50 protein-coding genes (1 of these 50 running past the window's edge) are annotated in these 57671 nt (G+C 63.1%); 29 read left to right on the top strand and 21 right to left on the bottom strand.

The window, feature by feature from the left end; genetic code table 11:
* Nucleotides 1–1493, bottom strand: the 5' portion of a protein-coding gene (locus ACVRRC_RS14780) for a PQQ-dependent methanol/ethanol family dehydrogenase (RefSeq protein WP_013982914.1). The gene continues 283 nt to the left of window position 1, outside the view; the window shows 1493 of its 1776 coding nt (coding positions 1–1493); its start codon is at nt 1491–1493; the stop codon falls past the left edge of the window.
* Between the two features lie 279 nt (nt 1494–1772).
* Here ACVRRC_RS14780 and ACVRRC_RS14775 point away from each other — a divergent pair, with 279 nt between their 5' ends.
* Nucleotides 1773–3011, top strand: coding sequence for a substrate-binding protein (locus ACVRRC_RS14775; protein WP_472997165.1), 1239 nt, complete (start codon nt 1773–1775; stop codon nt 3009–3011).
* Nucleotides 3012–3017: 6 nt separating this feature from the next.
* Here ACVRRC_RS14775 and ACVRRC_RS14770 read toward each other — a convergent pair whose 3' ends face one another.
* From ACVRRC_RS14770 to pedF, 4 genes are all read right to left on the bottom strand, one after another.
* On the bottom strand, nt 3018–3947 hold the full coding sequence (locus ACVRRC_RS14770) for a quinoprotein relay system zinc metallohydrolase 1 (RefSeq protein WP_472997164.1): 930 nt from the start codon (nt 3945–3947) through the stop codon (nt 3018–3020).
* Between the two features lie 46 nt (nt 3948–3993).
* On the bottom strand, nt 3994–4740 hold the full coding sequence (locus ACVRRC_RS14765) for a quinoprotein dehydrogenase-associated SoxYZ-like carrier (protein WP_045159107.1): 747 nt from the start codon (nt 4738–4740) through the stop codon (nt 3994–3996).
* Between the two features lie 77 nt (nt 4741–4817).
* Nucleotides 4818–5732, bottom strand: a complete 915-nt coding sequence (locus ACVRRC_RS14760; RefSeq protein ID WP_011913395.1) for a substrate-binding periplasmic protein — start codon at nt 5730–5732, stop codon at nt 4818–4820.
* Complete coding sequence (gene pedF, locus ACVRRC_RS14755; RefSeq protein WP_011913396.1) at nt 5732–6169, bottom strand: cytochrome c-550 PedF; 438 nt, start codon at nt 6167–6169, stop codon at nt 5732–5734. Before pedF ends, ACVRRC_RS14760 begins: the two co-directional genes overlap by 1 nt.
* A gap of 310 nt (nt 6170–6479) precedes the next feature.
* Here pedF and exaA point away from each other — a divergent pair, with 310 nt between their 5' ends.
* From exaA to ACVRRC_RS14735, 4 genes are all read left to right on the top strand, one after another.
* Nucleotides 6480–8351 carry a quinoprotein ethanol dehydrogenase gene (gene exaA / locus ACVRRC_RS14750; RefSeq protein WP_017243925.1) on the top strand — a complete coding sequence of 624 codons (1872 nt, stop codon included), beginning with the start codon at nt 6480–6482 and terminating at the stop codon, nt 8349–8351.
* 157 nt (nt 8352–8508) lie between these two features.
* Nucleotides 8509–9162 (top strand): pentapeptide repeat-containing protein, encoded by a 654-nt coding sequence (locus tag ACVRRC_RS14745; protein ID WP_125919357.1) that lies wholly within the window; start codon nt 8509–8511, stop codon nt 9160–9162.
* A gap of 135 nt (nt 9163–9297) precedes the next feature.
* On the top strand, nt 9298–10614 hold the full coding sequence (locus ACVRRC_RS14740; protein ID WP_108241702.1) for a methyl-accepting chemotaxis protein: 1317 nt from the start codon (nt 9298–9300) through the stop codon (nt 10612–10614).
* An 88-nt stretch (nt 10615–10702) separates the two neighbouring features.
* Nucleotides 10703–11794, top strand: a complete 1092-nt coding sequence (locus ACVRRC_RS14735) for a DUF2703 domain-containing protein (RefSeq protein ID WP_472997163.1) — start codon at nt 10703–10705, stop codon at nt 11792–11794.
* A gap of 96 nt (nt 11795–11890) precedes the next feature.
* Here the strand turns inward: ACVRRC_RS14735 and ACVRRC_RS14730 are convergent, their stop codons facing one another.
* The 4 genes from ACVRRC_RS14730 to ACVRRC_RS14715 all read right to left on the bottom strand — a co-directional run bounded on the left by ACVRRC_RS14730 (nt 11891) and on the right by ACVRRC_RS14715 (nt 16915).
* Complete coding sequence (locus ACVRRC_RS14730; RefSeq protein ID WP_125460407.1) at nt 11891–14188, bottom strand: TonB-dependent receptor; 2298 nt, start codon at nt 14186–14188, stop codon at nt 11891–11893.
* Between the two features lie 327 nt (nt 14189–14515).
* Nucleotides 14516–15175, bottom strand: a complete 660-nt coding sequence (locus tag ACVRRC_RS14725) for a response regulator (RefSeq protein WP_049325385.1) — start codon at nt 15173–15175, stop codon at nt 14516–14518.
* Nucleotides 15175–16437, bottom strand: coding sequence for a sensor histidine kinase (locus tag ACVRRC_RS14720; protein WP_125919353.1), 1263 nt, complete (start codon nt 16435–16437; stop codon nt 15175–15177). The genes ACVRRC_RS14725 and ACVRRC_RS14720 overlap by 1 nt, the downstream gene beginning before the upstream one ends.
* Nucleotides 16438–16477: 40 nt before the next feature.
* Nucleotides 16478–16915 (bottom strand): cupredoxin domain-containing protein, encoded by a 438-nt coding sequence (locus ACVRRC_RS14715; protein ID WP_026006449.1) that lies wholly within the window; start codon nt 16913–16915, stop codon nt 16478–16480.
* Between the two features lie 389 nt (nt 16916–17304).
* Here ACVRRC_RS14715 and ACVRRC_RS14710 point away from each other — a divergent pair, with 389 nt between their 5' ends.
* The 8 genes from ACVRRC_RS14710 to ACVRRC_RS14675 all read left to right on the top strand — a co-directional run bounded on the left by ACVRRC_RS14710 (nt 17305) and on the right by ACVRRC_RS14675 (nt 25257).
* The gene (locus ACVRRC_RS14710) at nt 17305–19470 is read left to right on the top strand and encodes a methyl-accepting chemotaxis protein (RefSeq protein ID WP_472997303.1); all 2166 of its coding nucleotides are present in this window, start codon (nt 17305–17307) and stop codon (nt 19468–19470) included.
* Nucleotides 19471–19599: 129 nt separating this feature from the next.
* On the top strand, nt 19600–20787 hold the full coding sequence (locus ACVRRC_RS14705; RefSeq protein ID WP_125886102.1) for an ABC transporter substrate-binding protein: 1188 nt from the start codon (nt 19600–19602) through the stop codon (nt 20785–20787).
* 2 nt (nt 20788–20789) lie between these two features.
* Complete coding sequence (locus ACVRRC_RS14700; RefSeq protein ID WP_011913408.1) at nt 20790–21266, top strand: SEL1-like repeat protein; 477 nt, start codon at nt 20790–20792, stop codon at nt 21264–21266.
* Between the two features lie 18 nt (nt 21267–21284).
* The gene (locus ACVRRC_RS14695) at nt 21285–22256 is read left to right on the top strand and encodes a YVTN family beta-propeller repeat protein (RefSeq protein WP_169917806.1); all 972 of its coding nucleotides are present in this window, start codon (nt 21285–21287) and stop codon (nt 22254–22256) included.
* Nucleotides 22253–23083, top strand: a complete 831-nt coding sequence (locus ACVRRC_RS14690) for an ABC transporter ATP-binding protein (RefSeq protein WP_011913410.1) — start codon at nt 22253–22255, stop codon at nt 23081–23083. The genes ACVRRC_RS14695 and ACVRRC_RS14690 overlap by 4 nt, the downstream gene beginning before the upstream one ends.
* Nucleotides 23080–23871, top strand: coding sequence for an ABC transporter permease (locus ACVRRC_RS14685; protein WP_014596812.1), 792 nt, complete (start codon nt 23080–23082; stop codon nt 23869–23871). Before ACVRRC_RS14690 ends, ACVRRC_RS14685 begins: the two co-directional genes overlap by 4 nt.
* A gap of 103 nt (nt 23872–23974) precedes the next feature.
* The gene (locus tag ACVRRC_RS14680) at nt 23975–24538 is read left to right on the top strand and encodes a PQQ-dependent catabolism-associated CXXCW motif protein (protein ID WP_014596813.1); all 564 of its coding nucleotides are present in this window, start codon (nt 23975–23977) and stop codon (nt 24536–24538) included.
* A 53-nt stretch (nt 24539–24591) separates the two neighbouring features.
* Nucleotides 24592–25257, top strand: a complete 666-nt coding sequence (locus ACVRRC_RS14675; protein WP_014596814.1) for a response regulator transcription factor — start codon at nt 24592–24594, stop codon at nt 25255–25257.
* A gap of 24 nt (nt 25258–25281) precedes the next feature.
* On the opposite strand, the gene cysG is transcribed toward ACVRRC_RS14675, so the two are convergent.
* From cysG to ftsK, 6 genes are all read right to left on the bottom strand, one after another.
* Nucleotides 25282–26679, bottom strand: coding sequence for a siroheme synthase CysG (gene cysG / locus ACVRRC_RS14670; protein WP_236450558.1), 1398 nt, complete (start codon nt 26677–26679; stop codon nt 25282–25284).
* Between the two features lie 123 nt (nt 26680–26802).
* Entirely contained in the window at nt 26803–28083 is a 1281-nt protein-coding gene (serS, locus tag ACVRRC_RS14665; protein WP_407043351.1) for a serine--tRNA ligase, read from the bottom strand.
* Nucleotides 28084–28155: 72 nt separating this feature from the next.
* Nucleotides 28156–28530 carry a fluoride efflux transporter CrcB gene (gene crcB, locus ACVRRC_RS14660; RefSeq protein WP_014596817.1) on the bottom strand — a complete coding sequence of 125 codons (375 nt, stop codon included), beginning with the start codon at nt 28528–28530 and terminating at the stop codon, nt 28156–28158.
* Complete coding sequence (locus ACVRRC_RS14655) at nt 28527–29852, bottom strand: replication-associated recombination protein A (protein WP_048329077.1); 1326 nt, start codon at nt 29850–29852, stop codon at nt 28527–28529. The genes crcB and ACVRRC_RS14655 overlap by 4 nt, the downstream gene beginning before the upstream one ends.
* 73 nt (nt 29853–29925) lie before the next feature.
* Nucleotides 29926–30552, bottom strand: a complete 627-nt coding sequence (gene lolA, locus ACVRRC_RS14650) for an outer membrane lipoprotein periplasmic chaperone LolA (RefSeq protein ID WP_003298841.1) — start codon at nt 30550–30552, stop codon at nt 29926–29928.
* 17 nt (nt 30553–30569) lie between these two features.
* The gene (ftsK, locus tag ACVRRC_RS14645; RefSeq protein ID WP_272878368.1) at nt 30570–32975 is read right to left on the bottom strand and encodes a DNA translocase FtsK; all 2406 of its coding nucleotides are present in this window, start codon (nt 32973–32975) and stop codon (nt 30570–30572) included.
* A gap of 209 nt (nt 32976–33184) precedes the next feature.
* Here ftsK and trxB point away from each other — a divergent pair, with 209 nt between their 5' ends.
* From trxB to infA, 4 genes are all read left to right on the top strand, one after another.
* Nucleotides 33185–34132 (top strand): thioredoxin-disulfide reductase, encoded by a 948-nt coding sequence (gene trxB / locus ACVRRC_RS14640; protein WP_013982938.1) that lies wholly within the window; start codon nt 33185–33187, stop codon nt 34130–34132.
* Between the two features lie 45 nt (nt 34133–34177).
* Nucleotides 34178–34858 carry a leucyl/phenylalanyl-tRNA--protein transferase gene (gene aat / locus ACVRRC_RS14635; protein WP_045159123.1) on the top strand — a complete coding sequence of 227 codons (681 nt, stop codon included), beginning with the start codon at nt 34178–34180 and terminating at the stop codon, nt 34856–34858.
* Nucleotides 34859–34910: 52 nt separating this feature from the next.
* Complete coding sequence (locus ACVRRC_RS14630) at nt 34911–35618, top strand: arginyltransferase (protein WP_011913422.1); 708 nt, start codon at nt 34911–34913, stop codon at nt 35616–35618.
* 97 nt (nt 35619–35715) lie between these two features.
* The gene (gene infA / locus ACVRRC_RS14625; protein WP_002553999.1) at nt 35716–35934 is read left to right on the top strand and encodes a translation initiation factor IF-1; all 219 of its coding nucleotides are present in this window, start codon (nt 35716–35718) and stop codon (nt 35932–35934) included.
* Between the two features lie 123 nt (nt 35935–36057).
* On the opposite strand, the gene clpA is transcribed toward infA, so the two are convergent.
* Both clpA and clpS read right to left on the bottom strand, forming a co-directional pair.
* Entirely contained in the window at nt 36058–38328 is a 2271-nt protein-coding gene (gene clpA, locus ACVRRC_RS14620) for an ATP-dependent Clp protease ATP-binding subunit ClpA (protein ID WP_011913423.1), read from the bottom strand.
* A 29-nt stretch (nt 38329–38357) separates the two neighbouring features.
* Entirely contained in the window at nt 38358–38720 is a 363-nt protein-coding gene (clpS, locus tag ACVRRC_RS14615) for an ATP-dependent Clp protease adapter ClpS (RefSeq protein ID WP_026006451.1), read from the bottom strand.
* A gap of 218 nt (nt 38721–38938) precedes the next feature.
* On the opposite strand from clpS, the gene cspD reads away from it, so the two are divergent.
* A complete protein-coding gene (cspD, locus tag ACVRRC_RS14610) occupies nt 38939–39202 on the top strand; it encodes a cold shock domain-containing protein CspD (protein WP_013982942.1) in 264 nt (87 codons plus the stop codon).
* Between the two features lie 59 nt (nt 39203–39261).
* On the opposite strand, the gene icd is transcribed toward cspD, so the two are convergent.
* Complete coding sequence (icd, locus tag ACVRRC_RS14605) at nt 39262–40518, bottom strand: NADP-dependent isocitrate dehydrogenase (protein WP_011913426.1); 1257 nt, start codon at nt 40516–40518, stop codon at nt 39262–39264.
* 358 nt (nt 40519–40876) lie between these two features.
* Here icd and ACVRRC_RS14600 point away from each other — a divergent pair, with 358 nt between their 5' ends.
* From ACVRRC_RS14600 to ACVRRC_RS14550, 11 genes are all read left to right on the top strand, one after another.
* Entirely contained in the window at nt 40877–43105 is a 2229-nt protein-coding gene (locus tag ACVRRC_RS14600; RefSeq protein WP_256519011.1) for an NADP-dependent isocitrate dehydrogenase, read from the top strand.
* Nucleotides 43106–43209: 104 nt separating this feature from the next.
* Nucleotides 43210–43650: an NUDIX hydrolase gene (locus ACVRRC_RS14595; RefSeq protein ID WP_019407313.1), complete on the top strand. Its 441-nt coding sequence runs from the start codon at nt 43210–43212 to the stop codon at nt 43648–43650.
* A gap of 67 nt (nt 43651–43717) precedes the next feature.
* Nucleotides 43718–44845, top strand: coding sequence for a tRNA 2-thiouridine(34) synthase MnmA (mnmA, locus tag ACVRRC_RS14590; RefSeq protein ID WP_143514441.1), 1128 nt, complete (start codon nt 43718–43720; stop codon nt 44843–44845).
* On the top strand, nt 44842–45480 hold the full coding sequence (hflD, locus tag ACVRRC_RS14585; RefSeq protein WP_011913430.1) for a high frequency lysogenization protein HflD: 639 nt from the start codon (nt 44842–44844) through the stop codon (nt 45478–45480). The genes mnmA and hflD overlap by 4 nt, the downstream gene beginning before the upstream one ends.
* 85 nt (nt 45481–45565) lie before the next feature.
* The gene (gene purB / locus ACVRRC_RS14580; RefSeq protein WP_014596824.1) at nt 45566–46936 is read left to right on the top strand and encodes an adenylosuccinate lyase; all 1371 of its coding nucleotides are present in this window, start codon (nt 45566–45568) and stop codon (nt 46934–46936) included.
* 77 nt (nt 46937–47013) lie between these two features.
* Nucleotides 47014–48180 carry a ribosomal protein uL16 3-hydroxylase gene (locus ACVRRC_RS14575; RefSeq protein ID WP_407043347.1) on the top strand — a complete coding sequence of 389 codons (1167 nt, stop codon included), beginning with the start codon at nt 47014–47016 and terminating at the stop codon, nt 48178–48180.
* On the top strand, nt 48173–48598 hold the full coding sequence (locus ACVRRC_RS14570; RefSeq protein ID WP_013982947.1) for a GNAT family N-acetyltransferase: 426 nt from the start codon (nt 48173–48175) through the stop codon (nt 48596–48598). Before ACVRRC_RS14575 ends, ACVRRC_RS14570 begins: the two co-directional genes overlap by 8 nt.
* Nucleotides 48599–48604: 6 nt before the next feature.
* Nucleotides 48605–49234 (top strand): DUF7931 domain-containing protein, encoded by a 630-nt coding sequence (locus ACVRRC_RS14565; protein ID WP_011913434.1) that lies wholly within the window; start codon nt 48605–48607, stop codon nt 49232–49234.
* Nucleotides 49231–50040 carry a secretin N-terminal domain-containing protein gene (locus ACVRRC_RS14560; RefSeq protein WP_017243947.1) on the top strand — a complete coding sequence of 270 codons (810 nt, stop codon included), beginning with the start codon at nt 49231–49233 and terminating at the stop codon, nt 50038–50040. The genes ACVRRC_RS14565 and ACVRRC_RS14560 overlap by 4 nt, the downstream gene beginning before the upstream one ends.
* A 480-nt stretch (nt 50041–50520) precedes the next feature.
* The gene (locus ACVRRC_RS14555; protein ID WP_013982950.1) at nt 50521–52116 is read left to right on the top strand and encodes an isocitrate lyase; all 1596 of its coding nucleotides are present in this window, start codon (nt 50521–50523) and stop codon (nt 52114–52116) included.
* 184 nt (nt 52117–52300) lie between these two features.
* On the top strand, nt 52301–54295 hold the full coding sequence (locus ACVRRC_RS14550) for a PhoX family protein (RefSeq protein ID WP_019407311.1): 1995 nt from the start codon (nt 52301–52303) through the stop codon (nt 54293–54295).
* A 46-nt stretch (nt 54296–54341) separates the two neighbouring features.
* Here the strand turns inward: ACVRRC_RS14550 and ACVRRC_RS14545 are convergent, their stop codons facing one another.
* The 3 genes from ACVRRC_RS14545 to queD form a co-directional block, all read right to left on the bottom strand.
* Nucleotides 54342–55403 (bottom strand): AI-2E family transporter, encoded by a 1062-nt coding sequence (locus ACVRRC_RS14545; RefSeq protein ID WP_019407310.1) that lies wholly within the window; start codon nt 55401–55403, stop codon nt 54342–54344.
* Between the two features lie 117 nt (nt 55404–55520).
* Nucleotides 55521–56837 carry a Na+/H+ antiporter family protein gene (locus ACVRRC_RS14540; protein ID WP_472997157.1) on the bottom strand — a complete coding sequence of 439 codons (1317 nt, stop codon included), beginning with the start codon at nt 56835–56837 and terminating at the stop codon, nt 55521–55523.
* Nucleotides 56838–57033: 196 nt separating this feature from the next.
* Nucleotides 57034–57390 (bottom strand): 6-carboxytetrahydropterin synthase QueD, encoded by a 357-nt coding sequence (queD, locus tag ACVRRC_RS14535; protein ID WP_026006452.1) that lies wholly within the window; start codon nt 57388–57390, stop codon nt 57034–57036.
* Between the last annotated feature and the right edge of the window lie 281 nt (nt 57391–57671).

The following is a 57671-nucleotide window of genomic DNA, read 5'->3' as shown; positions in this document are numbered from 1 at the left end:
GCCAGCACGCCGCCCCACAGTGGCGCGTAGTTGTTGTAGCGCCAGACTTCCTTGCCGGTCTTCGGATCGATGGCGCGCAGCACGCCGATGAAGTCCTCGTTGAGCGGCTTGATGGTGAAGCCGGCACCCAGGTAAGCCGCGCCCTTCTTGTAGGCGACGCCCTCGTTCCAGATGTCCATGCCCCACTCGTTGGACGGCACGTAGAACAGCCCGGTGTCCTGGCTGTAGGCCATGGGCATCCAGTTCTTGCCACCGAGGAACGACGGCGCGACGAACACGGATTTGCCCTTGTCGGCCTCGTTCGGATTGCCCGGACGGTTGGCGTCGTCGTAGATCGGCCGACCGTTCTTGTCCAGGCCCTTGGCCCAGGTGATCTTGTCGACGAACGGGAAGCCGCGGATGAACTTGCCGTTGGTGCGGTCGAGCACGTAGAAGAAGCCGTTGCGGTCGGCAGTACCGGCAGCCTTGATGGTCTTGCCGCCTTCCTGGTAGTCGAAGGAGATCAGCTCATTCACACCGTCGAAGTCCCAGCCGTCATGCGGCGTGGACTGGAAGTGCCACTTGATCGAGCCGTCGTTCGGGTCCAGCGCCAGGCGCGAGGAGGAATACAGGTTGTCGCCGGGACGCAGGTGCGAGTTCCACGGCGCCGGGTTGCCGGTGCCGAACAGCAGCGAGTCGGTGTCCGGATCGTAGTAACCGCCGAGCCAGGGCGCCGCGCCGCCGGTCTTCCACAGGTCGCCGGGCCAGGTCTTGCCCGCTTCGCCGCCCGAGATGCCGGCCTCGACCTTCTTGCCATCCTTCCACACGTAGCCCATGTGACCTTCCACGGTCGGACGGGTCCACAGCAGTTCGCCATTCTTCGCGTTGTAGGCCTCGATCTTGCCCACCACGCCGAATTCACCACCGGAAACGCCGGTGATGAGCTTGCCGTTGACCACCAGCGGAGCGGCAGTCAGCGAGTAACCGGCCTTGTAGTCGGCGACGGTCTTCTTCCACACCACCTTGCCGGTGTCCTTGTTCAGTGCGACCAGCTTGGCGTCCAGGGTGCCGAAGATCACCAGATCGTCGTACAGCGCCACGCCGCGGTTGATCACGTCACAGCACGGCATGATGCCGTCCGGCAGGCGCGCATCGTACTGCCACAGCTCCTTGCCGGTGCGGGCATCGAGCGCATACACCCGCGAATAGGAGCCGGTGATGTACATCACGCCGTCCTTGATCAGCGGCTGTGCTTCCTGGCCGCGCTGCTTTTCACCGCCCAGAGAGAAGCCCCAAACCGGTCGCAACTGATTGATGTTGTTGGTGTTCAACGCGTCCAGGGTGCTGTAGCGCTGGCCCTGCAAGCCCAGGCCGTTGGTGACGATCTGATCGGTGGACTTGGCGTCGTTGAGGATTTCCTGGTCGGTTACGGCCCAGGCGTGCAGGCTGGACATCGCCACCGCGGCGCATAGCGCCGTCACGGCGAAGGGCTTGCGAAGACCGGTGTGCTTCATTGCGGCTACCTCTGCGGGTTCATTGTTATGCCGGGAAATTTTCCCGGTCTGTTGCTGATTCTTGGTTTGCCCCGCCTCGCCAACAATTGCCCGCAGTACCGATTTTCCTCCTCCCTTGGTAGCAATACGCCGCTGCAGGCCAGGAAAACCGTGCCCTCCCAGGGCTGGTAGGGGCCATCGACGGCACCGAAGTCGCAACCAAACGGCCGGAAAAGACTATTCCGCACGGCCAGCCCAGCCCCTAAAACGGACATCCCCTCGCTCAGAAGGATACGAGCCATGTTTCACCCGATCCTGCTCTTCACCCTCCTCCTCCTGCCCCTCGCCAGCGCCAATGCCGCCCAGCCGATCCGCCTGGGGCTCAATTACCCCAGCACCGGCAACTACAAGTCCGAAGGCCTCGAATTGAGTCGCGGCGCCCTGCTCGCCGTGGACGAGATTAACGGGCGCGGCGGTGTGCTCGGTCGTCCGCTACAGCTGGTCAGCCTCAATTCGGCTGCACGCGCGGAAAAGGCCGAGGCGAATATCGATCGTTTTGCCAGCCAGGGCACCGTCATGGTGTTCGGTGGCGCCAACAGCGAGGAAGCCCTCGCCGCCGGGCAGCGGGCACGCCAGCTAGGACTGCTGTACTTCCCGACCCTCGGCTACGCCAACGAGATCACCGGCCGCGACGGCCATCGCCATCTGTTCCGCGAATCCAATAGCGCCTGGATGAGCGCGCGGGTGCTGGGCGAGTACCTCAGCTGGCACATGCCCAACCGGCGTTACTACTACATCAGCCTCGACGACGCCTGGGGCCGCAGCATGGAACAGGCCCTGCGCGAGGCGACCAAGAGCCGCGACCGTGCCCGTCACGGCTATTCGAAGATCGCCGAGCGTGGCGCACGCCGCGGTGACTACCTGGCGGCACTGCAGAAGGCTGCCGCCAGCGACGCCGACGTACTGGTGATCGTGCTGCTCGGTCAGGACCTGGTACAGACCATGCGCCTGGCACAGACGCTGGAACTGGGCAAGCGCATGCAGATCATCGTGCCTAACCTGACCCAGAGCATCGTCGAGCAGGCCGGACCGCTGGTCATGGAGAACGTGATCGGCACCGAGGCCTGGACCTGGCGCGTGCCCAAGCTGGTGGACAGCGTCGAAGGGCAGACCTTCGTCGACCGTTTCATCGCCCAGCACCAGGCCTACCCTGGCAGCACCGCCGCCTCGGCCTATGGGATCGTCCGGCAGTGGGCGGCCGCGGCACAGCGTGCCGGCAGCCTGGACAGCGAGGCGGTGATCGCGGCCATGGAAGGCCACCGCTATCGCCTGCTCAAGGACGAGCAGTACTGGCGCGACTTCGACCATCAGAACGTGCAAAGCATCTACGCCGTGCGGGTCCGCAACCGCAGCGAAATCATGCAGGACCGTTTCAAGCAGGATTACTTCACCATCATCCACCGCATGGATGGCGAAGAAGCTGCGCCAAGCCTGGATGACTGGCAACAGGAACGCGGCGATCAGCTACAGCTGCAGTGAAACTCCTCACTGGTCGACGCGTTCGAGCGCGTCGGCCTCGTAGCGCGGATAGAGGTGGCTGACGCTGCGGATCAGTTCGTAGCGCGTCAGGCTGATGCCGGCGAAACGCTCCGGTATCGGACTCTGGATCACCTCGTTCATATCCGCCCCGCTGGCGGCGGAATCACGCAGCAGGCCATCGAGCCAGCCGAGATAGTCGCGCATCTGGGCGAATGGCGCGGTATCGTCCGCCACCGGGCCGTGCCCGGCCACCAGGCGCTTCCAGGGCAAGGCCTGGAGGGTATCCAGATCAGCCAGCCAGACATCCAGCCCCGGACTGTTTGGCGTCGTCAACGCACGCTGGTAGAACAGGATGTCGCCGGCGAACAACACACCACTGCGCTCGTCGAGGATGGCCAGGTCCGCACCGGTATGCCCGCGCAGCGCCAACAGGCGCAGCGTGCGCCCACCGACTTCCAGCGTACCGGTCGTGACGCTCTCGGTCGGCAGCACCACTTCGGTGCCGCGCATCCAGTCGCCGACCAGGCGGTACATGTTTTCCGCCATGGCGTTGCCCTGCTCGCGCAGCAGTTCGGTGGTACCGGCCAGCGCGGCGATCGGCACGTCGGCGAATGCCTGGTTGCCAAGCACATGGTCCGGATGATGGTGGGTCAGCAGTACCTTGATGATTGGCCGATCGGTCACCCGGGCAATGGCTTCGCGCATCGCCTCGCCGTAGCGTCTGGACGGCCCGCTGTCGATCACCACCACGCCAGAGTCGGTGACGATGAAACCGGTGTTGACGATGTTGCCGCCATTGGCCTTGTCGAAGTTGGCCGTCGAGCCTTCCAGCAGCCAGACGCCCTCAGCGAGCGGTTGCGGCTGCAGCTCGTAGCGAAGCTCGGCGTGCACGGATGGCGTCAGACAGAACGCGAAAATCAGAATGAACAGGCGCATGACGCCTCCTTGGCTTGGGTTATCGCAGGCCGAAGCGGAGATGGGCTCAGAGCGCGGCTTCGAACTCGTTGCCGTTGTTGTCGCGCAGCCACAGGCGGGTGTCCTGCTCGCCTTTCACCTCCAGGCTGAGGCTGGGGTTCTCGGCGACGGCGGGATACAGCTCGAGCGCTGCCAGGACCTGCCCGTCGGCAGCGCGCAGCTCGGCCTGGTTGAGGAAGAACTCCGGAATGCCACCGACCAGCCCGTTATCCATGGGATGGGAGACCTGCAGGCGCAGGCGGCTGAAGTCACCGCGCACGAAGCGCCCGCCGATCACCTCACCGAGCCGGTCCTCCCAGCCGGGCTGCGCGCGCACCACGCTGGGCGCGGTGCACCCCCCACCGGCGGCATCGACCCTCGCCGAGCCGACATGCCAGACCCCATCTCGGGTCAGCACGGCGGCACGTACCGGGGTGGCCTGCTCGACACGGATGCGGATCGCCACCAGCGGCAACACCTGGTCGCCGGGGACGAAGGTGAAGATCCGCGGGATGGGATTGAGGTCGGCCCAGGCTTCTATGCGCACCACCTCATCGCCCAGGGCACGCGCATCGACGTGGATCGGCACCTGCCGCGAGTCCTCGGCGAACGGCGGCACCTGCACCTGCACGCGCTCGTCAAACACGTAGGGCTCGCCGTTGAGCAAGCCCTTGTGGTGGTACTCCCACATCACCGACTGCAGCGGGTCGGCATCCGCCGCCAGCACGGCCTGCCCCTGAAGGGCGATCAACAACAGCAAGATCCGGACGCTCATGTCGACTCCTCGAAACGGCGATCCGCAACGGGATCGGTATCGCGCAGCGCTCGGCCCGGAGCGGCATGACGCCGCCGTCAGCGCCCGGCCACGTCGTTTTCCACATCCTGGTACAAGCCGGGCAGCTCGTAATGCAGCCCGTGCTTGGCGTACAGCTTTTCCATACCGCCTTCGAGGATCAGCGGTTCCAGCACTTCCTCCAGTGCATAGGCCAGCTGGCGGTTGGACTCGTGTACGGCCATGCCCAGATCCCAGACCTGCTTGCCCATGTTCGGGTAGGCGTTCTCCGCAAGCTTCAGGTGGCTGTCGCCCGCCTGGGCCATCAGCCATTCGATCTCGCCACGCATCGCCATGGTGGCGTCGACCTCGCCCTCCTTGAGCGCGGCGAAGGCCTGCTGCACGCTGGGATAGTGATGGAGGTTTTTCGCCAGCCGACCCTCGAAGACCGAGGACAGGTAGAACGAGGGGACGCTGTCCACCTCCACGCCGATCGGGTGGTACTGGAAAACCGCCACGCTGGGCACGTCCTCGATGCGCCGATCGTCATAGGCCGTCTGCCAGCGCTCGCGCTGGTAAGGCCCGAACATCACCACCAGCTCGTTGATCAGTTCACCCAGCTCGTTGCGCTTGTAGGAGAACTCGCGGTCGTACGGCACGCGCAGCATCACGTCGGCCAGCACGTCGCGGCGCAGGTAGTGCCCCTTCCAGATGAAGTTGCGCAGGTCATCGTCCAGCGTTTCGTCCGGCGTCACCCACAGCACTTCGAGCTTGAGGCCCAGGCCTTCGGCAAGCTTCTGCGCGAGCTCGAAGTCGACGCCGCGCGGCTGGCCGTCCTGCTGGTAGCTGTACGGGGGGAAGTTCTCGTACATCGCCACCTTGAGCACGCCCGACTCGATGATGTCATCGAAGGCGCGCACCCTGACCACGTCCGCCTGCGCCAGCGCGCAGCACAGCGTCAGCCACAGCGCGAGGAACAGCCGCGCGCCGGCCATCACTGCTTGGCCGCTTCGCTTTCGATATAGGTACGGATCGCCCACAGCGCTTCCTGACTGAGGGTGTCGGCCATGCGCGGCATGTAAACCGCACCGTCACGCACGGCGCCGTTGATCACGCGCTCCTTGTACCACTCGTCGCCGTCGTAGCTGGCTTCCAGCTCGCGCAGGTCCGGAGCGATACCGCCGGAAATGGCTTCCAGGCCATGGCAACGGGCGCAGTTCTGGTTGTAGGCGGAGGAGCCGATCTGCACGGCGAGGTCGTGGTGCTCGCTCGGCGCGCGATAGGGGTTCTCGTCCAGCCACTCCTCACCCAGCGCCGGCAGGCCTTTGGTGTTGACAGCCTGTGGCGTCACGTCGCCATGGGCGAATACCAGTCCGGAAACCCCGAGGACACCCGCTGCCAGCAGTGCGCGCAAAATGATCTTGTTGTTCATGACTACCACCCTCTATTCGAGAACCTGTGCAAGGCAGCCCCAATCGGAGCGCATGGTGGTCATGTTGGCCGCGCGGACGGATCGGCAGAATCCTGCTTTGGATGCCTGCATCTCCTCCCTTGGTACTGGGTTTTGCTACCACCTTCGGCACCCCACCGGTAGCAAGGCCAAATCATCGGCGGCCGGGAAGGAATCCCGGTGTTGGCGGGAGCTTTTCCGTGTCGGTGCGCGCGCCGCGCTTCCAATAATCGAATCGCCTGGCCAGCCGGATGTGGCGGCCTCGTTCGAATCGACCAAGGGAATCGCAACCATGAAAACAAGATCGCACCCCGGCGCACCCCGCCCGCTCGCACTTGCCGTGCAATGCCTGGCTCTGGCCGGCAGCCTTGCCATGGCGGGCGCCGTGCACGCCAAACCGGTCAGCTGGGAAGACATCGCCAATGACCATGTCACCACCAGCAACGTGCTGCAGTACGGCATGGGCACCAATGCACAGCGCTGGAGCCCTCTGGCGCAGGTCAACGAGAGCAATGTGTTCAAGCTGACCCCGGCCTGGTCGTTCTCCTTCGGCGACGAGAAGCAGCGCGGCCAGGAATCCCAGGCCATCGTTCACGACGGCGTGATCTACGTTACCGGCTCCTATTCGCGGGTGTTCGCCCTCGATGCGAAGACCGGAAAGCGCCTGTGGAGCTATGCCCATCGCCTGCCCGACGACATCCGCCCGTGCTGCGACGTGGTCAACCGCGGCGCCGCCATCTATGGCGACAAGATCTACTTCGGCACCCTCGATGCCCGTGTCGTGGCACTGAACAAGGACACCGGCAAGGTCGTCTGGAACAAGAAGTTCGGCGACCATGGCGCCGGTTACACGATGACCGGCGCACCGACCTTGGTAAAGGACGGCAAGACCGGCAAGGTCCTGCTGATCCACGGCAGCTCCGGTGACGAGTTCGGTATCGTCGGCAAGCTGTTCGCCCGCGACCCGGATACCGGTGAGGAAATCTGGATGCGCCCGTTCGTCGAAGGCCACATGGGCCGCCTCAATGGCAAGGACAGCACCCCCACCGGCGACATCAAGGCGCCGTCCTGGCCGGACGATCCCAACCACCCCACCGGCAAGAAGGAAGCCTGGAGCCAGGGCGGCGGCGCGCCATGGCAGAGCGCCAGCTTCGATCCGGAGACCAACACCATCATCGTCGGTGCGGGCAACCCGGCACCCTGGAACGGCTGGGAGCGCACCAGCGACGGTGGCAATCCGAACGACTACGACAGCCTCTACACCTCAGGGCAGGTCGGCGTCGATCCGAGCACCGGCGAGGTGAAGTGGTTCTACCAGCACACCCCGAACGATGCCTGGGACTTCTCCGGCAACAACGAGCTGGTGCTGTTCGACTACAAGGACAAGGCCGGCAAGACCGTCAAGGCCACCGCCCATGCCGACCGCAACGGCTTCTTCTATGTGGTGGACCGCAAGGACGGCAAGCTGCAGAACGCCTTCCCCTTCGTCGACGGCATCACCTGGGCCAGCCATATCGATCTGAAAACCGGGCGACCGGTCGAGAACGAAGGCCAGCGCCCACCCAAACCGGAGCCGGGCGAGAAGCACGGCAAGTCGGTGGAAGTCTCGCCGCCCTTCCTCGGTGGCAAGAACTGGAACCCCATGGCCTACAGCCAGGACACCGGCCTGTTCTACGTGCCGGCCAACCACTGGAAGGAGGACTACTGGACCGAGGAAGTCAGCTACAAGAAGGGCTCCGCCTACCTGGGCCAGGGTTTCCGCATCAAGCGCATGTACGACGACCACGTCGGCATCCTGCGCGCCATGAATCCCGCCACCGGCAAGGTGGAATGGGAACACAAGGAAAAGCTGCCGCTGTGGGCCGGCGTGCTGGCGACCAAGGGCAACCTGGTCTTCACCGGCACCAGCGACGGCTACATCAAGGCCTTCAACGCCAAAACCGGTGACGAGCTGTGGAAGTTCCAGACCGGCAGCGGCGTGATTTCCCCGCCCATCACCTGGGAACAGGACGGCGAGCAGTACATCGGCGTAACGGTCGGCTATGGCGGCGCCGTGCCCCTGTGGGGCGGTGACATGGCCGTGCTGACCAAGCCGGTCGCCCAGGGCGGCTCGTTCTGGGTATTCAAGCTGCCGGAATGGGAGAAGAAGACCGCCAAACGATGAGTGGAGCCGTGCCCGCCCACGCGGGCACGTCCTCAAGCCCTCAAGGTACAGCGGTTCGCGCGGCATGCCTGGCCTCGCCGGCTCCGGGTTGGCGCTCTCGTCGACAGGCCAGAAACGCCACGCGACCGCTTTTCATTTCCTGCCTCAGGTGACGCCCATGAACGCCCCTTGCCGTTTGCTTCTGCCACTGGCGCTGTTCAGCAGCGCCGCGGTCTTCGCCGCGGATGACGGCCCCTTGACCGTCAACGGCTGCGTGCTACAGCCCGACAGCCAATGCGCCAACGCCGACCTGCGCGGCGCCGACCTCAGCAATCAGGACCTGCGCCGGATCAACCTCGCTGGCGCCAACCTCTCCGGCGCCAACCTGCGCCACGCCAACCTCGACCTGGCCAATCTGGAAAAGGCCGACCTCACCGGCGCCACGCTTAATCGCGCCAGCCTGCAACAGGCCAACCTGCGCCTGGCCAATTTCACCGATGCCAGGCTGATCGCCATCCAGGGCTGGGGCTTGTTCGCCCAGGCCACGCAGTTCAAGGGGGCCGACCTCACCGGCGCCTACCTGGAGTTCGCGCGCATGAGCGGCGCGAAGCTGCATGGCAGCACCCTGCGCGCTGCCGACCTGGAGATGACCTGGCTGAGCAAGGCCGACCTGATGAGGGCGGACCTCACCGACGCCAATCTGCAGGAAGCCAAGCTCAACGATGCCAACCTGGCAGATGCCGTACTGACCGGTGCTCGCCGCCATTACGCGACCTTTCAGGGCACCAATATGGAAGGATGCAAGGACTGCCCGCATGACTGGGAAAAGTGATGCACCGCCATGCCCGTTCGATTGAGGGGCTCAATCGGAGGGATAGAGCGAAGGGTGGCCACTGCGCCTCAGGAAAACTCGAACGGCGCCGATGCAGTGACTGGGCGGTCTTGCCCTCCACTGGATGCCAAACAGATGTTCAACAAAAACCTAAAACGGGAACTGGCTGAGTTGCGCGAGGACGCGGCAATCAACCAGCAGATCAAGAACTCGTTGTACAGGGAAATGATGGTCCTCGAATTGGACCCGCAAGGACGCATCCAGCACGCCAACGAGCTGTTCATCAGTGAAATGGGCTATCGCCGCGAGGACCTTATCGGTCGCCCGCTCGATGGTTTCTTCAGCCAGCAGTTTCGTAGCGAACCGAACTATTCACGGCTCAAGACCGCCATGCAGCGTGCCGAGCATGTCAGCGGGGCGTACCGCCTGCTGCGTGCCGATGGCCAGGAAGCCTGGCTGCGCTCCATCTGGCAACCGATCAAGGGCTCCGATGGCACGCTGCACCACTTTACCCTGTGCGCCACCAACCTGACCCGCACCATCGAGACGTCACGCGAGCACGAGAGCGTGATCAATGCACTGCTGCGCTCCACCGCCGTCATCGAATTCGACCTGGGCGGGCATGTCATCACGGCCAACCAGCGCTTCCTCGAGGGCATGGGCTACCGCCTCGAGCAGATCAAGGGCAAGCACCACCGCATGTTCTGCGAACGCGAAGAGGCGGAATCCGCTGCCTACCGGGATTTCTGGGCCAGCCTGAACCGCGGCGAGTACATTGCGGACCGCTTCAAGCGCATCGATGCCCATGGCCGGACGGTCTGGCTGGAGGCTTCCTACAACCCGGTGCACGATGCCTACGGCAAGCTCTACAAGGTCATCAAGTTCGCCACCGTGATCACCGATCAGGTCAACCGCGAGCTGGCGGTCGCCGAGGCCGCGACCATCGCCTATGACACCTCGCACCACACCGATCTCAGTGCCCAGCGCGGCGCCCAGGTGGTCCAGCAGACCGTCGATGTGATGCATCGCATTGCCCAGCAGATGCAAGAGGCTTCCGATGGCATCGAGGCGCTGGACAAGCAGTCGCAGCTGATCAGCGCCATCCTAAAGACCATCAGCGGGATCGCCGATCAGACCAACCTGCTGGCGCTCAACGCCGCCATCGAAGCCGCCCGCGCCGGCGATCAGGGCCGCGGCTTCGCCGTAGTAGCCGACGAGGTGCGTCAGCTGGCCGCGCGCACCAGCAAGGCAGCCGAGGAAATCGTCGGGGTGGTGCAGAAGAACCAGGACCTCGCCCAGGCTGCCGTGCACAGCATGTCCAGCAGCCGAGACCAGGCCGAACAGGGCCTGGAATTCGCCAACCAGGCCGGCGCGGTCATCGTCGAGATCCAGGACGGCGCCCAGCGAGTGGTCAGTGCGGTCGGCCAGTTCGCCAGTCAGCTGAAGAACTGATGGCGGGCTGCGCTCGGCCCAGCGCCTACACTTGCCGGCAGGCCCGAGCGCAATCGGGCAATGCATGTACCCGGCGGAGGATCAGCGCTTGAGCCAGAGGCCCATCATCCACATCGCGGTGCAGTCGGACGTCGAGCGGCTGCCGGCCTTCCAGGGATTGCCGAATCACGCCATCGTCATGCCTGCGAGCGCCGAGGCCTTCTCCGCGGCAGCGCAGGAGCTTCTCGCCTGCGCCTGCATCGGTTTCGACACCGAATCCAAGCCGACCTTCAGGGTCGGCGAAGTTTCCAGCGGACCGCACCTCATCCAGTTCGCCACGCCGGCGAAAGCCTACCTGCTGCGGGTCGGGCGGCCCGGCTGCATCGAGGCGGCCCGCACCGTGCTGCAGGCGACACAGGTGGTGAAGATCGGGTTCGGGCTGAAATCCGACCGCTCACGGCTGCACCAACGGCTGGGCATTCATGCTCACAGCCTGCTCGATCTCGGTTCGCTGTTGCGTTATCAGGGCAAGAAGGGCCAGGTCGGCCTGCGTGGCGCAGTCGCTGCGGTGCTGGGCAGGCAGATCGACAAGTCCCGCCGCCTGGCCACCTCGAACTGGGCCAATCCGCTGCTGACCGAAGCGCAGCAAGCCTATGCGGCCAATGATGCCTACGCCGCGCTGCAGGTATTCCACGCCCTGCCGGCCGAACGCCGGCAGGAGCTGCTGATGGCCGCGCAGCGCGCACAGAGCGCAACCGCCGATACCACGATGGACCCGCTGGTGATTCGCTGGCAACGCCTGGTCAATGACAGCGGCCAGACCTGCGATCGCTGTGGCGCCACCGAGCAGGCGGTACGCCAGGCGAGCCGTCGGTTGCAGCAGGCGTTGCGCCGGTTCGGCGTCAGGGTGCGGGTCCAGACCTGCGCCCTCACCCCGGCTGATTTCTCGCGGACGCCGCTGGAATCGAATCGCATATGGATCGCCGGTGTACCGCTGGAGCGGTGGCTGGGCACAGCTCACGGGCAGAGCAAATGCTGTTCGGCGTGCGGTGAGGCCAACTGCCGGACCCTTGAGTTGAACGAAACACGTTATGAGGCGGTCCCGGCCGCGCTGATCGTGCAGGCGGGACTGCTCGCGGCGCAACGCCTGCTCGGCCACCCCGTCGCACCTTCGCTACCCGATGACGACTGCTGCGCCTGAAGCCCTCCGAAGCGCGCCCGCCGTAGCAATCGCCCATGAGCGCTTCGTGGGCCTGCCCAGCGCGGCGCTCGGCAGGCGACTGCGCGTCCGGATCGCTCAGAGCGCATCCCAGCGGTAACGCACGCCCAGCCAACCGGCACGCGGAGCACTAGGGGCGATGAACTGTTCGTGCCGCCATTCGTCCGGGTCACTTTCGAAGGCATTGCCGGCCCCCACGAACGGGTTCTCTGCCAGCGCTCCGCCGGTGGCGTAGCGCTTGTCGAAGAGGTTGTCGACCCGGCCGAACAGCGTCCAGTCACGTGCGAGCCGGTAATCGGCAGTAAGATTGACCACGGCATAGCCGGGAAGCCTGCCGCGTCCCTCGAACTCGTCGTTGGCCCGATGCCGGTTGTTCTCGTTGCCACGTACGTACTGCGACGAGTACGCCAGCACGCTGGTGCCGAGGCGCAGCCTTTCATCGATATTCCAGTCCAGCCCCAGCTTGAGGTGGTGCTTCGGCAGACCCGGCAGATAATCGCCGCTGGATACGCGGATTTCGTCGTCCGGACAGCCACCCTCGCCCGCGGTGCTGTTGTTCTCGGCAAGCAGGCACGCCGCAGAGCGGAAGGTGGCGTGCAGGTAGGTGTAATCGAGCCGCCAGTCGATCGGCCCTTGCTGGCCGGCCAGGCCCAGCTCGATGCCCTGTCGGCGGGTGCGCCCGAAGTTGGTGAAGTACCCCATGCTGCCACCGGTGCCGACGAACAGCAGGTCGTCATGGTTCATGCTGCGGAAGGCCGTGGCGTTCCAGCGCGTTCCGCCAGCCAGCTCGCCGCGCACACCGACTTCGAGGGTGCGTGTCACCACCTGCTTCAGGAAGGGATCGGCGGCCATGGCGTTGGGCAGGCTGCAGGGGTTCTCCGGATCGGCGCAGCCGAGTTCGATGGGGGTCGGCGCGCGGTTGCCCTGGGTGAAGCCGCCATACAGGGTCACAGCCGGCTGCAGTTGCCAGGCGAAGCCGAGCGCCGGGTTCAGTTTGCGATAGGTGAAGTCACCATCGAGCGCGTCCCCCATGCGATCGGCATTGACCACCCGGGTACGGTTGTAGCGCAGCGAGCCGGTGAGCTGCAGGTCGTCCGTCAGTGACCAGGTGTCGGTGGCGTAGAGGCTGGAAGAGCGGGTGCGACCCAGCAAGCTGTTGGCCTGTTCCTCCTCTTCTGTGGCGCTGATGCCGCGCGAATCGGTCAGCTCACCGCCCTGCTCGCTCTGATGGAAGCTGGCGCGCGTGTTGTCGTGGGCCAGGCCCACGGCGAACTGGTGAGCGCCCACGTAATGCGTCCATTGCAAGGCCAGGCCGAACGCGCGCTGAGCGGTGCGAGTGCGGTTCAACACACCGCTCTCTGGCGCCTCACCCACAAAGCCGTCGTCCTCCCATTGCTCATATTCATCCTCGTATTCGTCGTTGCCGTCGCCGTTGAGCGTTGCGGTGCGGGTACGACGCAAATAGACGGTGCCGGAGAATCGATCGCTGTCGCTCAGCCAGTGGCTGGCCGAGAGCGCCATCAGGTGGCTGCGATTTTCGGTCTGGTCCGGATGGGTGAAGATGGCTTGGCGGCTCCGCTGGTGCATGCTCTCAGGGATCAGGCCGTTGCCGATCAGATCGTTGTCGGCATGAGCCAGGGTCAGCGCCATATCGGTGGTGTCGGTGGTCCAGGCGAACTTGCCGAACAGCTGACGCACGTCCGATGGCGAATGATCGCGCCAGCCGTCCTCCTCCATGCCCTCCGCGGCCAGGTACCAGGACAGCTCTTCATGCTTGCCGCCATGCTCCAATGCGCCGCCCTTGCGCCCGAACGAACCCCCATAGAGTTCCGCCGAGCCACCGGGATGCGTATCGCCACGCTTGGTCTGCAGCGCCAGCGCACCACCCAGGGTATTCAGGCCGTACAGCGGATTGGAGCCCGGGACCAACAGCATGTCGGCGATGGCGGTGCTGGGAATCAGGTCCCAGTGCACCACATCACCAAAGGCTTCGTTGACCCGCACACCATCGAGAAACACGGACAACCCCTGCGGCGTACCGAGCAGCGGCGAGGCGGTGAAGCCGCGGTAGTTGAGATCGGCCTGGTAAGGATTGCCCTGGATTTCGTTAACGTTGACGCTGGGCAGGCCACGTTGCAGCTTCTCGGCGAGCGACTGGCCGCCCAGCTTGCGCAGCTGTTCGTCATCCAGTGTCCGGATATTGGCCGGCACCTGGTCCCTGGGCAGATCGATGCCCGGCAACGGAGTCGTGGCAACCACGTCATCGCGACCAAGATCGAACGCTTCGTCGGCATGCGCCAGGCCAGGCAGGACGCTGGCGATGGCAAGGGACAGCAACGTGCGCCGGGGGATTGCGCTGCGGCAGAGATACGACATGGTTGTTCCTTGTTCTTGTTGGCGGTGCGCGGCGGACAAGCCGCCCGGGCCGCTGCATGATGGCAAGCGGCCAGGCGCGATTATCGAAAGGTGCCCCGCTGCGCCGACAGGGAAGATTTCCCGGCTCTGGCGGGAAATCTTCCCGATTGCCAGGCGCTTGGTATTACGTCCTGTGGACTAGAACGGGCGACGACTTCCAGCGCTCGCAGGCGCTGCCCGTCCGTACGGGCCGTGGAAAGACGGGGAAGCGGCAGCGAAGCGCTGCCAGAGGAAGGTCGCCGCGGCAAGAACCGCGGCAATAATGAATGCGACCGTACCGGGCTGCCGTCAGGCCTCGCAGAGCATGTGGTCGCCGACGCGCAACAGGCCCTGGTCAATCGCCAGGTGCACCAGCTCAGCCTGGGAGCTGACTTCGAGCTTGCTCTTGAGCAGCGCCAGGTGATTGGAGACGGTCTTGCTGCTGATGCACAGCCGTTCGGCGATCTCGCGATTGCCGATGCCCCGGGCGAGCATGATGAAGATCTCCATTTCACGCGGCGTCATATCTGCCAGCCGTCCATTGACGGGGGAGCGCGACGGCCGCTGACAGGCCAGATCGGTCGCCAGCGGCTGCTCGATGAAGGTCTGCCCGGCGAGCACCTTGCGTACCGCCTCGACCAGCACGTCCGGCGCGCAACGCTTGGTCAGGTAACCCGAAGCGCCGGCGTCCAGCGCCTGACGCACCAGCGCCAGCTCGTCGTGCATGCTGAACACCAGCACCGGCAACAGCGGCAATCGCTGGCGCAGGCGCCGGCAGGTCTCCAGGCCACTGATGCCCGGCAGGCCGAGATCGAGCACGACCAGATTCGGAATGCTTTCCTGCACCTGCTGCAGCGCCTGCTCGCCGCTTTCGGCTTCGCTGACACTCACCTCGGGCAACAGGGCCTTGAGCAGGCTGGCATAGCCCTGACGCACCACCGCATGGTCATCCACCAGCAGTATTTTCATCACGTCGCTCCTTCCACAGGCAGGTTCAAATAAAGCGCCCAGCCGTGCCCCGGGCGATGGCGCATGCGCAGCCGCGCGCCGAGACAGCGGGCGTGTTCCACCATCGAACGCAGACCGACCCCGAGCCGCTCAGGCGGCAAGCCATGGCCATCGTCGCGCAGCAACAGCCGCACCCCGTTGCGATCGGCCCGTAGCTGGAGTCGCACGCGGGTCGCTCGCGCATGGCGCGCCACGTTGGTCAGTGCCTCCTGCACCATGCGGTACAGGTGCAACTTGGCCTCCATCGACAGCGGTGGCAGCGCACCCTGCAACTGCAGTTCGCACTCGATCCCCTGGGTGCTCTGCCACTGCTCGGCAAGCTGGCCGATGGCATCGGCCAGCTCGAGGTGATCGAGCATCACCGGGTAGAGGTCGCGCACCAGGGTGCGGAAACCGTTCTGCAGATCCAGACTGTGCTGTTCGAGATGGGCCGCGGTTTCACGCACGGCATCCGGCTGGTCCGCCTGGACCCGCAACAGGCAGGCCCGGGCGCGGATGCCTGCCAGGTACTGTCCCAGGTCGTCATGCAGGGCCTGCGCCAGACGGGTGCGCTCGCGTTCCTGCAGCGCGAGCAGCGCCTGTGTCAGCCGGTCGTTATCCGCTCGCGTGTCTTCCAGCGCGGCAGCCATGTGATTGAAGCGCTCGGCGAGTTCGCGCGCCTCGGCGAAGCGATGGGGCGGCAGCCGGGTATCGAGCCGCCCGTCGGCGATACGCACCAACGCGCCGAACAGCTCTGCCAACACACGCATGCCGGGGCGCACCGCCCAACGGATCGCCAACAGGCAAAGCAGCAGGGCCACTCCGAAAAGAGCCAGCAGCTGCAACAGCGAATCCCTGACTTCCTCGACCTCGTCGCTCGGATCGACGCTGATCTGCAGGCGCTCGCCCCCGGGAAGCTGCAGCTCACTGGGAGCGGCCAGCTCTGCCGGATACAGCCACGTGCCGAGCCAGTCGGTGAGCAGCGTATCGCCGCCGTCGGTCGCTGGCTGCCCGGGCGACAGCCAGCGCACCCGCACATGCCGCAGGCTATCGGTAAGTTCGGGGCGCAAGGTGGCGGGATCGCGCTCGGCCATCTCGCCGAGGTAGGCAACCACGGCTGCCGCAGCATCCAGTTCGCGCTGCACGTCGTGGCTCGCCTGGCGCAGCAGCACAGCCAGGCAGACCATCGCCACGAGGGCGAAGAACAGTGCCACCAGCAGGTTCAGTCGCCAGAGCGCGGACATATCGGCTACCTCCGGAATTCAGCCACCTTCGCGTGTCGCCTCACTTGACCACGAAGCGGCCTTCCATGCCCTTGCCCTCGAGCCCCTTGCAGTAGAACGGGTAGCTGCCCGGCTTGACCGGCAGGAAGAAAATCTCGGCCTCGCCGGCATCCTCGAACTCCAGCTCGACCAGGGTAATGGCCTTGATCTCCACACCGCCGGCCTCGACCTTGCGCAAGAAGATCGACTTGGCGAACTCCGGAGCCTGGAACGCGCATTCCTTCTGGCCGTCGGAGCTGACCTTGAGCTGGTAAGCGACACCGGTCTCCAGCTGGTATTCCTTCTGCGAGACGGCGTAGTCGCTTTCCTCTGAACCGAAACGCAGGTCCGGCAGAGCCTGGGTGCGGCGTGTGAGATCGCCGGCGGCGTGGCTGCAATCGAAGCCGATCAGGCTGCCGATGAACAGAACGTTGAGCAGCAGAGCTTTGTAGGTGGGCATGGCACTGGCCTCTTTATTGTTGTCGGTGCCCATCCTAAGGCGCCGCGCTCGCCACCACCTCCTACCTTGGTAGCGCCTCGCGGCCAGCAGAGGTCGCCACGTCGAGCCCGGCCAGCATTGGAATCTGGGCCGGCCGGCCACTCGATTCAGCGCAAAGGCAGCACAGGTCTCGCGGGCCGGAAGACCGCCGCATGCCCCTCCACAGCCATACCGCTACCAAAGTATCGGTACCAAGGTACGGATCAACTTCCCTGAGGTCCGGCCGCAATATCTCGATATCAATGATGCCAATTGGACATCACCCATTTCGCGCAACCGCCGAGGCGCGATCACGCGCTCGAGGGCTCGCCGCAGCTGTCTTCTCATGCGTTATCAGGAGTCGTACCGTGATGCCTCTCAAATCCATCCAGCAGCGAATAGCGGTTATCGGCGGCTTATGCCTGCTGATATCCGCGGGAATCTTGATCGGCTACAGCGTTTATCTGGCCAGTTCCACCCAGCATCTGGTGTCGACCCGTGTCAGCCAGCAGGCACAGGAAGACGCGTTGCAGAACCTGCAACACCTCGCCGGCCAATACGCCGAAGAGATCCGCACCGAGTTCACCGAGGCGCTGGAAACGGCGCGCAGCATGGCAACCACCTTCGCGGTCGCCAAGTCGAAGGAGAACGGCGGATTGCAGGTCGGCCGCGACGAGGTCAACGCGGTCTTGCTGAACGTGCTGAAGAGTCAGCCGGACTTCAACGGAACCTATTCGTGCTGGGAACCGGACGCGATCGACGGCCAGGACTACCTCTTCACCGACGGGCAGAACGGCAACAACGCTCAGACCGGACGCTTCACGCCTTACTGGACGCGAAGCGCAGACGGCAAGATCGCCGTCCAGCCATTGGTGGAATACGACACCCAGGACACGCACCCCAACGGCGTACTCAAAGGCGGCTGGTACATCGGCCCGCGGGAAACCCTCAAGGAGAGCGTGCTCGGCCCTCTGCCATATGTCGTACAGGGCAGGCAGGTCTGGTTGGCGACGCTCTCGGTACCAATCATCGCGGACGGTCGCTTCCTCGGTGTGGCCGGTACCGACTATGACCTCGACTTCGTCCAGCGTATCAGCCAGGAAGTCTCCGCAAAGCTGTTCGAGGGCCAGGGTGAAGTGGCGATCGTCAGCGATCAGGGCTTGATCGTGGCGGAGAGCCGGTATCCCAACCTGATCGGCCAGCATTTCCAGCAGGTACTGCCGGACGCGTGGCGGCCCGCTCTGGATTCGATCCAGAAAGGCGAACGGCTTGCGCGGCTGGATGACAACGGAATGATGATCGTCCTGGCGCCGATTCACCTGGGCCGCACCGGCAAACCCTGGTCGATGATGCTCAAGATCGACAAGCAGATCGTCCTGGCTAAGGCGACCGAACTCAAGGCCGAGATGGACGCGCAGAGCCAACGAAGCATGCTGCAGCAGGTCGGCGCCGGGGTCGTCATATCGCTACTCGCAGTGATTGCGCTATGGCTCTCGGCACGCGCGATTGCCCTGCCCATCCGCAGGGCCGCACAACTGGCTGGTGCGATTCAGAAGGGCGACTTCTCGCAGCGCCTGGGGCATCGCTCGGCGGATGAAGTAGGCCAGCTCTCGGCCAGCCTCGATCGCATGGCAGACAGTCTGCAGGAGCAGGTGCATGTCGCCGAACGCATCTCTCAGGGCGACCTGGCGGTGGAGGTCCGTCTGGCATCCGAACGCGACCAGCTGGGCCTTGCCCTTCGACGAATGGTGGACAACCTGAACGAGCTGGTCTCCCAAGTGCAGCTCAGTTCCGGGCTCATCAACGACAAGGCCGGCCAGGTCACCCGTCTGAGCCACGAGCTATCCACCGGCGCGACCGAGTCGGCCTCGGCCGTCACCGAAATCAGCGCCACCATCAACCAGATGGCGGTACAGATCCGTCAAACCTCCGAGTACGCGAACGAAGCCAACAGTCTCTCGCGCAAATCCGAACACTCGGCGCGAGGCGGCAACGAGCTGATGGCGACGTTGAAGGCCGCCATGCAGGAGATCAATCAGTCCGGCCTGGATATCACCAACATCATCAGAGCGATCGAAGAGATCGCGACACAGACCAACCTGCTTGCCCTGAACGCGGCCATCGAGGCGGCTCGCGCCGGCGAGCATGGTCGCGGATTCGCCGTGGTCGCGGACGAGGTGCGACAGCTCGCGGCACGCAGTGCCGAGGCTGCGCAACGCTCGACCCGCCTGATTCAGGAATCCAACGCGCGGACGGTCAAGGGTATGGAGTTGACCGACGACACCGCGCAAGCACTGGAGGCCATCGTTCGGGGGGCAGCGCAGGTATCGCAACTCGTGGAAGAGATTGCGCAGGCTTCGAGCCAGCAGGCGTCCGGCATCGAACAGGTCAGCCAGGCCATCGGCCAGATCGATGAAGTGGTGCACCACAACAGTTCGAACTCGGATCAATCGACCCAGGCGGCTCAGGAACTGACGCAGCAGGCGCGGCAGATGATCGAGCAGGTCGGACGCTTCAAGGTCCGCTCGGTACGCTAGTCGATCAAGGAGAAGCGGCGCCCTTGCGCCGCTTCTCTACTACCTTGGTACCGCCCCGCCGGTACTTTCTGCATATTCCCCCGCTCCGCCATGGTTCCTATGCTGCCTGCAACGTCACAGGAGCTGCCCATGCGCCACGTATTACGACGAGCCGGTTTGCTGGCCGCCCTCGCCTGCTGTGCGCCCTTCGCTCTGGCGGCTGCCGGGGCCGAGCTTGAGGTGCGTATCGGCTATCTCGGCTACCGCCCCGATCCCGGTCCGCTGCTCTCCAACGTGATCCCCGAACCGGAGGACGCCGGCCTGCGTGGGGCCGAACTCGCCATCACCGACAGCAACAGCACCGGGCGTTTCCTCAAGCACAGCTACGTGCTGGACGCCGTGACCAGCGAAACCTCCGACGACCTGCTGCAGCAGGCAGCCCGGCAGCATGGCGACGGGCTGCGCCTGTTCGTGGTCAACGCGCCGGCCGCGACGCTGCGCCAGCTCGCCGAAGCGATGCCGGACAGCCTGCTGATCAACGCCGGTAGCGCGGACGATGCGCTGCGCAGCCAGAACTGCCAGGTCAACGTGCTACATACGCTGCCCAGTCGAAGCATGCTCGCCGACGCCCTTGGCCAGTTTCTCGCTGCGCGGCGCTGGAACCGCTGGATGCTGATCGTCGGCCCTACCGAAGACGACCAGGCCTACGCCGAGGCGCTGAGGCGCGCGGCCAAGCGTTTCGGCCACCGCATCCTGGTGGAAAAGGCCTGGAGCTTCGACAACGACCAGCGCCGCAGCGCCCAGGCGGAGATGCCGCTGTTCACCCAGGCCGCCGAGTATGACGTGGTGCTGGTGGCCGACGAGCGCGGCGACTTCGGCGAGTACGTGCCCTACCAGACCTGGTTGCCGCGCCCGGTTGCCGGCACTCAGGGTCTGACCGCAACCGGCTGGCACAAGACCGTCGAGACCTACGGCGCCGCGCAGCTGCAGAAGCGTTTCGAGGCTCATGCCAACCGCTGGATGAACGATCGCGACTTCGCCGCCTGGATGGGTGTGCGCAGCCTCGCCGCGGCCGTCACACGCCTGCGCAGCACCGACGCCGCGGCGATCCGCCAGCTGTCGCTCAGTGGCGAACTGCCGCTCGACGGCTTCAAGGGCCGCAAGCTGAGCTATCGCGCCTGGGACGGCCAGCTGCGCCAGCCGATCCCGCTGGTGCACCCACGCGCACTGGTTTCCAACTCGCCGCAGGACGGCTTTCTGCATCCCACCAGCGAGCTGGACACCCTGGGCCTCGATGCGCCGGAAAGCCGTTGCCGCCTTGACCAGCAGGAGCCTTAAACATGCGCCGTGCACTTCTCATGCTGGCTTTAGGCACCCGCCTGGCAAGCGCCGAGACCAGCGATCTGAGCTACGAGTCCTACATCGACAGTGATAAGCGCATCAAATGCCTCTACGGCTACGCTGCCGAAAAGACCGGTGACCACGCTTCGGCCAGGAAGATCTTCGAGGACTGCATTGAGCGTTGGAGCGACGTGTATTCGATGATCTGGCTTGCCCAGATGTACGAATCGGGCTCCGGCGTGCCCGCTGACCAGGCCAAGGCCGCAGCCTTCATGAAGCAGGGCGCGGAACAGCCGGACGACGCCGCCTACGTCAGCCTGGCGCGCTATCACTGGGGCGTGGCCCTGGCCGAAGGCCGCGGCGTCGACGCCGATCCCGATGCCGCACGCGCCTGGCTGGAACGTGCCGCAGCCGGTGGTCAGCAGGAAGCCGCCGACTACCTCATGCGGCTGGATGCCACCCGCACAACAGAATAACGACAAGAGAGCTCAAACATGCCCAGAACTGCCTTTGCCTCTGCGATCACTCTGGCCCTGGTCTTCGCCAGCGGCTCCGCGGCCGCGGCTACCGCCTATGTCTCCAACGAGAAGGACGACAGCATCAGCGTCATCGATCTCGACAAGATGGAGACCGTCGAGACGCTGCAGGTCGGAATGCGCCCGCGCGGCCTCACCCTCTCCCATGACAACAAGCTGCTCTACATCTGTGCCAGCGATTCGGACACCGTGCAGGTGATGGATCTGGCCACCCGCCAGATCATCAAGCAGCTGCCGTCCGGCGCGGACCCCGAGCAGTTCGCCCTGCACCCCAACAACAAGTGGCTGTACATCTCCAACGAGGACGATGCGCTGGTCACCGTGGTCGATGTCGACAAGGAAGAGGTGCTCGCGCAGATCGATGTCGGCGTCGAGCCGGAGGGCATGGCAGTCAGCCCGGACGGCAAATGGGCAGTCAACACCAGCGAAACCACCAACATGCTGCACTGGATCGACACCAGTACTAACCAGCTGGTGGACAACACCCTGGTCGACCAGCGCCCTCGCCACGTCGAGTTCACCAAGGACAGCAAGCTGCTCTGGGCCTCGGCCGAGATCGGCGGAACGGTCAGCGTGGTGGATGTGGACAAGCGCGAAATCCTCAAGACCCTGACCTTCAAGATCAAGGGCGTGCACCCGGACAAGGTTCAACCGGTGGGTATCAAGCTCACTTCCGACGGCAAATACGCCTTCATCGCACTGGGCCCGGCCAACCACATCGCGGTGGTCGATGCGAAGACCTACGAGGTGCTGGACTATCTGCTGGTCGGTCGACGCGTCTGGCACATGGCGTTCAACCCCGACGAGAGCCTCCTGCTGACCACCAACGGCGTCAGCGGCGACGTCTCGGTGATCGATGTGGCCAAGCTGAAGGTCACCAAGTCGATCAAGGTCGGTCGCTACCCCTGGGGTGTGGTGGTCACGCCATGAGCGCGCTGGAGGTCAGCGACGTGGCCTTCGCCTATGGCGCGCGACGTGCGCTGGACGGTGTCAGTTTCGCCGCCGCCAAAGGGAGATTCACCGCACTGCTGGGGCCGAACGGCGCGGGCAAGTCGACATTGATCGCCCTGCTCACGCGCCTGTACGACCTGCAACGGGGGCAGATCCGCATCGCCGGCTTCGGTCTGCGCGAGGCGCCGCGCCAGGCGCTCGCCCGCCTCGGCGTGGTGTTCCAGCAGAGCACGCTGGACCTGGACCTGACCGTCGAGCAGAACCTGCGCTACCACGCCGCCCTGCACGGCATGCCGCGGGCCTTGGCGAATGAACGCATCGAACTCGAGCTGCAGCGCCAGCAGCTCGGCGAACGGCGCCGCAGCAAGGTGCGTGAACTCAACGGCGGTCACCGCCGACGCGTCGAGATCGCCCGCGCGTTGCTGCATCGCCCAGAGTTGCTGTTGCTCGACGAGGCCAGTGCAGGCCTCGACCCTGCCAGCCGCCAGGCACTCAACCAGCATGTGCGAGCGCTATGCCGTGACGAGGGCATGAGCGTGCTCTGGACCACTCACCTGCTCGATGAGGTCCAGGCCGATGACGATCTGCTGGTGCTCAATCGCGGCCGTCTGGTCGCTCAGGGCAGCGTGGCGAGCCTGGCCCTCGATGGCGAGGATCTGGCAGCGAGCTTTGCACGGCTGACCGGGAGCGACGCGCAAGGCGCAGGGCTCGATGGAGCAGCACATCGGTCCGCAGCCATGCCGCCGAAAACACCCGAGCCCGCTGGCGAAAGCACGGGACTCGCCTCTGGAGCGAAACACTCATGACTGCCTATTGGGAATGCCTGCGCGGCATCGTCCTGCGTGAGTGGCTGCGTTTCGTCCAGCAGCGCTCGCGTTTTCTCAGCGCGCTGGTGCGCCCGCTACTCTGGCTGGTGGTGTTCGCCGCCGGCTTCCGCGCGGCACTGGGCATCGCCATCATTGAACCGTACGACACCTACATCACCTACGAGACCTACATCGTGCCGGGGCTGGCCTGCATGATCCTGCTGTTCAACGGCATGCAGGGCTCGCTGTCGATGGTCTACGACCGCGAGATGGGCAGCATGCGTGTCTTGCTGACGAGCCCGCTACCGCGCAGCTTCCTGCTCACCAGCAAGCTGCTGGCCACGGCGCTGATCTCACTGCTGCAGGTCTATGCCTTCCTCGCCATTGCCTGGTTCTACGGCGTGCAACCGCCGCCGCTGGGTCTGCTGGTCGCCCTGCCCGCCCTGCTGCTGGTGGCGCTGATGCTGAGTGCCCTGGGGTTGCTGCTGTCAAACGGCATCCGCCAGCTGGAGAACTTCGCCGGGGTCATGAATTTCGTGATCTTCCCCATGTTCTTCCTGTCCTCGGCGCTGTATCCGCTGTGGAAGATGCGCGAAGCCAGCGAATGGCTGTACTGGATCTGCGCCATCAACCCGTTCACCCATGCCGTGGAACTGGTGCGCAACGCCCTGTACCTGCGCCTGGCGCCTACTGCGTTGCTGGTGTGCCTCGGGCTGACCGTCATCTTCAGCCTGCTCGCAGTGCTCAGCTTCAACCCCCAGCACGCCGCGTTGCGCCGGTCGGCATGAGACGACTACTACTTTGGTACCGGTTCTCCCCTCCATCGTAGGATTTCAAAGACGTGGCCATTGTTCTGTAATCGACCCACCCAAACCCTAAGGAATACGGACTATGTTCAGGTCGCTGCTGCCCTTGCTGATCGCCGCGCTGCCTGGTTTCGGCATGTCCGTGACTGCCGTGGCCGAAGAGCAGCTCGCCCTGTTCTCTGCCGAGGGTTACCGCCAGACGCAATACCGCAGCCCGACGCCGGCAACCGCCGAGGGCGCGCAGACGCTGGATACCGCGGCACTCCAGGCATTGCTGGCAAAGGAGCCTGACGTGGTGCTGGTGGACGTCTATCGCAGTCAGTGGTTGGCTGGTCGCTTCGTCGACAGCGAGCCCCACGCCAACCTGCCGGGCAGCATCTGGCTGGCCAACACCGGCGATGGAAATCTGCAGCCCGAATGGGCAAGCTACTTCAGTGACAACCTGAAACGACTCAGCCAGGGCGATGCCGAGCGACCGCTGGTGTTCTACTGCCGCTCCGATTGCTGGCTGGGCTGGAACGCAACCAGGCGCGCCCATGCCTTGGGCTATAAACGCCTGTACTGGTATCGCGACGGGGTGGACGGCTGGGAGCAGGCGGGACTGCCGTTGCACCCGGCGACACCGGAGCCGCTGCCTGGCGACGACTGACCTACCGCGCGCGAGCACGCCCCACCATAATCACAACAAAGAGGTGACCGGCCTTGTACAAGATCCTGATTGCGGACGACCACCCGCTGTTCCGTGAAGCCATCCATAACGTCATCCGCGACGGCTTTCCCGACAGCGAAATCCTCGAGACTGCCGATCTCGACAGCGCGCTTGCCTTGACGCTGGAGCACGATGATCTCGATCTGGTGCTGCTGGACCTGAACATGCCCGGCATGCACGGGCTGAACGGCCTGATCAACCTGCGCAACGAGGCGCCGACCATTCCGGTGGTGATCGTCTCGGCCGAGCAGGACAAGCAGATCGTGCTGCAGGCGATCACCTATGGCGCGGTCGGCTTCATCACCAAATCTTCGCCACGTGCACAGATGACCGAAGCCATCGAGCAGATCCTCAATGGCAATGTCTACCTGCCGTCGGACATCATTCGCAGCCAGAAGAGCCCGAGCCGCCACTCGCACCACAGCGAGCCCTCCATCCCGCCGGAGCTGCTGCAGGCGCTGACGCGCAAGCAATTGCTGGTACTCGAACGCATGACCAAGGGCGAGTCGAACAAGCAGATCGCCTACAACCTGGACATCGCCGAGACTACGGTAAAGGCCCACGTATCGGCGATCCTGCGCAAGCTCAACGTGCACAACCGGGTCCAGGCGATCCTTTCCGCCGGCGACATCGACTTCACCGCCTACCTGCGCCGCTGAACACGGCGCAGGCAGCAACCAGCCCTATCGACACGCCGCCTGCGCCCCTTCGAACCAGGCGAGCTTCTCGCGCAGCTGCACCACTTCGCCGACGATCAGCAGCGTCGGTGCCTGCACGTCTTCCTGTGCGATGCGCCCGGCCAGTGTCCCCAGCGTAGCAGTGAAGACACGCTGGTTGCTGGTGGTGCCCTGCTGCACCAGCGCGGCGGGTGTTTCCGCCGACCGTCCATGAGCGATCAGCTGCTGGCAGATCACCGGCAGCCCCACCAGCCCCATGTAGAACACCAGCGTCTGCGCCGGCGCGGCCAGCTCGGACCAGGGCAGATCGCAGCTGCCATCCTTGAGGTGCCCGGTGACGAAACGTACCGACTGGGCATGGTCACGATGGGTCAGCGGAATACCGGCATAGGCCGCGCAGCCACTGGCAGCGGTGATACCCGGCACTACCTGGAATGGCACGCCATGTGCGGCCAGCTCTTCGATTTCCTCGCCACCGCGGCCGAAGATGAACGGGTCGCCGCCCTTCAGCCTGAGCACGCGCTTGCCCTGCTTGGCCAGTGTCACCAGCTGCTGGTTGATCTGCTCCTGCGGCACGGCATGATCCGCACGTTGCTTGCCGACGTAGATGCGATCGGCATCGCGCCGGCACAGGTCGATGATCGCCGGGGCGACCAGTCGGTCGTAAAGCACCACATCGGCCTGCTGCATCAGCCGCAGGGCACGGAACGTCAACAGGTCCGGATCACCGGGACCGGCACCGACCAGATAAACCTCGCCCAGCGCCTTCGGCGCCGCGCCGGCAAGCTTCTCGGCCAGCAGCCGTTCGGCCTCGGCGGTCCGCCCGGCCAGCGCCTGCTCGGCGATAGGCCCCTGAAACACCTCTTCCCAGAACACCCGCCGTTGCTGCACGTTGGCGAACCTGGCCTTGACCTGGGCACGAAACTGTTTTGCCAGCCCGGCCAGCTGACCGTAGGCTGCCGGGATCCAGGTCTCGATGCGCGCACGGATCAGCCGCGCCAGCACCGGTGCGTCGCCACCACTGGAAACGGCGACCACCAGCGGCGAGCGATCGACGATGGCCGGGAAGATCACGCTGCACAGCTGCGGCGAGTCGACCACGTTCACCGGAACGCCAAGCGCATTGGCATGCTGCGATACCGTAGCGTTCAGCGGTTCGTCATCGGTCGCCGCGATGGCCAGCACACAACCCTGCAGATCCTGCCGGTCGTAACCGCGATCCAGGCATTCCCCCGCGCCCGCGTGCACCAGCTCGACCAACTGCGCCTCGATGCTCGGCGCCACCACCCGCAAGCGTGCCCCCGCGTCGCTCAGCAGTCGCGCCTTGCGCAGTGCGATCTCGCCGCCGCCGACGATCAGCACCGTGCGGCCCTTTAGGTTGTGGAACAGCGGGAGGTATTCCATGGGCGAATCCTGGGAGGTCGTTTGAGGTATGGGCATCACAGCCATTACGGCCGCGATGCCCCTTGTCGAAGATCAAGGATCCAGCCTGATGCCAGGACCGCGTTGACGCAGCGCGCCGAAGCCTCAGCCGATGACTTCGATGCCGCCCATGTACGGCTTCAGCACCTCGGGCACCAGAATGCGCCCGTCGGCCTGCTGGTAGTTCTCCAGCACGGCGACCAGCGTACGGCCGACCGCCAGGCCCGAGCCGTTGAGCGTATGGACCAGCTCCGGCTTTCCGGTTTCCGGATTGCGATAGCGCGCCTGCATGCGCCGCGCCTGGAAGTCACCGCAGTTGGAGCAGGAAGAAATCTCGCGGTACTTGTCCTGGCTCGGCACCCAGACTTCCAGGTCGTAGGTCTTGGTCGCGCCGAAGCCCATGTCACCGGTGCACAGTGACAACACACGGTAAGGCAGCTCCAGCAACTGCAGCACCTTCTCGGCGTTGCCGGTCAGCTCTTCCAGCGCCTCGAAAGACTTCGACGGCTCGACGATCTGCACCATCTCGACCTTGTCGAACTGGTGCTGACGGATCATGCCGCGGGTATCGCGCCCGGAGGCGCCGGCCTCGCTGCGGAAACACGGCGTGTGGGCGACGAACTTCAGCGGCAGTTGCTTGGCATCGAGAATCTCGCCGGCCACGATGTTGGTCAGCGACACTTCTGCGGTCGGGATCAGGTAGAAGTCTGCCTCACCTTCGCGGCTGATCTTGAACAGATCGTCCTCGAATTTCGGCAGCTGACCGGTGCCCTGCAGCGCAGGCGCCTGCACCAGATAGGGGGTATAAGCCTCTTCGTAGCCATGCTCACGGGTGTGCAGATCGATCATGAACTGCGCCAGGGCGCGATGCAGGCGGGCGATCGGCCCACGCATCAGGGCGAAGCGGGCGCCGGACAGTTTGGCGGCGGTCTCGAAATCCAGCCAACCGTGCTGCTCGCCCAGGGTGACATGATCCTGCACCGGGAAGTCGAAGGCCTTCGGCGTGCCCCAGCGGCGAACCTCGACGTTCTCTTCCTCGTCCGCACCGACCGGCACGGACTCGTGCGGCAGGTTGGGGATGCTCAGCATCAGCTGGTCCAGCTCACTCTGGATGCGGTCCAGCTCCTGCTTGCCGGATTCGAGTTCGCTGCCCATGCGATCCACATCGGCGAGCAACGGGGCGATGTCCTCACCGCGCTGCTTGGCCTGGCCGATGGACTTGGAACGCGCATTGCGCTCGGCCTGGAGTTGTTCGGTGCGGGTCTGCACGGTCTTGCGCTGGGCCTCCAGCGCTTCGATGCGCGCCACGTCCAGCTGGTAGCCACGGGTGGCCAGGCGGGCCGCCACGTCCTGTAGCTGAGTGCGTACCAGTTTCGAATCAAGCATGGTGGGTCTCGTCTGTGAAAGCTTGGATGAAGGGCGAAGAGGGAGCGAAGTTTACTGTGAACGGCCGTCGGTTCATAACCTGGCGAGCGCCAGACCCGCCCAGGCCGCGAGCAGACCACCGAGCACGCTGCCGCCGACGTAGGCGAAGGCAGTCGCCAACTGGCCGCTTTCCAGCAGGCGCAGTGCATCCAGCGAAAAACTGGAGAACGTCGTGAGTGCGCCAAGAAAGCCGATGATCAGTGCACCACGCAGCTCCGGCGAAATATCCGGCCGGGCGAGAAAGGTGGCGTAGAGATAGCCGATCAGCAGGCAGCCCAGCAGGTTCACCGCCAGGGTAGCCAGATAGAAATGCCGCGGCCATTGGGCGCTGACCCAGGTCGCGAGCGCAAAGCGCAGCAGGGTTCCGATCACGCCGCCGCAGGCGACGGCGAAAGCCATGCGGATCATTCCTTTCTCCGTTGGATGGGGCTTTCGCGATCGAGTCGGGCGAGGTGCTCCAGCTTGTCGCGGATCTTGCTTTCCAGGCCGCGAGGCACAGGGTGGTAGTAACGACGCGGCTCCATGGCCTCGGGAAAGTAATCCTCACCGGCGGCATAGGCGTCCGGCTCGTCATGGGCATAGCGGTACTCGTTGCCGTAGCCCAGCTCCTTCATCAGCCTGGTCGGCGCGTTGCGCAGATGCAGCGGCACTTCCTGCGAGCCGTTTTCCGCCGCGTCGCGCATGGCCGCCTTGAACGCGGTATAGACGGCATTGCTCTTCGGCGCGCAAGCGAGATAGACGATTGCCTGCGCCACGGCCAGCTCCCCTTCCGGGCTGCCCAGGCGCTCCTGCACGTCCCAGGCGTTCAGGCACAGCGGCAGCGCGCGGGGGTCGGCATTGCCGATCTCTTCGCTGGCCATGCGCACCACTCGGCGGGCGATGTACAGCGGGTCGCAGCCGCCATCGAGCATGCGCGCAAACCAGTACAGCGCAGCATCCGGATTCGAGCCGCGCACCGATTTGTGCAGCGCCGATATCTGGTCGTAGAAGGCCTCGCCACCCTTGTCGAAACGACGGCGACTGTCGCCCAGCAGATCCTGCAGCAGGTCGGTGCTGATGACGCCACCCTGCTCGGCCAGGTCGGAGGCGTTCTCCAGAAGATTGAGCAGCCGCCGCCCATCGCCATCCGCCGCCGCCAGCAGCATCTGGAAGCTCTCTTCCGGCAGCGTGAGATGGAGCTCGCCAAGGCCCTTGGGCTCGGTCAGCGCGCGCGTCACCAGCTTGCGCAAGGCCGCTTCGTCCAGGCTTTTCAGCACATAGACGCGGGCCCGCGAGAGCAAGGCGTTGTTGAGTTCGAAAGAGGGGTTTTCGGTGGTGGCGCCGATAAAAATCAGCGTGCCGTCTTCCACATAGGGCAGGAAGGCATCCTGCTGGGACTTGTTGAAGCGGTGCACTTCGTCGACGAACAGGATGGTCCGCCGGCCGTACTGCGCCGCCTGCTGCTTGGCGATCTCCACCGCCTGGCGAATCTCCTTGACCCCGGCGAGCACGGCGGAAACCGTCTCGAAATGGGCATCGGAAACCTTGGCCAAGAGCCGCGCCAGGGTCGTCTTGCCTACACCGGGTGGGCCCCAGAACACCATGGAATGCAGCGCGCCCTGCTCCAGCGCCTCGCGCAACGGCTTGCCGCGGGCAAGCAGATGTTCCTGCCCGACGTATTCGTCGAGGCTGGCTGCGCGCAGGCGCGCGGCAAGCGGCTGGGCGACGGGTTCGCGGCTGAACAGGTCCATTGCCGGCGGGATTACCTCGATTGCAGCGGCCCGCCAGGCGGGCCCGCCGTGAAAAACGGATGCCGAACGCCGATCACTCGGCGATGACGTCGGCCCCTTCGGGAATCTCGAAGGTGAACAGGTCGGCCTTGAGCGGCTGATTCATCTTCACCCCCATGAAGAGGATATTGGTGCGCTGACCGACACTGTCGATCAGCTGCATGTCATTGATCACGCCACCGCGGAAGGACAGCCGCAGGTTGTCGAACAGAGTGTCCTTGGCCTTGGGCTTGAGGGTGAAGTCCACCACATCCCCCGCCTCCTTGTGCGAGACCTCGAAGTTCTCGCTGATGGTGGAGACGTCGCCGGACAGCAGCAAAGCCGGTGTGTGTGTCAGGCGCTGGTCGAGCTCCTGGATGGTGACCTGCTCGAGATCCGGGTCATACAGCCACACCTTCTTGCCGTTGGACACCAACAGCTGCTCCATCGGCGCATCGGTGTGCCAGCGGAACTGGCCGGGACGCTTGAGCGCCAGCTCCCCGGAGGTCTCCTGCAGCTGGGTGCCACTGCCGTCGAGCGAGAGCTGCGAGAAGCGGCCAGTCAGGGTTTCGGCCTGGTTGAGCAGGCCGGTCAGGCGTTTGGTAGAAGCCGCCTGGTCGGCGTGGGCCGGTGCCAGAGCGACCATCAGGACAGATGCACACAGCAAACGGATCAATTGCATGTAGCCCTCGAAGCGATTCAATCGCGCATGGGTGGCGGCGCGATGACCTCGCGCGAGCCGTTGGTATTCATGGATGTCACCACGCCGGCCATTTCCATGGCCTCGATCATGCGTGCGGCGCGGTTGTAGCCGATCTTCAGCTTGCGCTGCACGGCGGAGATCGACGCGCGGCGGCTTTCGGTGACAAAGCGGACGGCCTCGTCGTACAGCGGGTCTTCCTCGCTGCCCTCGCCTCCACCTTCGCCACCACCGCCTTCGAAGCCGCTACCAGCCTCTTCCACGCCGGCCAGGATGTCCTCGATGTAGTCGGGCGCTCCGCGGGCCTTCCAGGCTTCGACCACACGATGCACCTCGTCATCGGAGACGAACGCACCATGCACGCGGATCGGCAGGCCGGTGCCCGGCGGCAGGTAGAGCATGTCACCGTGACCGAGCAGCTGCTCGGCGCCGCCCTGGTCGAGGATGGTGCGCGAGTCGATCTTGCTCGACACCTGGAAGGCCATGCGCGTCGGGATGTTGGCCTTGATCAGACCGGTGATCACGTCCACCGACGGACGCTGGGTGGCGAGGATCAGATGAATCCCCGCGGCCCGCGCTTTCTGCGCAATGCGGGCGATCAGCTCTTCGACCTTCTTGCCGACGATCATCATCATGTCGGCGAACTCGTCGACCACCACCACGATGGTCGGCAGGCTCTTCAGATAAGGCGGCTCGTCATCCATCGACTCGCGCTTGTACAGCGGGTCGTGCAGCGGCGTTCCGGCCTCTTCCGCTTCCTTGATCTTGCGATTGAAACCCGCCAGGTTGCGCACGCCCATGGCCGCCATCAGCTTATAGCGCCGCTCCATCTCGGCCACGCTCCAGCGCAGCGCGTTGGCAGCCTCCTTCATGTCGGTGACCACCGGGCAGAGCAGGTGCGGAATGCCCTCGTAGATCGACAGCTCGAGCATCTTCGGGTCGATCATGATCAGCCGCGCCTCTTCCGGCGTCGACTTGAACAGAATCGACAGGATCATCGCATTGACCCCCACCGACTTACCGGAACCGGTAGTACCGGCCACCAGCAGATGCGGCATCTTCGCCAGGTCGGCGATGACCGGTTTGCCGCCGATATCGTGACCGAGCGCCAGGGTGACCGGCGACTTGGCGTCGTCATAAGGCGCTGACGACAGCACCTCGGAGAAACGGACGATCTGCCGATCCTCGTTGGGAATCTCGATGCCCACGGTAGTCTTGCCGGGAATGACCTCGACCACGCGCACGCTGACCATGGCCATCGAACGCGCCAGGTCCTTGGCCAGATTGGAGATGCGGCTGACCTTGACGCCGGCCGCAGGCTGGATCTCGAAACGGGTAATCACCGGGCCTGGGTGAACCGACTCGACCACCACCTCGACGCCGAACTCCTTGAGCTTGATCTCCAGCAGCCGCGACATGGCCTCGAGAGACTCCGGCGAATACTGCTTCTGCTGCTTCTCGGCTACATCGAGGATGGAAATCGGCGGCAGAGTGCCTTCGACCGCGGTGTCGACGAACAGCGGCGCCTGCTTCTCCTTGAGTACGCGCTTGCTCGGCTCGGCCGGTTTGGGCGGTGCGGGCGGTGTGATCACCGGGGCCGGGCGCTTCTCCAGCTCGCTCATGTGCTTGGCCAGTGCCTCGTCGCGCTCGATGATGCGCTCCTTGACCTTCGCCTGCTCGCGCCGGTCGCGCACCATCGGCGCGGCCACCTCGCTCACCACGTCGTCCGCCTCGCGCAGCTGTGCGACCAGCTGCTTGCGTTCGGCGCGGGCACTCCACCAGCGGCTGAAGAAGCTCTGGATCAACTCCAGCAGGTCGAGCGTGATCTTGCCGGTGATGTCCATCACCTTGAACCAGGAAAGGTCGGTAAAGACCGTCAGCCCGAACAGGAAGAACGCCAGCAAGGCGAGCGTGCTGCCCTGCACGTTGAGCGTCTGCACCGCCAACTGGCCAAGGCTTTCGCCCAGCGCACCGCCTGAGGATGCCGGCAAGGCTTCGCCGCCCTGAAAATGGATATAGGCGAGCGCCGAACCGGACAGCACGAGAAACACCAAGCCGATCAGCCGCCAGGAAAACAGCCAGCCATTCCATACCCAGGGCTGGTGACGGGTGCGGAACACCTGCCAGGTCTTGACGCCCAGCAGCAGCGGGAAAAGGTATGCGAAGTAGCCCAGCGCCATGAACAGCACGTCGGCGAACCATGCGCCCGCGCGCCCCGCGGCGTTGCGCACCTGATCGACGTTGCTCGTGTGGGTCCACCCCGGATCGCCCGGATCGTAGGTCAGCAGTGCCATCCACAGGTAGACGCAGAGCGCACCGAGCGCTATCAACGCGCCTTCCTTGAGGCGATAGTGCAATTGTTGTCGCCAGACAGTTGCCGGCGCGGTAGATGAGGAATTCTTCAAAACGCTTTCTTTCCTGCGCCTGCGGCGCGATGAACCGTAGTCAGCCAGAACCCCGGCATTGTACGGGTTTGTCGATTCGATGGCATGCGGGTTCCGCGGCGGCTTGGGCTTTTGCCAATGCTTCGGTGTAGCATAAACGCCCGATTTCCCGGCGCGGCTCGACTGGAGCACGCTTCTCTATTTGCAACAAAGGCTTATGAGGGCTTTTTATGAGTGAAGTCAAGCATTCGCGTCTGATCATCCTCGGCTCGGGCCCGGCCGGTTATACCGCTGCGGTATACGCTGCCCGCGCCAACCTGAAGCCACTGATGATCACCGGCATCCAGCCCGGCGGCCAGCTGACCACCACCACCGAGGTCGACAACTGGCCTGGCGACGTCGAAGGCCTGACCGGCCCGGATCTGATGGTGCGCATGCAGAAACACGCCGAGCGCTTCGACACCGAGATCGTCTTCGATCACATCCATACCGCCGAGTTGCAGCAGCGCCCGTTCACCTTGCGCGGTGACAGCGGCGTCTACACCTGCGATGCGCTGATCATCGCAACAGGCGCTTCGGCGCAGTATCTCGGCCTGCCTTCCGAAGAAGCGTTCGCCGGTCGCGGCGTATCCGCCTGCGCCACCTGTGACGGCTTCTTCTACCGCAACCAGGTGGTCGCGGTCATCGGTGGCGGCAATACCGCGGTCGAGGAGGCGCTGTACCTGTCCAACATCGCCAAGGAAGTCCACCTGATCCACCGCCGCGACAAGCTCCGCTCGGAGAAAATCCTGCAGGACAAGATCATGGACAAGGCGACAAACGGCAACATTCGCCTGCACTGGAACCACACCCTCGAGGAAGTGCTCGGCGACGCCAGCGGTGTGACCGGCGTTCGCCTCAAGAGCACCCTCACTGGTGAAGAGAACACGCTGGACCTCGCGGGCGTATTCATCGCCATCGGTCACAAGCCGAACACCGACCTGTTCCAGGGCCAGCTGGAGATGAAGGATGGCTACCTGAAGATCCGCGGCGGCGGTGAAGGCGATGCCACCTGCACCAGCATTCCCGGAGTATTCGCCGCAGGCGATGTGGCCGACCACGTCTACCGCCAGGCCATCACCTCGGCAGGCGCCGGCTGCATGGCGGCACTGGATGCCGAGAAGTACCTGGACAATTGATCCCAGGCGGGCTTCGGCCCGCCCTCCCCTACCCTGCGTGCCGACATGCTGACCTGGCTAAAGCGCGACGACCTCAGCTTTCCTCCCCTCGAAACGGCTCTGCGCGAACCCAACGGCCTGCTTGCCGCTGGCGGCGACTTGCGGCCCGAGCGACTCCTGGCTGCCTACCGCCACGGCTGTTTCCCCTGGTACCAGGAAGGCCAACCCCTGTTGTGGTGGTCGCCCGATCCGCGCACGGTGCTCTTTCCTGACGAGCTGCATGTATCGCGCAGCCTGCGCAAGCGCATGCGCCACGGCGACTACCGGGTGACCTTCGACAAGGCCTTTGCCGAGGTCATCCAGGGATGCGCCGGCCCGCGGAGCTACGCCGACGGCACCTGGATCACGACACCGATGCAAGACGCTTATGTCAGGCTGCACGAGATGGGCGTCGCTCACTCAGTGGAAGTCTGGCAGCAAGGGCAACTCGTCGGCGGACTCTACGGCATCGCGATGGGTGAGCTATTTTTCGGCGAGTCGATGTTCAGCCGCGCCACCGATGCGTCCAAGGTCGGCTTCGTCACGCTGGTGGAACGGCTGCGCGAATGGGGCTTCGCATTGATCGACTGCCAGATGCCGACCCGCCACCTGGAGAGCTTCGGCGCTCGCAGCATCCCACGCGCGGCGTTCGCCGAGGCACTCGCAATGCATCTGGATCGCCCCAGCGCAGCCGACTGGCGCGCCTAGTCGACCGCGGTAAGCTGGCCTACACTGGGTTCATGATTTCTGAGAGTTGACCATGACTTCACTGGCTCGCCTCAAGTTCTACGCCACCCAGCCCCACGCTTGCAGCTACCTGCCCGACGAACAGGCCACCACCTTGTTCCTCGATCCAAGCCAACCAATGGACGTGCAGGTGTATGCGGAGCTTTCGGAGATGGGCTTTCGTCGCAGCGGGGACCATCTGTATCGCCCCCACTGCCAGCGCTGCTCGGCCTGCATTCCGGCCCGCATCCCGGTGAATGCACCGGAACTCAGTCGCCAACAGAAGCGTATCCTCAAGCGCAACGCCGACCTGCAAGTCCGCGGCGTCCGCCCGGCGTTCAGCGAAGAGTTGTATGCGCTGTATGCCAACTACATCGAGAAACGCCACGCCGATGGCGACATGTATCCACCCAGCCGCGAGCAGTTCAACACCTTCCTGGTACGCGACCTACCATTCTCCCGCTTCTACGAGTTCCGCCTGGATGGCAGGCTGCTGGCTGTCGCCGTCACGGACGTGCTACCCAACGGACTGTCCGCCGTGTACACCTTCTATGATCCGGACGAGGAACGGCGCAGCCTGGGGCGCTATGCGATTCTCTGGCAGATGGGCGAAGCCGCACGCCTTGGCCTGAAGGCCGTCTATCTCGGCTATTGGATCAAGAACTGCCGAAAGATGAACTACAAGACCGAATATCGGCCCATCGAACTTCTGGTCAACCAACGCTGGGTGACGCTCAGCTGAAGTCCTTGGCTCATCGACCCATTTCGGGCACAATGCTTGCCGCTTTTGCCCGTGCATCTACGCGGGCCAATTATCTGGATACCGAGGACTTTACTGAATGTCGAAAGAAGACAGCTTCGAAATGGAAGGTACTGTCGTCGACACCCTGCCCAACACCATGTTTCGTGTGGAGTTGGAAAACGGGCACGTCGTTACTGCGCACATCTCCGGAAAGATGCGCAAGAACTACATCCGGATTCTTACCGGTGACAAGGTTCGCGTGGAGCTGACCCCCTACGATCTGAGCAAGGGTCGCATCACCTACCGCGCCCGCTAAGCGAGCCGCGAGAAAAAACGCCCGGTCTTACCGGGCTTTTTTGTTTGCGCCTATCATCGCGTACCGTCAGCACACCGCACAAACGAAAACGCCCGGCAAAGCCGGGCGCTCGTTGAACGGCCGTCAGGCCAGTTCGGCAGCGGTTTCGAATTCGAAGAACGGCTCGCCGTCACGAATATCGATATGCACCACACCGCCGTGCTCGGCCAGCTCTCCGAACAGGATCTCCTCAGCCAGAGGCCGCTTGATCTTGTCCTGAATCAGCCTGGCCATCGGCCGTGCCCCCATCTGGGCGTCATAACCGTGCTCTGCTAGCCAACCACGGGCAGCATCCGACACCTCCAGCGTCACGTGCTTGTCCTCCAACTGCGCCTGCAGCTCGATCAGGAACTTGTCGACGATGCTCTTGATGACGTCATGGCTCAGGCGGCCGAACTGGATGATGGTATCCAGGCGGTTGCGGAACTCCGGCGTGAAGCTCTTCTTGATGACTTCCATGGCATCGGACGCATGATCCTGCAGGGTGAAGCCGATAGAAGCCCGCGCTGCGGTTTCTGCCCCCGCATTGGTAGTCATGATGATGATCACATTGCGGAAGTCGGCCTTGCGCCCGTTGTTGTCGGTGAGCGTGCCGTGATCCATCACCTGCAGCAGGAGGTTGAAGACCTCAGGGTGAGCCTTCTCGATTTCATCCAGCAGCAGCACGCAATGCGGCTGCTTGGTGATGGCCTCGGTCAACAGACCGCCCTGGTCGAATCCGACATATCCGGGAGGTGCACCGATCAGACGCGACACCGTGTGCCGCTCCATGTACTCGGACATGTCGAAGCGGATCAGCTCGACCCCCAGTGCCCGGGCCAACTGGCGTGCGGCTTCGGTCTTGCCCACTCCTGTCGGGCCGGCGAAGAGGAAGGAGCCCACCGGCTTGTCCGGTGCCTTTAGCCCTGCACGGGACAGCTTGATCGCGGTGGCCAGCGAATCGATCGCATCGTCCTGGCCAAACACCGTGAGCTTCAGATCACGCTCGAGGTTACGCAGCAATTCCTTGTCGGAGCTGCTGACGTGCTTCGGGGGAATCCGCGCAATCTTCGCCACGATGTCCTCGACCTGCTCGACATCGATGCACTTGACCCGCTGCCCTTCGGGCTGCAGACGCTGATAGGCACCGGCCTCGTCGATCACGTCGATGGCCTTGTCCGGCATATGGCGATCATTGATGTAGCGCGAGGCCAACTCCGCCGCGGCGCGCAATGCCTCGTCGCTGTACTCGATGTTGTGATGCTGCTCGAAACGCCCCTTGAGCCCGCGCAGGATGCCGATGGTGTCCTCCACCGAAGGCTCGGTGACGTCGACCTTCTGGAAACGCCGCGCCAATGCGCGGTCTTTCTCGAAGATGCCGCGGAACTCCTGAAACGTGGTGGAGCCGATGCAGCGGATCTCGCCGGACGACAGCAGCGGCTTCAGCAGGTTGGACGCGTCCATGACGCCGCCGGATGCCGCGCCAGCCCCGATGATGGTATGGATCTCGTCGATGAACAGGATGGCGTGGGGCCGCTTGCGCAGCTCGCCGAGCAGCGCCTTGAAACGTTTCTCGAAGTCGCCGCGGTACTTGGTACCGGCCAGCAGCGCACCAAGATCCAGCGAATACACGACGCTATCGCTCAGCAGATCGGGTACCTGATTATCGACGATCCGCTTCGCCAGCCCTTCGGCGATAGCCGTCTTGCCGACGCCCGCCTCACCGACCAGCAGAGGGTTGTTCTTGCGACGCCGCGCCAGGATCTGGGCGACCCGCTCGACCTCGTGCTCGCGGCCGACCAGCGGATCGATCCGCCCCTGCCGGGCCAGCTCGTTCAGGTTGCTGGCATAGGCGTCCAGAGGATTGCTGGAAGCACCCGCCTCGCTGCCGTCCTCGTCCTGCATGTCGGCATCGTTCTCGGGACTGCCGGAATTTCCGGGGACCTTGGAAATGCCATGAGCGATGTAATTGACGACATCGATACGCGCAACGTTCTGCTGCTTGAGCAGGAAAACCGCCTGGCTTTCCTGCTCGCTGAAAATGGCGACCAAGACATTGGCACCGGTGACTTCACGCTTGCCAGAGCTCTGCACATGGAATACGGCACGTTGCAGAACCCGCTGGAACCCCAGGGTGGGCTGGGTTTCGCGCTCTTCATCGTGCTGTGGGATAAGTGGTGTGGTGGAATCAATGAATTCCTGCAGGTCGTGCCGGAGCTTGTCCAGGCTCGCCCCGCAGGCCCGCAGTACGGTAGCAGCCGCTTCATTGTCCAGTAGGGCCAACAGGAGGTGTTCAACCGTCATGAACTCATGACGTTTGGTACGTGCCTCTTTGAAAGCCAGATTCAGAGTGACTTCGAGCTCACGGTTCAACATAGCTTTCACCTCTTCCCCAGCAGTCGGAGTTAACCGTCCTTCTCGATCTCACAAAGCAGCGGGTGCTGGCATTCCCTTGCATATTGATTCACTTGCATTGCTTTGGTTTCGGCGACGTCGCGGGTATACACACCACAGACGGCCTGCCCCTCGGTATGGACGGCCAGCATGATCTTGGTGGCCTGCTCCCTGCTGTGATTGAAAATGCCTTCCAGTACCTCGACGACGAAATCCATCGGCGTGTAGTCGTCATTGAACATGACAACTTTATACATCGGTGGTGCCTTCAGCTGCGGCTTGGCCTCTTCAACAGCCAGGCCAGACGCATCGTCTCCGTCCTCCAGAGGCCGATCCTGATTGAATGTTAGTCGAATCTGAGCAAATGCATGCATGCGCATAACGGTTCTAGGTCGTGGCGCGGGGGCCAGATAAATATGGACAGCTTCGCAGCCAGCTGACGAGTCGCCTTGACTATCGGCAAAACGGTGATACAAACAGTAAGTGCCTACAAGGGCAAACGGGTTGCGCAACATGAGGCCTCGGGCTGCATAAGCGCGGAATGAAATGGATGTTACTCCAGTAATGGACTCCTTTGCAGAGGGATAACAGCATGCTAAGCGGTAAGGTCAAGTGGTTCAACAACGCCAAAGGCTACGGCTTCATCGTAGCAGATGGCGGCGATGAGGACCTGTTCGCCCACTACTCGGCCATCCAGATGGAAGGCTACAGAACTCTGAAAGCTGGGCAAGCGGTCATGTTCAATATCCTGCAGGGTCCGAAAGGCCTCCACGCAACCGACATCCGGCCTCAGCAAGCCGTGTCCGAAGCGACGACTCCTGCCGCTGCCCAGGGTGCTTCCACGGTCGACGCCTGACGTCCTGCGGTAGCGAACAAAAAAGGCCGATCAATCGATCGGCCTTTTTACCCGCCTGCTTACATGTGGCTGATCATGGCGTCGCCGAACTGCGAGCATGACATCAGCTGCGCGCCTTCCATCAGTCGCTCGAAGTCGTAGGTGACCGTCTTGGCAGCAATGGCGCCTTCGGTGCCCTTGATGATCAGATCGGCCGCTTCGACCCATCCCATGTGGCGCAGCATCATTTCGGCCGAAAGGATCAGCGAACCCGGGTTGACCTTGTCCTGACCGGCATACTTGGGCGCCGTGCCATGGGTCGCCTCGAACATCGCCACCGTGTCGGACAGGTTGGCACCCGGAGCGATACCGATACCTCCAACCTCAGCCGCCAAGGCGTCGGAGAGGTAGTCGCCATTCAGGTTGAGCGTGGCGATGACATCGTATTCGGCCGGACGCAGCAGAATCTGCTGCAGCATGGCGTCGGCGATGGCGTCCTTGACCACGATGTTCTTGCCGGTATTGGGGTTCTTGAACTGCATCCAGGGTCCACCATCGAGCAACTCTGCGCCGAACTCGTCGCGAGCGACTTCGTAGCCCCACTCCTTGAAAGCACCCTCGGTGAATTTCATGATGTTGCCCTTGTGGACGAAGGTGACCGAGTCACGATCATTGTCCACGGCATACTGCAGCGCCTTGCGAACCAGACGCTTGGTACCTTCCAGCGAGACGGGCTTGATGCCGATGCCACAGTTCTCGGTGAAGCGGATCTTTTTGACGCCCATTTCCTCGGTGAGGAACTTGATGACCTTCTCCGCCTCAGGGGAGCCGGCTTTCCACTCGACACCGGCGTAAATATCTTCGGAGTTCTCGCGGAAGATCACCATGTCCACATCGCCTGGGTTCTTCACGGGACTCGGAACGCCAGTGAACCAGCGAACCGGGCGCTGGCAGACATAGAGGTCCAGTTCCTGACGCAGCGCAACGTTCAGCGAACGGATACCGCCTCCAACCGGCGTGGTCAGCGGTCCTTTGATGGACACCACATAATCGCGAACCGCTTCCAGTGTTTCCTTCGGCAGCCAGGTGTCCTGGTCATAGACCTGAGTGGCTTTCTCGCCAGCATAGATTTCCATCCAGGCGATCTTGCGCTTGCCGCCGTAGGCCTTCTGCACGGCTGCGTCCACGACCTTGATCATCACCGGACTGATGTCGACGCCGATGCCGTCCCCCTCTATATAAGGAATGATCGGATTGTCGGGAACGTTCAGGGTGTTATCGGCATTGACGGTGATTTTGTCACCGCTGGCTGGCACCTGGATCTTTTGGTATCCCATGCTGGACTCCGTCTTCGTGGTTAGACATCGATCGTCGTTTGAGGGTAACCCACTCGAATCGCCTGAAACTACATGTTCGTTCGTCGTATGCGCAATGCCGTTCTGCCAGAGGGGGGCTCGATGGTATACTGCCGCGATGACTCACAAGTCATAAGGGACGAGCCTGTACCAGACCCGCCTCTTGAACCCTGACGCTGCCACCGCGGCTCGGCGGTTCAAACGCTCGACACTCTATTGGTGCATCCATCATCACCGCGGCGAATCCCCTTCTGGCTCGACTACTAGATGGAGAGTCAGGGCGCCTACCCGGCGCATTCGGGATTCTGTGCACGCCCAGCAAGAAGAGAGTTAACGCTAAATGTCCACCCCTTCGAAGATCATCTATACCTTCACCGACGAAGCTCCAGCCCTGGCAACCTATTCGCTTCTTCCCATTGTAGAAGCCTTCGCAGCCTCCGCTGACATCTCCGTCGAAACACGCGACATCTCTCTTGCAGGGCGCATCCTTGCGAGCTTCGCCGATCAGCTGGATGCCGACAAGAAAGTCGAAGATGATCTGGCCAAGCTTGCCGAGCTGACCAACCAGCCCGACGCCAACATCATCAAGCTCCCCAACATCAGCGCCTCCGTTCCACAGCTCAAGGCAGCGATCGCCGAGCTGCAGGCCCTGGGCTACAACATCCCCAACTACCCCGAAGACCCGCAGACCGATGCCGAGAAAGACGCGCGCGCGCGTTACAGCAAGGTGCTCGGTAGCGCCGTGAACCCGGTCCTGCGCGAAGGCAACTCCGACCGCCGCGCCCCGGCCGCCGTGAAAGCCTATGCCCGCAAGCATCCGCACTCCATGGGCAAGTGGAGCAAGGCGTCCCAGTCCCACGCCGATTACATGCGCGGCGGCGACTTCTTCTCCAGCGAACAGTCGATCACCATGGAAAAAGCCGGTGACGTGCGTATCGAGTTCGTCGGCAAGGATGGCAAGGTAGAGGTCAAGAAGCAGCTCGCTCTGCAGGAAGGCGAAGTGCTCGATGGCATGTTCATGAGCTGCAAGAAGCTGCGCGCGTTCTTCGAAGACACGCTGCAGGACTGCAAGGAAACCGGCGTCATGTGGTCCCTGCACGTCAAGGCGACCATGATGAAGATCTCCCACCCGATCGTCTTCGGCCATGCCGTGAGCGTTTACTACAAGGACGTCTTCGACAAGTACGGCGATCTGTTCAAGGAGCTGGGCGTCAACCCGAACAACGGCATCAGCAGCGTCTACGACAAGATCAAGTCCCTGCCCGCCTCGCAGCAGGAAGAAATCCTGCATGACATCCACGAGGTCTATAGCCACCGCCCGGAAATGGCGATGGTCGACTCGGTCAAGGGCATCACCAACCTGCACATCCCGAGCGACGTGATCGTCGACGCCTCGATGCCGGCGATGATTCGCAACTCCGGCCAGATGTGGGGCAAGGATGGCAAGCAGAAGGACACCAAGGCGGTGATGCCGGAGAGCACCTACGCCCGCATCTACCAGGAAATGATCAACTTCTGCAAAACCAACGGCGCCTTCGACCCGGTCACCATGGGCAGCGTGCCGAACGTCGGTCTGATGGCGCAGAAGGCTGAGGAATACGGCTCGCACGACAAGACCTTCGAAATGCACGCCGACGGCACCATGCGCGTCGTACTGACCGATGGCACCGTACTGATGCAGCACGAAGTCGAGAAAGGCGATATCTGGCGTGCCTGCCAGACCAAGGACGCGCCGATCCGTGACTGGGTCAAGCTGGCCGTTACCCGCGCCCGCCAGTCCAACACCCCAGCCGTGTTCTGGCTGGACCCGGAGCGTGCCCACGACATGCAGCTGCAGAAGAAGGTCGAAACCTATCTGCAGGAGCACGACCTGAGCGGCCTGGACATTCGCATCATGGGCTACAACGAAGCCATTCGCCTGAGCATGGAGCGCATGATCCGCGGCAAGGACACCATTTCCGTCACCGGCAACGTGCTGCGCGATTACCTGACCGACCTGTTCCCGATCATGGAGCTGGGCACCTCGGCCAAGATGCTGTCCATCGTTCCGCTGATGGCCGGCGGCGGCATGTACGAGACTGGCGCCGGTGGTTCCGCGCCGAAGCACGTGCAGCAGCTGGTCGAAGAAAACTATCTGCGCTGGGATTCGCTGGGTGAGTTCCTCGCCCTGGCGGTTTCGCTGGAGGAGACTGGCATCAAGACTGGCAACGGCAAGGCGAAGATCCTCGGCAAGACCCTGGACCAGGCCACTGGCAAGTTGCTGGACAACAACAAGTCCCCGGCGCGCAAGGTTGGCCAGATCGACAACCGCGGCAGCCACTTCTACCTGGCACTGTACTGGGCGCAGGCTCTGGCCGCGCAGGACGAAGATGCCGAGCTGAAGGCTCACTTCACTCCGCTGGCCAAGACCCTGACCGAGCAGGAAGCGGCCATCGTCGCTGAACTGGCAGCCGTGCAGGGCAAGCCGGTCGACATCGGCGGCTACTACCGCTCCAACCCGGAGCTGACCAGCAAGGTGATGCGCCCCAGCGCCACCTTCAACGCTGCCCTGGCCGCGCTGAACGCCTGAGTCTGCACCTGAGCGTCAATACGAACCCCGGCCTTGCGCCGGGGTTCGTGCTTTCAGCAGCCCAGCTGCTGTTATGATCGCCTCATTTGCGCAAGGCAGCCCCTATGGATTGGCACCCCCACATCACCGTCGCTACCGTAATCGAAGACCAGGGCCGCTTCCTCCTGGTGGAGGAACTCAAGGCAGGCCGACTGGTGCTCAATCAACCCGCCGGCCACCTGGAGGCCAACGAGAACCTGCGCGAGGCCGCCATCCGGGAAACACTGGAGGAAACGGGCTGGGAAGTCGAGCTCACCGGCCTGGTCGGCATCTACCTGTATACCGCTCCGAGCAACGGCATCACCTATCAGCGCGTGTGCTTTGCCGCCAGGGCTGTGCGTCACGATGCGCAGCGCCCGCTCGACGATGGCATCGTTGCGGCTCGCTGGTTGAGCCGCGAGGAGCTGGCCCAGCAGCCCGAACGCTGGCGCAGCGAGCTGGTTCCGCGCTGCATAGACGACTACCTGGCCGGACCACTGCATCCGCTTGACGTGATTCGCAACTGATCACAACTTCGTCACGCCGGCGCCAGCTGATAGAATTCGCCCCTTTGCAAAGCCCTGGCGTACTTCTATGTCTGTTGCGACCCTCTCCGCTCCGGAAAAAACACGCGTGATCGTCGGCATGTCCGGCGGCGTGGACTCGTCTGTTTCCGCCCTCCTGCTGCTCGAGCAGGGCTATCAGGTCGAAGGCCTGTACATGAAGAACTGGGAAGAGGACGACGGCACGGAGTACTGCACCGCCAAGGAAGACCTGGCCGACGCCCAAGCCGTGTGCGACCGCATCGGCATCAAGCTGCACACCGCCAACTTTGCCGCCGAGTACTGGGACAACGTGTTCGAGCACTTCCTCGCCGAATACAAGGCGGGCCGCACGCCCAATCCGGACATCCTCTGCAACCGGGAAATCAAGTTCAAGGCGTTCCTCGATTATGCCCTGATGCTCGGCGCCGACCTCATCGCCACCGGCCATTACGTGCGGCGTCGTGACCGCGATGGCCGCAGCGAGCTGCTCAAGGGCCTCGACCCTAACAAGGACCAAAGCTACTTCCTGCATGCCGTCGGTGGCGAGCAGCTGGCCAAGACACTGTTTCCCGTCGGTGAGCTGGAGAAGCCCGAGGTCCGCGCGATTGCGGAGAAGCACGGCCTGGCTACGGCGAAGAAGAAGGATTCCACCGGCATCTGTTTCATTGGCGAACGGCGTTTCAGTGATTTTCTCAAGCAGTACCTGCCCGCCCAACCGGGAAACATCGAAACGGTCGACGGCGAGGTAATTGGCCGGCACCACGGCCTGATGTATCACACCATCGGCCAACGCCAGGGGCTGGGTATCGGCGGTCTCAAGGATGCCTCCGACGAGCCCTGGTATGTGCTGAGCAAGGACCTGCAGCGCAACGTGCTGATCGTTGGCCAGGGCAATGACCACCCATGGCTGTTCTCCCGCGCTCTACTGGCTTCCGAAATCTATTGGGTGAACCCCGTGGACCTCAGCGCCCCGCTCAAGCTGACCGCCAAGGTTCGTTATCGCCAGAGCGACCAGGCTTGCACACTGGAGCAGACCTCCGACGGCTATCGCGCCGTGTTCGAAGTGCCGCAGCGGGCCGTCACGCCTGGCCAATCGGTGGTGTTCTACGATGGCGAGGTCTGCCTCGGCGGCGGCGTCATCGAACAGGCCGAACCCTGGTTCGAGGGCCGAGCATGAGCAAGCTGGATGAACAACTGATAGCACTCGGCGCGGTGTTCGAAGCCGCCACGCTGGTCGACCGCATCGCCCGAACCGGCCAGGTGCCGAACGCCGCGCTCGGCTGCATGCTCGGTAGCCTACTGGCGCGCAACCCGCAGACCACACTGGAAATCTACGGCGGCGACGACCTCAATCTGCGAGACGGCTACCGTGCCTTGGTCGGCGCGCTGGAGCGCGACAGCAGCAGCCTGCAGCGCGAACCGTTGCGCTATGCGCTGGCGATGATCGGCCTGGAGCGACAGCTCGACAAACGTGGCGACATGCTGCAAGTCATCGGCAGCCGGCTGGATCAGATCCAGCAGCAGGTCGAGCACTTCGGCCTCACCCATGAAAACGTGGTCGCCTCGTTCGGCGGGCTCTATCAGGACACCCTGAGCACCTTCCGCCAGCGCATCCAGGTTCAGGGCGACATGCGCCACCTGCAGCAGAGCGACAACGCCGCCAAGATTCGCGCCCTGCTGCTCTCCGGCATTCGCTCCGCCCGCCTCTGGCGCCAGCTTGGCGGGCACCGCTGGCAGCTGATCTTCAGCCGGCGCAAGCTGCTCGATGCACTCTATCCTCGACTGCGCTCGACACAGAGCGAAGACCGATAACCGGGGAGAATGGACCGGGATGTGCCGGTACATTCGTGTATAATCTGCGCCCTTTTCGTTGCCCGACTGTCCGAGAATGCCCTCTATGCAGCTTTCCTCGCTCACGGCGGTTTCCCCCGTCGATGGCCGCTACGCCGGCAAAACCAGCTCCCTGCGCCCGATCTTCAGCGAATTCGGCCTGATTCGTTGCCGTGTTCAGGTCGAGGTCCGCTGGCTACAGCGCCTGGCAGCCCACCCGGGCATTCCGGAAGTCGCTCCCTTCTCCGCCGAAGCCAATGCGCTGTTGAATCAGCTGGCGGAGAACTTCCAGCTGGAGCACGCCGAGCGCGTCAAGGAATTCGAGCGCACCACCAACCACGACGTCAAAGCCGTGGAGTACCTGCTCAAGGAGCAGGCCAAGCAGCTGCCTGAATTGGCCAAGGTCAACGAATTCATCCACTTCGCCTGCACCAGTGAAGACATCAACAACCTGTCCCACGCGCTGATGTTGCGCGAAGGCCGCGACACCGTTCTGCTGCCGCTGATGCGCCAGCTCGCCGACGCCATCCGTGGCCTGGCCGTCCAGTTCGCCGACGTGGCGATGCTGTCGCGCACCCACGGTCAGCCGGCCTCCCCGACTACGCTTGGCAAGGAACTGGCCAACGTGGTCTATCGCCTGGAGCGCCAGATCGCTCAGGTAGCTGCCGTGCCGCTGCTGGGCAAGATCAACGGGGCCGTGGGCAACTACAACGCCCATCTGTCCGCCTACCCGGACGTCGACTGGGAAGCCAACGCCCGCGAATTCATCGAGGGTGATCTGGGCCTGTCGTGGAACCCCTACACCACGCAGATCGAGCCGCACGACTACATCGCCGAGCTGTTCGACGCCATCGCACGCTTCAACACCATCCTCATCGACTTCGATCGCGACGTCTGGGGCTACATCTCCCTCGGTTACTTCAAGCAGAAAACCGTCGCAGGCGAAATCGGCTCCTCGACCATGCCGCACAAGGTCAACCCGATCGACTTCGAGAACTCTGAAGGAAACCTCGGCATTGCCAACGCGCTGTTCCAGCACCTGGCCAGCAAGCTGCCGATTTCCCGCTGGCAGCGCGATCTGACCGACTCCACCGTCCTGCGCAACCTGGGCGTTGGCTTCGCCCACAGCGTCATCGCCTACGAGGCGAGCCTCAAGGGTATCGGCAAGCTGGAGCTCAACGCTGCCCGCATCGCCGAAGACCTCGATGCCTGCTGGGAAGTACTTGCCGAGCCGGTACAGACCGTCATGCGGCGTTATGCCGTGGAGAATGCCTACGAGAAGCTGAAGGATCTGACCCGCGGCAAAGGCATTACGCCTGACGCACTGCAGGCCTTCATCGACGGCCTCGACATCCCGGCCGACGCCAAGGCGGAGCTGCGCAAGCTGACGCCGGCAAGCTACATCGGCAACGCCGCTGCCCAGGCCAAGCGCATCTGATCGATCCCATGCCTGCACGCCCGGCTGTGCCGGGCGTTTTTATTTTCAGCTCTGCCATATAGAGCAAGGTGTTACGCATGACTTCTGATATTCCACTTCAAATTCTGGGCGGCATCAGTGCTCGGGAATTCCTGCGCGATTACTGGCAGAAGCAGCCGCTGCTGATCCGCCAGGCCATCCCGGGTTTCCAGAGCCCGATCTCGCCGGACGAACTGGCCGGCCTCTCCCTCGAAGAGGACGTCGAGTCCCGTCTGGTCATCGAACACGGCGAAAGCCCCTGGGAGCTGCGCCGAGGCCCATTCACCGAGGACACCTATCAGCAGCTGCCGGAGCGTGACTGGACCTTGTTGGTGCAGGCGGTCGACCAGCTCGTGCCGGACGTCGCCGAGCTGATCGAGCATTTCCGCTTTCTGCCCAACTGGCGCATCGACGATGTGATGATCAGCTATGCCGCTCCGGGTGGCGGCGTCGGACCGCACTTCGACAATTACGATGTGTTCCTGCTGCAGGCCCATGGACAGCGCCGCTGGCGCATCGGGCAGATGTGCGACAGCGAAAGCCCGATGCTGGCCCACGGCGACCTGCGCATTCTCGCCGACTTCCAGGGCACCGAAGAATGGGTGCTGGAGCCGGGCGACATGCTCTACCTGCCGCCTCGCCTCGCTCACTTTGGCACCGCCGAGGATGCCTGCATGACGTACTCGGTCGGTTTTCGCGCACCCAGCGCCGCGGAAGTCCTGACCCATTTCACCGACTTCCTCGCGCAATTCCTGCCAGACGAAGAACGCTACAGTGATGCCGATCTACAACCCAGCGATGACCCCTTCCAGATCCAGAGCGATGCACTGGACCGTTTGAAGGCATTGCTTGCCGAGCACATGAGCGACGAACGCCTCCTGCTTACCTGGTTCGGCCAATTCATGACCGAGCCGCGTTATCCGGAGCGTGTCGAGGGCCCGGAACTGAGCGAGGACGAGTTGCTGTCGGCGCTGGAGGACGGCGCGATACTGGTTCGCAACCCCGCGGCCCGGCTGGCCTGGAGCGAGGTGGATATCGGCCTGCTACTGTTCGCCAGTGGCCAGAGCCGCCTGCTTCCCTCTAAGCTGAACGAACTGTTGAAACTGATCTGCTCGGCCGACGCGCTGCATGTCGAAAACGTCGGTCGATGGCTGAGCGACGAGGATGGCCGGGCGCTGCTGTGCGAACTGGTAAAACAAGGAAGTCTGGAGTTTGCTGATGAATAGCGTTCAGGTACGGATCGCCGACTGGCAGCAGGACAACGCCGAACTGCGGCGCATCCGCGAGGCCGTATTCATTGCCGAGCAGGCCGTACCGCCCGAGCAGGAGTGGGACGCCGACGATGCCGAAGCGGTGCACTTCCTTGCACTCGAGGGCGGCTATCCGATCGGCACCGCTCGGCTCCTGGCCGACGGGCAGATTGGCCGCGTGGCGGTGTTGCGCGACTGGCGCGGCATGAACGTCGGCGATGCGCTGATGCGAGCGGTCATTGCCGAAGCCGAGCGCCGCGGCCTGACCGAACAGACTCTGACCGCTCAGGTCCATGCCACCGCGTTTTACGAGCGGCTTGGCTTCAAGGTTGTCAGCGACGAATTTCTTGAAGCCGGCATCCCTCATGTTGAGATGCTCCGCCGGAGCCAGTGAGACGAAATGAACGACGATGCCCCCAAGGAGCGAACCGAACAGGCCGAACTGCCGGCTATCGACTTTCACTCCCCGGGGCGCTTCGCCGTACACAATCCGCCTCCTGATCTTCCCGAGCCCGAAGCCTGGGTCGCGGCCCCCTTCCGCCTTGGACGGGATGTCGAGCTGCAACGATTCGACAAGCCGACTGAAGTACGCCAGCACGCCTTGGCCATGCTGCAGCAGGCGACCCGTGCCCTGTGCATCTACAGCACTGACCTGGAGCCCTGGCTCTATCATCACAGCAGCATTCAGCAGGCCTGCACTCGCCTTCTGCTCGCACACCCTCGCAACCAGCTGCGTATCCTGGTCGCCGACCCAACTCGCGCCGTGAAGGAAGGGCATCGCCTTCTTCAACTCGCGCGCCGGTTGACCAGCAATGTCCATATTCGCAAGCTGCATCCGGACTACCCCGAGCCGAACGGCACCTATCTCCTCGCCGACGACTGCGGGCTGCTGGAGCGCCCCAAGGCCGACCAGTATGCTGGCTACGCCCTGTATCGTGACCCTGCTCGCGTGCGCATACGCCAGGCAGAGTTCGACAAGGCATGGGATCATGGGCAATCGGACGCAAACTTGCGGAGCTTCCTGTTATGAGTCCTCGTATCACGCTGCTGGCCGTCGCGCTCAGCATCTGCCTGCCGCTGCAGGCGGCAACCGAAGTCATCCAGCTCAACAACCGCATGGGCGAGGAAGTGCTTCCGGTAGCCGAGTCGGTACTGGGCGGCCAGGGCCGTGTCACGGCATATGGCAACCAACTGATCGTCAACGCACCGGACGCGCTGATCCGTGAGCTGCGCCAGGTGGTCGACCAACTGGATGTAGCCCCCAAACGTCTGTTGATCAGCGTCGATACCCAGGATTCGGCTAACAGCACAGCGGGAGGGTATCGGGTAGACGGATCGGCACGCGCTGGCGACGTGGAGTTCGAAACGGGCCGCGGCGAGATCGGAGGCAGAGACCAGGTTCGAATCATTCGTCGCAGTACCAACAGCCGGGACGGTGGCATTCAGCAGATCCAGGCCAGCGAGGGCTATCCGGCACTGATTCAGGTTGGCCAGAGTGTTCCGCTGACGACTCAGGGCAGCGATGGCTATGGCCAGATCTATCAGCAAACCCAGTATCGTGATGTGCTGCGTGGCTTCTACGCCACCGCCACGGTGCATGGCGACCGCGTGCAGATCAGCATCAGCAGCAGCCGTGACCGACTCGCTCAGGGCCGCAGTGGCGTCGTCGAAGTGCAGAATGCCGATACCCGCGTCAGTGGGCGCGTTGGCGAATGGATCACCGTGGGCGGCATCGATGAAAGCGCAAGTTCTGATCAGCGCGGCACGCTGCGTCGCTATTCCACTCAGGGCAGCCAGAACCTTTCGATGCGCCTGAAAGTGGATGTTCTCGACTGAACCACTGCTGGCGCGCGGAAAAATGTAGTGGCCTGAAAAAAACACTACAAAACCGTTGACGATGAAAAAACAGCGGCGCATTATTGGCCCGCTCCCGCTAACCAGGGGCCCTGGCAAGGGTCTCCGGGGCGTGCTCCAGCCAACCAGCCGAGCCGTTCCGTGACTGTACTGCCCACAAGGCGGACTGACGAGGTTGCGACTGGAACGAGTCGTCCCGAGGGACGGGGTAGCGATTGACGCATCAGCCAGTCTGACCAGCTTCTCGTTGTTGTAGCGCACACGGCAGCCACGCCGGCTGTGGGCGCAGCAACCGGAACCAGCCAGCCCGGCGGTCGTATCCCCCCTTCTCCTTGGTTCAATCCTCGTCCCGGTCGATATTTCGACGCTCTGCCGCGTGTTGCCCGCACTGATCAGCGATAGCACGTAGGTTCGGTGGGAAAAAGTCGGTGCTCAACCACACTTATTTTTGAAGGATTGAACATGTCCGCATATCAAGACGACATCAAGGCAGTTGCCGCCCTGAAAGAGCAATACGGCAGCAGCTGGGCCGCCATCAACCCTGAGTCCGTCGCTCGCATGCGCGCCCAGAACCGCTTCAAGACCGGTCTGGAAATCGCTCAGTACACCGCCGACATCATGCGCAAGGACATGGCCGAGTACGACGCCGACTCGTCCGTCTACACGCAGTCCCTCGGCTGCTGGCACGGCTTCATTGGTCAGCAGAAGCTGATCTCCATCAAGAAGCACCTGAAGACCACCAACAAGCGCTACCTCTACCTGTCCGGCTGGATGGTTGCTGCTCTGCGTTCCGAGTTCGGCCCGCTGCCGGACCAGTCCATGCACGAGAAGACCGCCGTTTCCGACCTGATCGAGGAGCTGTACACCTTCCTGCGTCAGGCTGACAGCCGCGAACTGGACCTGCTGTTCACCGCCCTGGACGCTGCTCGTGAAGCTGGCGACAACGCCAAGGCTGCCGAGATCCAGAACCAGATCGACAACTACGAAACCCACATCGTACCGATCATCGCTGACATCGACGCTGGCTTCGGTAACCCGGAAGCCACCTACCTGCTGGCCAAGCGCATGATCGAAGCAGGCGCTTGCTGCATCCAGATCGAGAACCAGGTTTCCGACGAGAAGCAGTGCGGCCACCAGGACGGTAAAGTAACCGTTCCGCACGCCGACTTCCTCGCCAAGATCGCTGCCGTTCGTTACGCCTTCCTCGAGCTGGGCATCGACAACGGCGTGATCGTTGCTCGTACCGACTCCCTGGGTGCCGGCCTGACCAAGCAGATTGCCGTGACCAAAGAGCCGGGCGACCTGGGCGACCTGTACAACTCCTTCCTGGATTGCGAAGAAATCTCCGAAGCCGAGCTGGGCAATGGCGACGTCGTAATCAAGCGCGAAGGCAAGCTGCTGCGTCCGAAGCGTCTGCCGTCCAACCTGTTCCAGTTCCGCGCTGGCACCGGCGAAGACCGCTGCGTTCTGGACTGCATCACCTCGCTGCAGAACGGCGCCGACCTGCTGTGGATCGAAACCGAGAAGCCGCACGTTGGCCAGATCAAGGCCATGGTTGACCGCATCCGCGAAGTCATCCCGAACGCCAAGCTGGTCTACAACAACAGCCCGTCCTTCAACTGGACGCTGAACTTCCGTCAGCAGGTGTTCGACGCTTTCGTTGCCGAAGGCAAGGACGTGTCCGCCTACGACCGCGCCAAGCTGATGAGCGTCGAGTACGACGAAACCGAGCTGGCCAAGGTTGCAGACGAGAAGATCCGTACCTTCCAGCGCGACGGTTCGGCTCACGCCGGCATCTTCCACCACCTGATCACCCTGCCGACCTACCACACTGCTGCTCTGTCGACCGACAACCTGGCCAAGGGCTACTTTGCCGACCAGGGCATGCTGGCCTACGTTAAGGGCGTTCAGCGCGAGGAACTGCGTCAGGGTATCGCCTGCGTCAAGCACCAGAACATGGCTGGCTCTGACATCGGCGACAACCACAAGGAGTACTTCGCTGGCGAAGCTGCTCTGAAGGCAAGCGGCAAAGACAACACCATGAACCAGTTCCACTAAGAACAGGTTCGCAGCCGCCCCGGCTGCGGTGTGAAAAAAGCCCTGGCGTGAGCCGGGGCTTTTTTTTGCGACGGATTGAGTGGTGCACGGTTACGCTTCGTCGGCCAGCGCTCCACTGTCATTCTCTTGTCGCATACGAACCTTAGCGTCATGGCTCCGACAACAATCGTTATGGAGCTGCGCCGTGATTACTGAGAACAACGACATTCTGTTCGGCAACGGGGACGAGTTGCCCAGTAACCATTCGACGAATCCGCATATCCAGGATGTGATTTCCCTTGGCCGACGTAAAGTGCTCGCGGGTGGCGCAGCCATGGGTGCCCTGGCCTTTCTTGGCGCATCCCTTCCCGGCCTCGCGCAAGCGGCGGAGCCAATGTCCCGCGGGATCAAAGATGTTCCGTTCAAACGTCGTACCCGCCTGCCGTTCGTGCCCGTGGCCGTTACCCGTGCCGACACCATAACGGTGCCGTCAGGCTATACCGCCACCACCTTCATCCCTTGGGGCACGCCGATTACCGGGCGCTATCCGGCCTGGCTGGAAGATGCCAGCAACACGGCTGAAGATCAGGCCCAACAGGTCGGCATGCACCACGACGGAATGCACTTCTTCCCCATGAACGCGAAGCTGGGCGGACGGCAGAGCGACCACGGCTTGCTGGTTCTCAATCACGAGTACATCGATGCACCCCTGCTCCACCGTAACGGTCCGACCGTAGTGGATGGCAAGCGCGTCAACGTCGACGAAGTCCGCAAGGAGATCAACGCACACGGTGTCTCGGTAGTTGAAATCCGCCGAGGTCCACGCGGCGAGTGGTCCGTGCTGCCGACGGCGCGAAACCGCCGCATCACCGGCGCGACACCGATGCGAATCGAAGGCCCGGCGCGCGGCCACGCGTTGATGCGTACCCGCTACAGCCCAAGCGGCACCTCGGCCCGCGGCACCCTCAACAACTGCGCCAACGGATTCACGCCGTGGGGAACCTACCTCACTTGCGAGGAAAACTGGGCCGGCTATTTCGCTACTGGCGACGCCGAGCTTCCGCGTGAGCTCAGCCGCTACGGCGTCCGGGGAGCCGGACGCTATGGATGGGAAACCGTGGCAGGCGATGAATTCGAGCGATTCAATGCGACCCGCATCGCGGCTACTGCCCAAGGCGATTACCGCAACGAGCCAAACACCTTTGGCTGGGTGGTGGAAATCGATCCGTTCGATCCCCATTCGACTCCAATCAAGCACACAGCGCTCGGCCGTTTCGCCCATGAAGGCTTGGTGTTCGCGCCGGTCAAGCCAGGCCGCCCTGTCGTCTGCTATTCAGGCGACGACTCGCAGAACGAGTACATCTACAAGTACGTCAGCCGCGACAAATATCGGCCTCAGCGCAGCGACGGGCGCCTGCTGGACGATGGCGTCCTCTACGTGGCGCGTTTCAACCCGGATGGCAGTGGCGACTGGCTCGCGCTGGATCATGCCAACCCAGCGTTTCAGCGCGCCTGCAAGGCCGCTGGCGTTCGGTTCGCCGATCAGGGAGAGGTGCTGATCAATACCCGCCTGGCCGCCGATATCGTTGGTGCAACGAAAATGGATCGCCCGGAATGGGGTGCGGTACATCCCGACACAGGTGAGGTGTATTTCACGCTCACCAACAATAGCGGTCGCCAGCAGTCCGATGCGGCCAACCCGCGTTCACCGAATGCGTTCGGCCATATCATTCGCTGGCGCGAGGCGAGCCGGGATTTTGCCGGCACCCGATTCACCTGGGATATCTACCTGCTCGCCGGCCCCGAGGAAAACAGCCGGAGCCCGAAAGGCCGTGCGCTGGACGCCACGAATATCCTGGCCAGCCCCGATGGATTGTGGTTCGACGATGAAGGGCGCCTGTGGATCCAGACCGACATGAGCGGCAGTCAGTTGAGCTCCGGTCCGTTTGGCAACAACCAGATGTTGGTTTCCGACCCGAGAACAGGTGAAACCAAGCGTTTCCTGGTCGGCCCGCTGGGTGCCGAGGTGACAGGAATCACGGCAACGCCTGACTTCCGCACGCTGTTCGTGAACATCCAGCATCCGGGTGAGGGTTCGACCTCGACGAACTACACGAGCACCTGGCCAGACGGCGCCGGTCGGCGTCCCCGCTCGGCCACCGTCATCATCACTCGTGAAGATGGTAAGCGCCTGATGTAAAGGCCAAGGGGCCTGGCGAGCGCCAGGCCCTCTGCCGCGTCGGCAATCATTGGCCCGGTGGGGGCTCTTCAGGTGAAGTGAACAACCCCCATGTCGATATGAACAAAGCCGCCACCAGCGGACCGATCACGAACCCGTTCAAACCGAAAAGCGCCAGACCGCCCAGCGTCGAGATCAGCACGACGTAATCGGGCATCTTGGTGTCTTTGCCCACCAGGATGGGCCTGAGAATGTTGTCCACCAGACCGATCACCAGCACGCCATAGAGTGTGAGAATCACCCCCTGCCAGATCGCCCCGGTCATCAGAAAGTAGATGGCGACGGGCGTCCAGATCAGTCCGGCCCCCACCGCGGGGAGCAACGACAGAAACGCCATCAATACCCCCCAAAGCAGCGCGCCGGATATGCCGAGTACGGCGAAGATGATTCCGCCCAGAGCCCCCTGAGTGACGGCGACCACAATGTTGCCCTTCACCGTCGCACGTACCACACGGGTGAACTTGTTGAAAAGGCGCCTTTTCTGGGCATCGCTGAGCGGAATGGCCTTTCTGATCCGTGCCACCAGCTCTCGACCGTCCCGGATGAAAAAGAACAGCAGATACAACATCACGAAGAAGCTGATCAGGAACTGAAACGTCCCTTGACCGAAGCTGAACGCCTTGGTGGCGAGAAACTGACTGCCCTCGAGCGCACCCGATGCCAGCCGCTCCCGCATGGAGTCCAGATCACCGAAGCCGAAGCGCTGAAGCTGCACCTGGACCGATTGAGGTAACAGCTCCCGCAGACCCGATACGAGGCGACCAATGTCCAGCTCGCCGCTCTCTATCTGCTTGTAGAGGGTCGCGCCTTCCTGAACCAGCATGCCCGTAATCAGAATGACAGGTAGCACGGCAACCAGCAGGCAGACCAGCAAGGTAAACAACGCCGTCAGATTGCGGCGTTGACTGAACCGCCGGTAAAGGTAGCGCTGCAAGGGTGCAAAGATGATGGCGAGAATGACCGCCCAGAAAACTGCTCCATAGAACGGCAACAGAATCCAGCCGAACGCCAGGGAAACCACTACCAGCAGCGCGAGGAAGACTTTCTGCTCGAGCGTCGAGTTGACCATTGTTGACCCTGTCGCTGCGTATCGTTCTGTTTAGTCAACGAGCGAGAGCGCGAGTGCGGGCCAGACGACGGATTCGCGACAGGGGCCGTTGTTGTCCGAACGGCCCTTGTCTTCGGTTCAGAGGGTCATCGCTGCCAGCCAGCCGAATGCGAGCAGCGGCAGGTTGTAGTGCAGGAAGGTCGGTACGACGGTATCCCAGATATGGTTATGCTGACCGTCGGCATTCAGGCCGGCCGTTGGCCCAAGCGTGGAATCGGATGCAGGGGAACCACCATCGCCGAGCGCGCCGGCTGTGCCAACGAGACTCACGATCGCCAAGGGGCTGAAGCCCAGCTCGACGCCAAGCGGCACGAAAATGGCGGCGATGATTGGCACGGTCGAGAAAGAAGAGCCGATGCCAATCGTGACGAGCAAACCGACCAGAAGCATCAACAGGGCGCCGATGGCCTTGCTGTTGCCGATCCACGCGGTGGATGCGTCTACCAGCAGTTTCACCTCACCGGTTTCACGCATCACTTCAGCGAAACCAGCGGCGGCAATCATGATGAAGCCGATCATGGCCATCATTTTCATGCCGTCGGTAAAAAGGTCATCCGCTTCTCGCCAGCGCACCACACCGGAGACCGAGAAGATCACGAACCCTGCAAGTGCGCCGAGAATCATCGAGTCCAGCCACAGCTGAATAACGAACGCCGCAGCAACGGCAATGCCTGCCGCCACCAAGGTCAGTGGGCTGTAACGTACCGAACTGGGCTCCACCTGCTCGATGCGAGCAAGGTCATATTCACGCGGCTTGCGGTAGCTATAGAAGGCGATCGCCAGCCCCGACAACATGCCCAAAGCTGGGATCAGCATCGCCTGGGTGACCTTGATGCCGGTTACATCCACACCGCTTTTGGCAACGTTGGCCAGCAGAATCTCATTCAGGAAGATGTTGCCGAACCCAACCGGAAGAAACATGTAAGGAGTGATCAGCCCGAACGCGAGCACACAGGCAATCAGGCGCCGGTCGATCTTCATCTTCGACAGTACGTAAAGTAACGGCGGAACCAGCAACGGAATAAACGCAATATGAATCGGCAGGATGTTCTGGGACGAGATCGCTACCGCCAGCAGAAGTGCGACCATCATCCACTTCACCGCGCCGGTGCCCTGGCCGCCTTGCTTTCCGACCAAAGCCAGAGCCTTGTCGGCAAGCGCGTGGGCCAGACCGCTCTTGCCGATAGCTACGGCGAACGCACCAAGCAGGGCATATGACAACGCCACTGTCGCTCCACCACCCAGGCCCTTGTTGAAAGCGGCGAGGCTGCCTTCGATACCCAACCCGCCAATCAACCCACCGGCCATGGCCCCGGCAATAAGTGCAACGACCACGTGCACGCGGCAAAGGCTCAAGACCAGCATGATGCCGACCGCCGCAACAACTGCGTTCATTTCAAATCTCCGTATAAACGATCAAGTCGCGTAGAAAAGCGCCGCACTCTGCAATAACTGCGCAGAACTGTCAAAATCGGAACGGCACATTCAGGACGAATGAGCGCATTCTGAGTTGTCAGTAGCCGTTCCCTATCACTAGCTCGGCGTTAGCGGTACCAGCTTTTTACTGAGCAGATAAACCCCAACCCGATGATCACTCACCACGGTATTCACAACCGCTTGTGCAGGTCTCGTGAATGCGGACGCGGGAAAGCTCTGGAAGAAGCGGCTTCAGCTCGTTCCAGATCCATTTCGCCAGGTTCTCGCTGGTGGGGTTTTCCAGACCGGGAATGTCGTTCAGATAGTTGTGGTCCAAACGCTCGTAGAGCGGTTTGAAGATGGATTTCAGCTCACCGAAATCCCGAATCCAACCAGTATGTGGATCCACTGGCCCACTTATATACAAGGCAACACGGAAGGAGTGGCCATGCAGCCGCCCACATTTGTGTCCTTGCGGTACGTGCGGCAAACGGTGCGCTGACTCGAATGTGAATTCTTTGAATATTTCCACTGTATGCACTCGTGATCTGATCGCGACGAAGCGCGCAATTTTACGCGTTTTGCCCGCGTGATTCATGCGCAGAGGTTGCTACGCAGGGCAATCACCGCCAAAGGGAGCAGCTGCGGTAATTTGTCGGCATCAAAAAATCGGTGACCCTGCCGCTTTTCTGCGCCCCAAAAGCAAACCCCCGACCCGCTTACGCGGATCGGGGGTTTGGTGTAGGAGCTTGACGATGACCTACTCTCACATGGGGAAACCCCACACTACCATCGGCGATGCATCGTTTCACT

This window comes from Stutzerimonas sp. LR2 (assembly GCF_055755175.1).
Note: the sequence above shows the minus strand (reverse complement) of the source record. Positions and strands in the feature narration are given on the sequence as shown.

What these genes read in the sequence shown, in the direction of transcription:
- ACVRRC_RS14775 (WP_472997165.1), top strand. Translation starts at nt 1,773, where the DNA reads ATGTTTCACCCGATCCTGCTCTTCACCCTCCTCCTCCTGCCCCTCGCC.
- ACVRRC_RS14770 (WP_472997164.1), bottom strand. Translation starts at nt 3,947, where the DNA reads ATGCGCCTGTTCATTCTGATTTTCGCGTTCTGTCTGACGCCATCCGTG.
- ACVRRC_RS14765 (WP_045159107.1), bottom strand. Translation starts at nt 4,740, where the DNA reads ATGAGCGTCCGGATCTTGCTGTTGTTGATCGCCCTTCAGGGGCAGGCC.
- ACVRRC_RS14760 (WP_011913395.1), bottom strand. Translation starts at nt 5,732, where the DNA reads ATGGCCGGCGCGCGGCTGTTCCTCGCGCTGTGGCTGACGCTGTGCTGC.
- pedF (WP_011913396.1), bottom strand. Translation starts at nt 6,169, where the DNA reads ATGAACAACAAGATCATTTTGCGCGCACTGCTGGCAGCGGGTGTCCTC.
- exaA (WP_017243925.1), top strand. Translation starts at nt 6,480, where the DNA reads ATGAAAACAAGATCGCACCCCGGCGCACCCCGCCCGCTCGCACTTGCC.
- ACVRRC_RS14745 (WP_125919357.1), top strand. Translation starts at nt 8,509, where the DNA reads ATGAACGCCCCTTGCCGTTTGCTTCTGCCACTGGCGCTGTTCAGCAGC.
- ACVRRC_RS14740 (WP_108241702.1), top strand. Translation starts at nt 9,298, where the DNA reads ATGTTCAACAAAAACCTAAAACGGGAACTGGCTGAGTTGCGCGAGGAC.
- ACVRRC_RS14730 (WP_125460407.1), bottom strand. Translation starts at nt 14,188, where the DNA reads ATGTCGTATCTCTGCCGCAGCGCAATCCCCCGGCGCACGTTGCTGTCC.
- ACVRRC_RS14725 (WP_049325385.1), bottom strand. Translation starts at nt 15,175, where the DNA reads ATGAAAATACTGCTGGTGGATGACCATGCGGTGGTGCGTCAGGGCTAT.
- ACVRRC_RS14720 (WP_125919353.1), bottom strand. Translation starts at nt 16,437, where the DNA reads ATGTCCGCGCTCTGGCGACTGAACCTGCTGGTGGCACTGTTCTTCGCC.
- ACVRRC_RS14715 (WP_026006449.1), bottom strand. Translation starts at nt 16,915, where the DNA reads ATGCCCACCTACAAAGCTCTGCTGCTCAACGTTCTGTTCATCGGCAGC.
- ACVRRC_RS14710 (WP_472997303.1), top strand. Translation starts at nt 17,305, where the DNA reads ATGCCTCTCAAATCCATCCAGCAGCGAATAGCGGTTATCGGCGGCTTA.
- ACVRRC_RS14705 (WP_125886102.1), top strand. Translation starts at nt 19,600, where the DNA reads ATGCGCCACGTATTACGACGAGCCGGTTTGCTGGCCGCCCTCGCCTGC.
- ACVRRC_RS14700 (WP_011913408.1), top strand. Translation starts at nt 20,790, where the DNA reads ATGCGCCGTGCACTTCTCATGCTGGCTTTAGGCACCCGCCTGGCAAGC.
- ACVRRC_RS14695 (WP_169917806.1), top strand. Translation starts at nt 21,285, where the DNA reads ATGCCCAGAACTGCCTTTGCCTCTGCGATCACTCTGGCCCTGGTCTTC.
- ACVRRC_RS14690 (WP_011913410.1), top strand. Translation starts at nt 22,253, where the DNA reads ATGAGCGCGCTGGAGGTCAGCGACGTGGCCTTCGCCTATGGCGCGCGA.
- ACVRRC_RS14685 (WP_014596812.1), top strand. Translation starts at nt 23,080, where the DNA reads ATGACTGCCTATTGGGAATGCCTGCGCGGCATCGTCCTGCGTGAGTGG.
- ACVRRC_RS14680 (WP_014596813.1), top strand. Translation starts at nt 23,975, where the DNA reads ATGTTCAGGTCGCTGCTGCCCTTGCTGATCGCCGCGCTGCCTGGTTTC.
- cysG (WP_236450558.1), bottom strand. Translation starts at nt 26,679, where the DNA reads ATGGAATACCTCCCGCTGTTCCACAACCTAAAGGGCCGCACGGTGCTG.
- serS (WP_407043351.1), bottom strand. Translation starts at nt 28,083, where the DNA reads ATGCTTGATTCGAAACTGGTACGCACTCAGCTACAGGACGTGGCGGCC.
- crcB (WP_014596817.1), bottom strand. Translation starts at nt 28,530, where the DNA reads ATGATCCGCATGGCTTTCGCCGTCGCCTGCGGCGGCGTGATCGGAACC.
- ACVRRC_RS14655 (WP_048329077.1), bottom strand. Translation starts at nt 29,852, where the DNA reads ATGGACCTGTTCAGCCGCGAACCCGTCGCCCAGCCGCTTGCCGCGCGC.
- lolA (WP_003298841.1), bottom strand. Translation starts at nt 30,552, where the DNA reads ATGCAATTGATCCGTTTGCTGTGTGCATCTGTCCTGATGGTCGCTCTG.
- trxB (WP_013982938.1), top strand. Translation starts at nt 33,185, where the DNA reads ATGAGTGAAGTCAAGCATTCGCGTCTGATCATCCTCGGCTCGGGCCCG.
- aat (WP_045159123.1), top strand. Translation starts at nt 34,178, where the DNA reads ATGCTGACCTGGCTAAAGCGCGACGACCTCAGCTTTCCTCCCCTCGAA.
- ACVRRC_RS14630 (WP_011913422.1), top strand. Translation starts at nt 34,911, where the DNA reads ATGACTTCACTGGCTCGCCTCAAGTTCTACGCCACCCAGCCCCACGCT.
- infA (WP_002553999.1), top strand. Translation starts at nt 35,716, where the DNA reads ATGTCGAAAGAAGACAGCTTCGAAATGGAAGGTACTGTCGTCGACACC.
- clpA (WP_011913423.1), bottom strand. Translation starts at nt 38,328, where the DNA reads ATGTTGAACCGTGAGCTCGAAGTCACTCTGAATCTGGCTTTCAAAGAG.
- clpS (WP_026006451.1), bottom strand. Translation starts at nt 38,720, where the DNA reads ATGCATGCATTTGCTCAGATTCGACTAACATTCAATCAGGATCGGCCT.
- cspD (WP_013982942.1), top strand. Translation starts at nt 38,939, where the DNA reads ATGCTAAGCGGTAAGGTCAAGTGGTTCAACAACGCCAAAGGCTACGGC.
- icd (WP_011913426.1), bottom strand. Translation starts at nt 40,518, where the DNA reads ATGGGATACCAAAAGATCCAGGTGCCAGCCAGCGGTGACAAAATCACC.
- ACVRRC_RS14600 (WP_256519011.1), top strand. Translation starts at nt 40,877, where the DNA reads ATGTCCACCCCTTCGAAGATCATCTATACCTTCACCGACGAAGCTCCA.
- ACVRRC_RS14595 (WP_019407313.1), top strand. Translation starts at nt 43,210, where the DNA reads ATGGATTGGCACCCCCACATCACCGTCGCTACCGTAATCGAAGACCAG.
- mnmA (WP_143514441.1), top strand. Translation starts at nt 43,718, where the DNA reads ATGTCTGTTGCGACCCTCTCCGCTCCGGAAAAAACACGCGTGATCGTC.
- hflD (WP_011913430.1), top strand. Translation starts at nt 44,842, where the DNA reads ATGAGCAAGCTGGATGAACAACTGATAGCACTCGGCGCGGTGTTCGAA.
- purB (WP_014596824.1), top strand. Translation starts at nt 45,566, where the DNA reads ATGCAGCTTTCCTCGCTCACGGCGGTTTCCCCCGTCGATGGCCGCTAC.
- ACVRRC_RS14575 (WP_407043347.1), top strand. Translation starts at nt 47,014, where the DNA reads ATGACTTCTGATATTCCACTTCAAATTCTGGGCGGCATCAGTGCTCGG.
- ACVRRC_RS14570 (WP_013982947.1), top strand. Translation starts at nt 48,173, where the DNA reads ATGAATAGCGTTCAGGTACGGATCGCCGACTGGCAGCAGGACAACGCC.
- ACVRRC_RS14565 (WP_011913434.1), top strand. Translation starts at nt 48,605, where the DNA reads ATGAACGACGATGCCCCCAAGGAGCGAACCGAACAGGCCGAACTGCCG.
- ACVRRC_RS14560 (WP_017243947.1), top strand. Translation starts at nt 49,231, where the DNA reads ATGAGTCCTCGTATCACGCTGCTGGCCGTCGCGCTCAGCATCTGCCTG.
- ACVRRC_RS14555 (WP_013982950.1), top strand. Translation starts at nt 50,521, where the DNA reads ATGTCCGCATATCAAGACGACATCAAGGCAGTTGCCGCCCTGAAAGAG.
- ACVRRC_RS14545 (WP_019407310.1), bottom strand. Translation starts at nt 55,403, where the DNA reads ATGGTCAACTCGACGCTCGAGCAGAAAGTCTTCCTCGCGCTGCTGGTA.
- ACVRRC_RS14540 (WP_472997157.1), bottom strand. Translation starts at nt 56,837, where the DNA reads ATGAACGCAGTTGTTGCGGCGGTCGGCATCATGCTGGTCTTGAGCCTT.